General features: G+C 37.1%; 60 protein-coding genes and 1 pseudogene (2 of these 61 running past the window's edge). 13 read left to right on the top strand and 48 right to left on the bottom strand.

The window, feature by feature from the left end:
- The 11 genes from AC0L6O_RS09430 to AC0L6O_RS09380 all read right to left on the bottom strand — a co-directional run.
- A protein-coding gene (locus AC0L6O_RS09430) for a glutamate synthase subunit beta (RefSeq protein WP_473308070.1) crosses the window boundary here: on the bottom strand, positions 1 to 214 show its 5' end (the start). Its footprint begins 1,301 nt before the window's first position; only the first 214 of its 1,515 coding nucleotides appear in the window; the start codon lies at positions 212 to 214; the stop codon falls past the left edge of the window.
- 34 nt (positions 215 to 248) lie between these two features.
- Entirely contained in the window at positions 249 to 4,802 is a 4,554-nt protein-coding gene (gene gltB, locus AC0L6O_RS09425) for a glutamate synthase large subunit (protein WP_473308069.1), read from the bottom strand.
- 379 nt (positions 4,803 to 5,181) lie between these two features.
- Complete coding sequence (locus AC0L6O_RS09420; protein WP_473308067.1) at positions 5,182 to 6,438, bottom strand: sulfate adenylyltransferase subunit 1; 1,257 nt, start codon at positions 6,436 to 6,438, stop codon at positions 5,182 to 5,184.
- Positions 6,439 to 6,625: 187 nt separating this feature from the next.
- Positions 6,626 to 7,537 carry a sulfate adenylyltransferase subunit CysD gene (gene cysD / locus AC0L6O_RS09415; RefSeq protein WP_473308064.1) on the bottom strand — a complete coding sequence of 304 codons (912 nt, stop codon included), beginning with the start codon at positions 7,535 to 7,537 and terminating at the stop codon, positions 6,626 to 6,628.
- A 47-nt stretch (positions 7,538 to 7,584) separates the two neighbouring features.
- The gene (locus AC0L6O_RS09410; RefSeq protein WP_473308062.1) at positions 7,585 to 8,259 is read right to left on the bottom strand and encodes a phosphoadenylyl-sulfate reductase; all 675 of its coding nucleotides are present in this window, start codon (positions 8,257 to 8,259) and stop codon (positions 7,585 to 7,587) included.
- Between the two features lie 6 nt (positions 8,260 to 8,265).
- A complete protein-coding gene (locus AC0L6O_RS09405; protein WP_473308060.1) occupies positions 8,266 to 9,147 on the bottom strand; it encodes a sulfite exporter TauE/SafE family protein in 882 nt (293 codons plus the stop codon).
- A gap of 3 nt (positions 9,148 to 9,150) precedes the next feature.
- On the bottom strand, positions 9,151 to 9,918 hold the full coding sequence (gene cobA / locus AC0L6O_RS09400) for a uroporphyrinogen-III C-methyltransferase (RefSeq protein WP_473308058.1): 768 nt from the start codon (positions 9,916 to 9,918) through the stop codon (positions 9,151 to 9,153).
- Positions 9,918 to 12,002: a HEPN domain-containing protein gene (locus tag AC0L6O_RS09395; protein WP_473308057.1), complete on the bottom strand. Its 2,085-nt coding sequence runs from the start codon at positions 12,000 to 12,002 to the stop codon at positions 9,918 to 9,920. The genes cobA and AC0L6O_RS09395 overlap by 1 nt, the downstream gene beginning before the upstream one ends.
- A gap of 94 nt (positions 12,003 to 12,096) precedes the next feature.
- Positions 12,097 to 13,002, bottom strand: coding sequence for a ribonuclease Z (locus tag AC0L6O_RS09390; RefSeq protein ID WP_473308056.1), 906 nt, complete (start codon positions 13,000 to 13,002; stop codon positions 12,097 to 12,099).
- 13 nt (positions 13,003 to 13,015) lie between these two features.
- Entirely contained in the window at positions 13,016 to 13,345 is a 330-nt protein-coding gene (locus AC0L6O_RS09385; RefSeq protein ID WP_473308054.1) for a hypothetical protein, read from the bottom strand.
- Positions 13,342 to 14,214, bottom strand: a complete 873-nt coding sequence (locus AC0L6O_RS09380; protein WP_473308053.1) for a glycosyltransferase family 2 protein — start codon at positions 14,212 to 14,214, stop codon at positions 13,342 to 13,344. Before AC0L6O_RS09380 ends, AC0L6O_RS09385 begins: the two co-directional genes overlap by 4 nt.
- 95 nt (positions 14,215 to 14,309) lie before the next feature.
- On the opposite strand from AC0L6O_RS09380, the gene AC0L6O_RS09375 reads away from it, so the two are divergent.
- The 5 genes from AC0L6O_RS09375 to AC0L6O_RS09355 all read left to right on the top strand — a co-directional run bounded on the left by AC0L6O_RS09375 (position 14,310) and on the right by AC0L6O_RS09355 (position 20,580).
- Positions 14,310 to 15,449, top strand: coding sequence for a glycosyltransferase family 4 protein (locus tag AC0L6O_RS09375; protein ID WP_473308051.1), 1,140 nt, complete (start codon positions 14,310 to 14,312; stop codon positions 15,447 to 15,449).
- Positions 15,449 to 16,792 (top strand): hypothetical protein, encoded by a 1,344-nt coding sequence (locus AC0L6O_RS09370; RefSeq protein WP_473308050.1) that lies wholly within the window; start codon positions 15,449 to 15,451, stop codon positions 16,790 to 16,792. The genes AC0L6O_RS09375 and AC0L6O_RS09370 overlap by 1 nt, the downstream gene beginning before the upstream one ends.
- A complete protein-coding gene (locus tag AC0L6O_RS09365; RefSeq protein ID WP_473308048.1) occupies positions 16,789 to 17,853 on the top strand; it encodes an acyltransferase family protein in 1,065 nt (354 codons plus the stop codon). The genes AC0L6O_RS09370 and AC0L6O_RS09365 overlap by 4 nt, the downstream gene beginning before the upstream one ends.
- Before the next feature lie 42 nt (positions 17,854 to 17,895).
- Entirely contained in the window at positions 17,896 to 19,782 is a 1,887-nt protein-coding gene (glgB, locus tag AC0L6O_RS09360; RefSeq protein WP_473308047.1) for a 1,4-alpha-glucan branching protein GlgB, read from the top strand.
- A 75-nt stretch (positions 19,783 to 19,857) separates the two neighbouring features.
- Positions 19,858 to 20,580: a LolA-like protein gene (locus tag AC0L6O_RS09355; protein WP_473308045.1), complete on the top strand. Its 723-nt coding sequence runs from the start codon at positions 19,858 to 19,860 to the stop codon at positions 20,578 to 20,580.
- Positions 20,581 to 20,583: 3 nt separating this feature from the next.
- On the opposite strand, the gene thrC is transcribed toward AC0L6O_RS09355, so the two are convergent.
- The gene (thrC, locus tag AC0L6O_RS09350; RefSeq protein ID WP_473308044.1) at positions 20,584 to 21,891 is read right to left on the bottom strand and encodes a threonine synthase; all 1,308 of its coding nucleotides are present in this window, start codon (positions 21,889 to 21,891) and stop codon (positions 20,584 to 20,586) included.
- A gap of 102 nt (positions 21,892 to 21,993) precedes the next feature.
- On the opposite strand from thrC, the gene AC0L6O_RS09345 reads away from it, so the two are divergent.
- Positions 21,994 to 23,115: a THUMP domain-containing class I SAM-dependent RNA methyltransferase gene (locus AC0L6O_RS09345; RefSeq protein ID WP_473308042.1), complete on the top strand. Its 1,122-nt coding sequence runs from the start codon at positions 21,994 to 21,996 to the stop codon at positions 23,113 to 23,115.
- Here AC0L6O_RS09345 and carA read toward each other — a convergent pair.
- From carA to AC0L6O_RS09180, 33 genes and pseudogenes are all read right to left on the bottom strand, one after another.
- Positions 23,112 to 24,221: a glutamine-hydrolyzing carbamoyl-phosphate synthase small subunit gene (carA, locus tag AC0L6O_RS09340; protein WP_473308041.1), complete on the bottom strand. Its 1,110-nt coding sequence runs from the start codon at positions 24,219 to 24,221 to the stop codon at positions 23,112 to 23,114. The two genes, AC0L6O_RS09345 and carA, sit on opposite strands and share 4 nt — an antisense overlap.
- Positions 24,222 to 24,387: 166 nt before the next feature.
- Positions 24,388 to 24,924, bottom strand: coding sequence for a 50S ribosomal protein L17 (gene rplQ, locus AC0L6O_RS09335; protein WP_473308040.1), 537 nt, complete (start codon positions 24,922 to 24,924; stop codon positions 24,388 to 24,390).
- An 88-nt stretch (positions 24,925 to 25,012) separates the two neighbouring features.
- On the bottom strand, positions 25,013 to 26,002 hold the full coding sequence (locus AC0L6O_RS09330) for a DNA-directed RNA polymerase subunit alpha (protein ID WP_341228558.1): 990 nt from the start codon (positions 26,000 to 26,002) through the stop codon (positions 25,013 to 25,015).
- Positions 26,003 to 26,098: 96 nt separating this feature from the next.
- Positions 26,099 to 26,704 (bottom strand): 30S ribosomal protein S4, encoded by a 606-nt coding sequence (gene rpsD, locus AC0L6O_RS09325; RefSeq protein WP_473308039.1) that lies wholly within the window; start codon positions 26,702 to 26,704, stop codon positions 26,099 to 26,101.
- A gap of 72 nt (positions 26,705 to 26,776) precedes the next feature.
- Positions 26,777 to 27,172, bottom strand: a complete 396-nt coding sequence (gene rpsK / locus AC0L6O_RS09320; RefSeq protein WP_111371809.1) for a 30S ribosomal protein S11 — start codon at positions 27,170 to 27,172, stop codon at positions 26,777 to 26,779.
- Between the two features lie 58 nt (positions 27,173 to 27,230).
- Positions 27,231 to 27,605, bottom strand: a complete 375-nt coding sequence (gene rpsM / locus AC0L6O_RS09315) for a 30S ribosomal protein S13 (RefSeq protein ID WP_341228556.1) — start codon at positions 27,603 to 27,605, stop codon at positions 27,231 to 27,233.
- 6 nt (positions 27,606 to 27,611) lie between these two features.
- Entirely contained in the window at positions 27,612 to 27,728 is a 117-nt protein-coding gene (gene rpmJ, locus AC0L6O_RS09310; RefSeq protein ID WP_111371811.1) for a 50S ribosomal protein L36, read from the bottom strand.
- 33 nt (positions 27,729 to 27,761) lie between these two features.
- Complete coding sequence (gene infA, locus AC0L6O_RS09305; RefSeq protein ID WP_111371812.1) at positions 27,762 to 27,980, bottom strand: translation initiation factor IF-1; 219 nt, start codon at positions 27,978 to 27,980, stop codon at positions 27,762 to 27,764.
- Positions 27,981 to 27,982: 2 nt separating this feature from the next.
- A complete protein-coding gene (gene map, locus AC0L6O_RS09300) occupies positions 27,983 to 28,786 on the bottom strand; it encodes a type I methionyl aminopeptidase (RefSeq protein ID WP_473308037.1) in 804 nt (267 codons plus the stop codon).
- 7 nt (positions 28,787 to 28,793) lie between these two features.
- A complete protein-coding gene (gene secY, locus AC0L6O_RS09295; RefSeq protein WP_111371814.1) occupies positions 28,794 to 30,119 on the bottom strand; it encodes a preprotein translocase subunit SecY in 1,326 nt (441 codons plus the stop codon).
- 18 nt (positions 30,120 to 30,137) lie between these two features.
- The gene (locus AC0L6O_RS09290) at positions 30,138 to 30,518 is read right to left on the bottom strand and encodes a helix-hairpin-helix domain-containing protein (protein ID WP_473308512.1); all 381 of its coding nucleotides are present in this window, start codon (positions 30,516 to 30,518) and stop codon (positions 30,138 to 30,140) included.
- Positions 30,519 to 30,554: 36 nt separating this feature from the next.
- Positions 30,555 to 30,992, bottom strand: a pseudogene (gene rplO / locus AC0L6O_RS09285) (50S ribosomal protein L15); the annotation flags it as partial.
- A 52-nt stretch (positions 30,993 to 31,044) separates the two neighbouring features.
- Complete coding sequence (gene rpmD, locus AC0L6O_RS09280; RefSeq protein ID WP_341228554.1) at positions 31,045 to 31,221, bottom strand: 50S ribosomal protein L30; 177 nt, start codon at positions 31,219 to 31,221, stop codon at positions 31,045 to 31,047.
- A gap of 27 nt (positions 31,222 to 31,248) precedes the next feature.
- Positions 31,249 to 31,755 carry a 30S ribosomal protein S5 gene (gene rpsE / locus AC0L6O_RS09275; protein WP_341228553.1) on the bottom strand — a complete coding sequence of 169 codons (507 nt, stop codon included), beginning with the start codon at positions 31,753 to 31,755 and terminating at the stop codon, positions 31,249 to 31,251.
- A gap of 18 nt (positions 31,756 to 31,773) precedes the next feature.
- A complete protein-coding gene (gene rplR / locus AC0L6O_RS09270; protein WP_341228552.1) occupies positions 31,774 to 32,121 on the bottom strand; it encodes a 50S ribosomal protein L18 in 348 nt (115 codons plus the stop codon).
- A gap of 30 nt (positions 32,122 to 32,151) precedes the next feature.
- The gene (gene rplF, locus AC0L6O_RS09265) at positions 32,152 to 32,709 is read right to left on the bottom strand and encodes a 50S ribosomal protein L6 (protein WP_473308035.1); all 558 of its coding nucleotides are present in this window, start codon (positions 32,707 to 32,709) and stop codon (positions 32,152 to 32,154) included.
- A 49-nt stretch (positions 32,710 to 32,758) separates the two neighbouring features.
- Positions 32,759 to 33,160 carry a 30S ribosomal protein S8 gene (gene rpsH, locus AC0L6O_RS09260; protein WP_341228550.1) on the bottom strand — a complete coding sequence of 134 codons (402 nt, stop codon included), beginning with the start codon at positions 33,158 to 33,160 and terminating at the stop codon, positions 32,759 to 32,761.
- Positions 33,161 to 33,270: 110 nt separating this feature from the next.
- Positions 33,271 to 33,540, bottom strand: a complete 270-nt coding sequence (gene rpsN / locus AC0L6O_RS09255; RefSeq protein WP_111371820.1) for a 30S ribosomal protein S14 — start codon at positions 33,538 to 33,540, stop codon at positions 33,271 to 33,273.
- A gap of 12 nt (positions 33,541 to 33,552) precedes the next feature.
- Entirely contained in the window at positions 33,553 to 34,110 is a 558-nt protein-coding gene (gene rplE / locus AC0L6O_RS09250; protein ID WP_473308033.1) for a 50S ribosomal protein L5, read from the bottom strand.
- A gap of 34 nt (positions 34,111 to 34,144) precedes the next feature.
- Positions 34,145 to 34,471: a 50S ribosomal protein L24 gene (gene rplX, locus AC0L6O_RS09245; RefSeq protein ID WP_473308031.1), complete on the bottom strand. Its 327-nt coding sequence runs from the start codon at positions 34,469 to 34,471 to the stop codon at positions 34,145 to 34,147.
- A gap of 37 nt (positions 34,472 to 34,508) precedes the next feature.
- On the bottom strand, positions 34,509 to 34,877 hold the full coding sequence (gene rplN / locus AC0L6O_RS09240) for a 50S ribosomal protein L14 (protein ID WP_111371823.1): 369 nt from the start codon (positions 34,875 to 34,877) through the stop codon (positions 34,509 to 34,511).
- A 48-nt stretch (positions 34,878 to 34,925) separates the two neighbouring features.
- A complete protein-coding gene (gene rpsQ, locus AC0L6O_RS09235; RefSeq protein WP_341228547.1) occupies positions 34,926 to 35,180 on the bottom strand; it encodes a 30S ribosomal protein S17 in 255 nt (84 codons plus the stop codon).
- Positions 35,181 to 35,238: 58 nt separating this feature from the next.
- Positions 35,239 to 35,421, bottom strand: coding sequence for a 50S ribosomal protein L29 (gene rpmC, locus AC0L6O_RS09230; RefSeq protein WP_341228546.1), 183 nt, complete (start codon positions 35,419 to 35,421; stop codon positions 35,239 to 35,241).
- 49 nt (positions 35,422 to 35,470) lie between these two features.
- Positions 35,471 to 35,890 carry a 50S ribosomal protein L16 gene (gene rplP / locus AC0L6O_RS09225; protein ID WP_473308029.1) on the bottom strand — a complete coding sequence of 140 codons (420 nt, stop codon included), beginning with the start codon at positions 35,888 to 35,890 and terminating at the stop codon, positions 35,471 to 35,473.
- Between the two features lie 32 nt (positions 35,891 to 35,922).
- Entirely contained in the window at positions 35,923 to 36,684 is a 762-nt protein-coding gene (gene rpsC, locus AC0L6O_RS09220) for a 30S ribosomal protein S3 (RefSeq protein WP_341228544.1), read from the bottom strand.
- Positions 36,685 to 36,717: 33 nt separating this feature from the next.
- Complete coding sequence (rplV, locus tag AC0L6O_RS09215) at positions 36,718 to 37,107, bottom strand: 50S ribosomal protein L22 (RefSeq protein WP_341228543.1); 390 nt, start codon at positions 37,105 to 37,107, stop codon at positions 36,718 to 36,720.
- Between the two features lie 40 nt (positions 37,108 to 37,147).
- Positions 37,148 to 37,426 (bottom strand): 30S ribosomal protein S19, encoded by a 279-nt coding sequence (gene rpsS, locus AC0L6O_RS09210; RefSeq protein ID WP_111371829.1) that lies wholly within the window; start codon positions 37,424 to 37,426, stop codon positions 37,148 to 37,150.
- Positions 37,426 to 38,250, bottom strand: a complete 825-nt coding sequence (rplB, locus tag AC0L6O_RS09205) for a 50S ribosomal protein L2 (protein WP_341228607.1) — start codon at positions 38,248 to 38,250, stop codon at positions 37,426 to 37,428. Before rplB ends, rpsS begins: the two co-directional genes overlap by 1 nt.
- A 54-nt stretch (positions 38,251 to 38,304) precedes the next feature.
- Positions 38,305 to 38,592, bottom strand: a complete 288-nt coding sequence (gene rplW / locus AC0L6O_RS09200) for a 50S ribosomal protein L23 (protein WP_341228542.1) — start codon at positions 38,590 to 38,592, stop codon at positions 38,305 to 38,307.
- Positions 38,593 to 38,622: 30 nt separating this feature from the next.
- Complete coding sequence (gene rplD / locus AC0L6O_RS09195) at positions 38,623 to 39,246, bottom strand: 50S ribosomal protein L4 (RefSeq protein ID WP_473308026.1); 624 nt, start codon at positions 39,244 to 39,246, stop codon at positions 38,623 to 38,625.
- 44 nt (positions 39,247 to 39,290) lie between these two features.
- On the bottom strand, positions 39,291 to 39,908 hold the full coding sequence (rplC, locus tag AC0L6O_RS09190; RefSeq protein ID WP_473308025.1) for a 50S ribosomal protein L3: 618 nt from the start codon (positions 39,906 to 39,908) through the stop codon (positions 39,291 to 39,293).
- 491 nt (positions 39,909 to 40,399) lie between these two features.
- Positions 40,400 to 41,092 carry a DUF2695 domain-containing protein gene (locus AC0L6O_RS09185; RefSeq protein WP_473308023.1) on the bottom strand — a complete coding sequence of 231 codons (693 nt, stop codon included), beginning with the start codon at positions 41,090 to 41,092 and terminating at the stop codon, positions 40,400 to 40,402.
- 8 nt (positions 41,093 to 41,100) lie between these two features.
- A complete protein-coding gene (locus AC0L6O_RS09180) occupies positions 41,101 to 41,655 on the bottom strand; it encodes an RNA polymerase sigma factor (protein WP_473308022.1) in 555 nt (184 codons plus the stop codon).
- A 247-nt stretch (positions 41,656 to 41,902) separates the two neighbouring features.
- Between AC0L6O_RS09180 and AC0L6O_RS09175 the strand changes: the two genes are divergently transcribed.
- Genes AC0L6O_RS09175 through AC0L6O_RS09160 form a run of 4 tightly spaced genes read left to right on the top strand, consistent with a single transcriptional unit; the run spans position 41,903 to position 47,657 of the window.
- Complete coding sequence (locus AC0L6O_RS09175; RefSeq protein WP_473308020.1) at positions 41,903 to 42,937, top strand: agmatine deiminase family protein; 1,035 nt, start codon at positions 41,903 to 41,905, stop codon at positions 42,935 to 42,937.
- A gap of 3 nt (positions 42,938 to 42,940) precedes the next feature.
- Positions 42,941 to 45,346, top strand: coding sequence for a peptidylprolyl isomerase (locus AC0L6O_RS09170; RefSeq protein ID WP_473308019.1), 2,406 nt, complete (start codon positions 42,941 to 42,943; stop codon positions 45,344 to 45,346).
- Positions 45,347 to 45,356: 10 nt separating this feature from the next.
- On the top strand, positions 45,357 to 46,676 hold the full coding sequence (locus AC0L6O_RS09165; protein WP_473308018.1) for a peptidylprolyl isomerase: 1,320 nt from the start codon (positions 45,357 to 45,359) through the stop codon (positions 46,674 to 46,676).
- Positions 46,677 to 46,694: 18 nt separating this feature from the next.
- On the top strand, positions 46,695 to 47,657 hold the full coding sequence (locus AC0L6O_RS09160; RefSeq protein ID WP_473308511.1) for an AAA family ATPase: 963 nt from the start codon (positions 46,695 to 46,697) through the stop codon (positions 47,655 to 47,657).
- Here the strand turns inward: AC0L6O_RS09160 and AC0L6O_RS09155 are convergent.
- On the bottom strand, positions 47,654 to 49,333 hold the full coding sequence (locus AC0L6O_RS09155) for a PHP domain-containing protein (protein WP_473308016.1): 1,680 nt from the start codon (positions 49,331 to 49,333) through the stop codon (positions 47,654 to 47,656). The genes AC0L6O_RS09160 and AC0L6O_RS09155 overlap by 4 nt on opposite strands.
- A gap of 21 nt (positions 49,334 to 49,354) precedes the next feature.
- Entirely contained in the window at positions 49,355 to 50,797 is a 1,443-nt protein-coding gene (gene nhaC / locus AC0L6O_RS09150; protein WP_473308015.1) for a Na+/H+ antiporter NhaC, read from the bottom strand.
- Between the two features lie 267 nt (positions 50,798 to 51,064).
- Here nhaC and AC0L6O_RS09145 point away from each other — a divergent pair, with 267 nt between their 5' ends.
- A complete protein-coding gene (locus tag AC0L6O_RS09145) occupies positions 51,065 to 52,444 on the top strand; it encodes an MATE family efflux transporter (RefSeq protein ID WP_473308013.1) in 1,380 nt (459 codons plus the stop codon).
- Positions 52,445 to 52,503: 59 nt separating this feature from the next.
- On the opposite strand, the gene AC0L6O_RS09140 is transcribed toward AC0L6O_RS09145, so the two are convergent.
- Positions 52,504 to 55,203 carry a T9SS type A sorting domain-containing protein gene (locus AC0L6O_RS09140; RefSeq protein WP_473308011.1) on the bottom strand — a complete coding sequence of 900 codons (2,700 nt, stop codon included), beginning with the start codon at positions 55,201 to 55,203 and terminating at the stop codon, positions 52,504 to 52,506.
- Between the two features lie 130 nt (positions 55,204 to 55,333).
- On the opposite strand from AC0L6O_RS09140, the gene AC0L6O_RS09135 reads away from it, so the two are divergent.
- Together AC0L6O_RS09135 and AC0L6O_RS09130 are read left to right on the top strand one after the other, a co-directional pair.
- The gene (locus AC0L6O_RS09135; protein ID WP_473308009.1) at positions 55,334 to 57,217 is read left to right on the top strand and encodes a RecQ family ATP-dependent DNA helicase; all 1,884 of its coding nucleotides are present in this window, start codon (positions 55,334 to 55,336) and stop codon (positions 57,215 to 57,217) included.
- Positions 57,218 to 57,360: 143 nt separating this feature from the next.
- On the top strand, positions 57,361 to 57,479 hold the 5' portion of the coding sequence (locus AC0L6O_RS09130; RefSeq protein WP_473308008.1) for a hypothetical protein. Its footprint extends 208 nt past the window's final position; only the first 119 of its 327 coding nucleotides appear in the window; the start codon lies at positions 57,361 to 57,363; its stop codon lies beyond the right edge, outside the window.

Below are 57,479 nucleotides of genomic sequence, written 5' to 3'. Positions count from 1 at the left end.
AAACGGCGTCGTTAAACTCAGGAATGATATTCCCAAGCGGACAGCCATTATGACAAAAAGGTATTCCACAGTCCATGCATCTAGCTGCCTGTTCGTGGGTTTGCTCTTTGCTATATTTTTGCTCTACCTCTTGGTAGTCTTTTTTACGTTCATCTATACTTCTATACTTCGAAGCTTCTCTCTCAAATTCTAAAAAACCTGTTGGTTTTCCCATTATCGTGTTGTACTAATGTTCTAAATTGATTTCCTTATGCCGCTTTTGAAGCTTCTTTTTCACTTCTTTCAGCTAAAATACGCTTATAATCTCTTGGATAAACTTTCACGAAGTTCTTAAACTCTTCTTTCAAGTTGTCCAATATAGATTTAGCTACTTCGCTTCCAGTAGCCTTCAAATGCTTTGTAATCATACCTTCTAATAAGGCTTCATCATCCGTAGTAAGCCCTTCTAGGTCTACCATTTCTTTATTACACTTAGCATCAAATACTTTTTCCTTATCATAAACATAGGCTATTCCACCGCTCATACCAGCTGCAAAATTCCCACCTGTAGGTCCTAGAACAATTACGGTTCCACCTGTCATGTATTCACAACCATGGTCACCTATTCCTTCTACTACTACTCTAGCACCAGAGTTTCTTACCGCAAAACGTTCACCAGCTAAACCGTTAATAAAGGCTTCACCAGATGTAGCACCATAGAAAGAAACATTACCTACTGCCATATTTTCAGAGGCTTTGAAAGTAGCATTTCTGTCTGGATAGACGATAAGCTCAGCTCCGCAAAGACCTTTCCCGAAGTAATCATTAGAATCTCCTTCAAGTTCTAATTTCAAACCTTTGGTAGAGAACGCCCCGAAAGACTGCCCTGAAGTACCTCTATATTTAAAATGAATAGTGCCTGCTGGCAAACCTTCTCCCTTATAAATTTTAGAGATTTCATGCGAAAGCATAGCTCCAATAGTTCTGTCAAGGTTATTGACCTTATATTCTGCTGTTACAGCTTCTCCTTTTTCAAGGGCTGGCTTAGCATCCTTAATCATTTGCCTATCTAGAACCATAGAAATACCATGGTCTTGCTCTTCTTGCTTATACTCTGCTACTTCTGCAGCTATTGGCTCTTTGTAAAGAATTTTAGAAAAATCTAAATCTTTATACTTCCAATGCTTGATATCAGACCTCTTCTCTAATTTCTGAACCTGACCAACCATTTCGTTGACAGTTCTGAAACCTAGTTCAGCCATAATTTCACGCATTTCCATTGCTAAGTAAGTAAACATGTTTACCACGTGCTCTGGCTTACCGCTAAATAAAGCTCTTAGTTCTTTTCTTTGCGTAGCAATTCCTACTGGACAAGTATTCAAATGACATTTTCTCATTAAAATACAACCTGCTGCTACTAAAGCAGCAGTAGCTACTCCAAACTCCTCCGCACCTAATAAAGCTGCTATGGCAAGGTCTCTTCCTGTTCTTAATTGCCCATCTGCCTGAACCACAATTCTTCCTCTCAACTTATTTTTGACAAGCGTTTGGTGTGTTTCTGCAAGACCAAGCTCCCAAGGAAGACCTGCATGTCTTAATGAAGATAATGGAGAGGCTCCAGTACCACCATCATAACCTGCTATCAATACCACATCTGAGTGAGCTTTTGCTACACCCGTAGCAATAGTACCAACACCAGCCTCAGAAACTAATTTCACGGAAATACGTGCTTCTTCGTTGGCGTTTTTAAGGTCATAAATCAATTGAGCTAAATCCTCAATAGAGTAGATATCATGGTGAGGTGGAGGAGAAATAAGTCCTACACCAGGAGTACTGTGTCTAGTACGCCCAATCCAATCATCTACTTTATGGCCAGGAAGCTGTCCGCCTTCACCAGGCTTGGCACCTTGAGCCATTTTAATCTGAATCTCTTTGGCATTTGATAAGTAGTAACTAGTTACTCCAAATCTACCTGAGGCTACCTGCTTAATATTTGAAGACATGCTGTCTCCATTTTCAAGCGGCGTATATCTTGTTTCATCTTCTCCACCCTCTCCTGAGTTAGAACGAGCACCTATACGGTTCATCGCAATAGCCAAGGTAGTGTGAGCTTCCCAAGAAATAGAACCAAATGACATGGCTCCAGTAGCAAAACGTTTGAATATTTCCTCTACTGGCTCTACTTCGTCAATAGAAATTGAATCAGACTGCTTAAAACGCATCAAACCACGAAGCGTAAGGGCTTCTTTAGATTGGTCGTTTATTAGCTTAGAATACTTCTTGAATAATTTATAACCAGCCTCTAAATCTTTGTCGCCAAGTTTAGTTGACTGCTGAAGAAGATGAATTGACTCTGGATTAAACATGTGTTTTTCACCACGCTGCTTCCATTGATAAACACCACCTACTTCTAATCTCTTAACTGAATCTTTTTCGATTTTTGGATAAGCCACTCTGTGTCTTACAATAACCTCTTTGGCAATATCATCGATGCCTAAGCCACCAATTCTTGATACAGTTCCTGTGAAGTATTTGTCAACAACAGTTTTATTTAGACCTAAACATTCAAAAATCTGAGCCCCTTGGTAAGACTGCAATGTAGAAATTCCCATTTTAGAGAAAATCTTCAATAGCTCTTTATCAACAGCTTTGATATAGTTCTTATAAAGTTCTTTATCTGTAAACTCCCCGTCAATTTGACCAGAGGCGTTCATTTTGGTCAATGTTTCGAAAGCCAAGTATGAACATATGGCTGACGCTCCAAAACCAATTAAAGCTGCATAATGATGTGTTTCCCAAACATCGGCCGCCTCTACTACGATACTCGCCTGACCTCTTAAACCTTTACGAATTAAGTGGTGGTGAATAGCTGAAGTAGCCAACAATGAAGGAATGGCTGCATGCTCCGAATCTACTGCTCTATCAGATAGAACAAGAATTTCAAAACCATCTCTAATAGCATCTTCTGCGTAGCGACAAATTCTTTCAATAGCGAAAGCCAAAGCTTTACCATGATCATCTGAGCTAGTATAGAAGTAAGTATTAATAGTTTTAGCTTGGAAACCATCATGGTCAACAAAGCGAAGCTTATCAAACTCTTTAGGTGTTAAAACCGGCTGCTGCAACTGTACTTGACGACAATGCCTTGGCGACTCCGTCAAAATATTATCAGCAGTACCTACAAATGATATCAAAGACATGATAGAACGCTCTCTGATAGAATCGATAGGTGGGTTAGTTACCTGTGCAAATAACTGCTTAAAGTAAGAAGATAGATGCTGGCTTTGACTAGATAAAATAGCCAAAGGAATATCAATCCCCATAGACCCGATAGCCTCTTTACCTAAAGAAGACATTGGTCCTAATATCATTCTCAAATCTTCTGAAGTATAACCTGCAGTGATTTGTCTTTTGATAAGTTTCTCTGGACTGTAATGAGTATATGGACGAATTGACTTTGGAAGCTTTTTGATATTAATCTTATGCTTATCAATCCATTCTCCGTAAGGCTGTCTTGAACAAATATCAGCTTTCAACTCTTCGTCAGGAATAATTCTTCCTTCCTCCATGTCTACCACAAACATTCTACCTGGCTGAAGACGGCCTTTTGATACTACTGTAGACTGGTCAATATCCAAGACTCCTGCCTCAGATGCCATCACTACAGTGTCATCATTAAGTACCCAGTATCTAGATGGTCTAAGACCGTTTCTATCTAAAGTAGCACCCACCATTTTACCATCTGTAAATGATATAGAAGCTGGGCCATCCCATGGCTCCATGATAGTAGCATGATACTCATAGAACGCCTTTCTTACTGGATCCATGGCTTCGTTTCCGTCCCATGCTTCTGGCACCATCATCATCATTACATGCGGAAGAGACCTTCCTGAAAGATAAAGCAGCTCAATGGCGTTATCTAACATGGCAGAATCTGAATTACCTTTATCGCAGATAGGCATTATCATCTCCATTTCTTCTTTTGTGAAGAATTCAGAGTAGAAAGACTTTTCTGCCGCTCTAATCCAGTTTACGTTACCTTTTACCGTGTTAATCTCTCCATTATGAGCGATAAACCTAAATGGCTGAGCTAGTTTCCACGATGGGAAAGTATTAGTAGAGAAACGAGAGTGTACAATGGCAAAAGCCGAAACAACTCTAGAATCTTGTAAATCAGGGAAATAATATTTTAGTTGGTCTGTAGTTAACTGACCTTTATAAGAGATAGTACGACAAGATAAACTTGAAATGTAGAATGTTTGACTAACGCCTTTAACTGAGTCTCTAATAACCGCAGAAGCAAACTGTCTTAAAACGTATAACTTACGTTCAAAGATTAAGTCATCTTCAACTGCCTCTGGCATTTTGATAAACAACTGCTCAACCCATGGTTCAACTTTAAGAGAGCCTTCGCCTAATGTATCATTAAGTGTAGGCACTTTTCTATATCCAAGAAGGTCAAAACCTAGCTCTTCAATTTTTCTGTTAAGTATCTCACGACACTCTTCTCTTGCTATTTCTTGGTACGGGAAGAAAATTTGACCAACACCATACTCTCCTGAGGCTGGCAACTTAAAGCCTTTTTTTCTACACTCGCTTACAAAAAATTCATGGGGAATTTGCAACAACAAACCTGCACCGTCACCCGTATTAGGGTCACAACCGCAGGCTCCTCGGTGGTCCATTCTTTCTAGCATCTGTATGGCATCTGTAACAATACCATGCGATTTACGGCCTTTTAAATGAGCTCGGAAACCTATTCCGCAAGCGTCATGCTCAAACTCACTGCTGTAAAGACCCAAGTTTTCTTCTGTTTCAATCATTCCTTATAGTACTCCTGTTATAATAAATGTATTTCGGGAAACTGCATTGTATTAGCATTTAGATATGTTTCCCTTACGAGAGCTAAAACAGTGGTTGTATTTTTAGCTCTGCCTTGCAATATAATAACAAAAAAAGTTGAGATTGACAGGTAAACTCTGATTTTAGTACTCAGCAACCAATAAAATATCTTAATGTAAACTTAACATTAGAATAATCCAATTTAGAACATTTCTAAGTGCTATTTTTACTTGTCTTAACAAGTAAGTACCTCCAATTTCACTGATTATGTCTGCAAAAACGAGTCAATTGCAGCCATTAAACAAAAAAAAAGAGGTAAACATTACTGCTTACCTCTTCATATTGACTAAATGAATCTGCTTACATTACAAAACCTAAACCTGCCGTAGTATTTGACATTGGGTCTATGAGTATAAATGCTCCGTTAGAAGGATTTTCTGTATAAGTATCGGCGAATATTTCACCTGCTGTTTTCAAATTAACTACACCAATTTCATTCAATTTGATGTCTGTTCTTTCATCTGACTCCACTAAATGCTGTACATCTAAAACAGAATCAATAGAAATTGACTTTGCTTTTTGTGTATTGACACCGTGCTGAAGAATGTACGTTTTGCCCGCTGAAAGCGGCGTGCTATCCATCCAACAAACAGTAGCTTTTAAAGCTTTTTTACCTTCAGGCACTACATTAGAACGCGTTAACATGTTTCCACGGCTAATGTCAATGTCAGTATCTAAAGTAATAACAACCGAATCTCCAGCAATAGCCTTCGTTAAGTCTGTTTCGAACTTCTGAATGCTTTTTATGGTAGAACTTTGACCGCTAGGTAAAGCTGTAACTTCATCTCCTACCTCAAATTCTCCACTGCTTATTCTTCCTGCATAGCCTCTGTAATCATGGTATTCTTCTGTTTTAGGTCTTACCACATACTGAACACCCATTCTGGCAGGGATAGCATCTGCACCCGTTCTCACTTGCTTATTTTCGATGCTCTCCAAAATATTCAATAAAGAACCACCCTCATACCAAGCCATTTTATCTGACTTTGTGGTAATGTTATCTCCATATAAAGAAGACAGAGGAATGAAAGTAATTTTTTGACCTTCAAAACCTGCTTTTCCTACGGTAGTTTCAAAATCCTTTTTGATGGCTTCAAAGCTATCTTGAGAATAATCTACCAAGTCCATTTTATTAACAGCAACTATTACGTTTTCAATTCTTAATAATTGACTGATGTAATAATGCCTTTTGGTTTGCTCAGAAATACCATTTCTAGAATCTATAAGAATTATAGAAACTGAAGCATTACTAGCACCTGTAATCATGTTACGCGTGTACTCGAAATGACCAGGAGTATCTGCAATAATATACTTACGTGTAGGTGTATTAAAATAAATGTGAGCTACGTCAATGGTGATTCCTTGCTCACGCTCGGCTATCAAACCATCTGTTAATAAAGAAAGGTCTGTAAAGTCTAAACCTTTTCTTTTAGATGCTGTCTCTAGAGCCTCTATTTTATCTTTTGTAATAGATTTTGTTTCGTAAAGTAAACGGCCTATCAGCGTACTCTTACCATCATCTACCGAACCTGCCGTTGCTATCTTTAATATGTCCATTTTTGTAAATTCTCTTCTTTCTTTAAAACTGCTCCAGTTAGACTTGGAGACATTAGATGTAAGACTAAAGACTTGCTTAATCTAATTATTTAAAATTCGTTTTTATAATTCATGAGTTTATCAAGGACTAGAGCACAACTAAAGAAAAGTAATCTTGTGTCTTGTGTCTTTGACTAATCTGTACGCTCTAAAAATATCCCTGTTGCTTACGTTTCTCCATTGCTGCTTCAGAACGTTTATCGTCTATTCTGGCACCTCTTTCAGAAATTTCTGCACTTAAGATTTCATCTATAATGGAATCAATATTATCTGCGGTAGACTTTACGGCTGCTGTACAGCTCATATCACCCAAAGTTCTGAACCTTACAGACTCTTCGTAAACCTCCTCATCGTCAGTTTTATTAACAAACTCAGACTCAGACCAGATTAAACCATCTCTGTCAAATACTCTTCTTTTGTGAGCAAAATATACAGAAGGTATTTCAATTTTCTCTTCTTTGATGTAATTCCAAACGTCTAATTCTGTCCAGTTAGAGATAGGAAAAACTCTTACATTTTCTCCCATGTCAATTTTTCCATTCAGCATGTCAAACATTTCTGGTCTTTGCTTCTTAGCGTCCCATTGACCGAAATCATCTCTTACTGAAAAGATTCTTTCTTTGGCTCTAGCTTTCTCCTCATCTCTTCTAGCACCGCCCATACAAGCGTCATACTTTCCGTTTTCAATAGCCTCTAAAAGCGTTACTGTTTGAAGAGCATTTCTACTAGCATATTTTCCAGTTTCTTCTTTTACCTTTCCTTCGTCAATAGACTGCTGTACGCTACCAATCTGAAGGTCTAGCCCAAGTTCTGCCACAAGTTTATCTCTAAACTCGATGGTTTCTGGAAAGTTATGTCCGGTATCAACATGTAAAAGTGGGAATGGAATTTTACCAGGATAAAAAGCCTTTTGAGCCAATCTAACAAGGGTAATAGAGTCTTTCCCACAAGAGAAAAGTAAAACAGGCTTCTCAAACTGAGCAGCCACTTCTCTCATGATGTAAATTGCCTCGTCTTCCAATTGTCTAGGAAAACTCCTATTGCTATCTTCTAAAATCATTATACTATCTGTACTATTAAAACTAAATTCTTTATCAAAAAAACATGCTATTTAACGGCATGTAAACCACATTCTTTTTGAGAGGCCTCCCAGTACCATCTACCTGCTCTTGGGTGCTCCCCTTCTACTATAGCTCTGGTACATGGGCCACAACCTATGCTTATAAAACCTTTTTTATGAAGGCTGTTTTGAGGCACTTTATTCTCCTTTAAGTAATCTTCCATTTGTTCAAATGACCAATCTATTAAAGGATTAAATTTATGAACCTGATTTCCTTCATCCCATTCCCACATTTTCATGTCGTTTCTGTTTTCAGATTGGTCAGCTCTTAAACCTGTAATCCAAACGTCGGCACCCTTTAAGGCTCTTTTGAGTGGAACTATCTTTCTTATGAAACAACATTCTTTTCTATCCTCCACAGAGTTAAAGAAGCTATTGAAGCCTTTAGCTTTCACTAAACTCTCCACTTGGGCTGTCTCAGGAAAATATGTAGTAAACTCTTTTTTATAGCGAGCCTTTGTCTTATCCATCACTTCATAGGTTTCCTGAAAATGACGTCCAGTATCTAAAGTAAAAACCTCAATAGGTAAATCTTTAGAAAAGATAGCATGTGTAATGGCCTGATCTTCTTGACCGAAGGAGCTAGAAAAAACTATGTTTGAATGATTTTCAACCACCCAATTAAGTCTTTCTTCTAATGTTTTATTAAATAAATCTTCCATGTCTTTTTAAAAGAATAACCCTACCACATTTATCAAACTGACTAATATTACCACGACGGAAACTACAATCATCAAGATTTTTTGAGGGATAAATTTAACTAAATAAGCTCCTAATGGAGCGGCAAAAATACCACCAATAATTAAGGCGGCAATAAGCTGCCAAGCTTTTGTGTCTACGAAGAGCATGAAAATACCCGTACTAAAGAAGGCTACAAAAAACTCGGCCGTATTAACTGTTCCAATAGTTTGTTTAGCTGGATTACCTTTACTTAACAAGTTTGATGTTACTAAAGGGCCCCAACCTCCACCACCAATGGCATCAAAGAAACCACCATATAAACCTAAAATACCTAGGTTTTTATTGACTGGAATCTGAGGCTTCGCTTTAAAGGCTTTCATGAAAATCATAATCCCTAAAAACACTAAGTATCCTGATATATACGGCTTTATAAACTCACCATCAATCACTTCTGAAATAACATAGGCACCTATCATAGAACCTATTACGCCAGTAATCACTATTCGGAAAAACATATTCTTATCAATGTTTCCTAAGAATATATGAGACAAACCAGATACACCTGCGGTGAAAACCTTAGCAGTATGTACACCAGCAGTGGCATAAGCTGGCGGCACACCCACACTCATCATTAACGAACTACATGTGGCACCGTAAGCCATCCCTAAGGCTCCATCAATAAGCTGAGCTATAAACCCAACAAAAACGAAGTAATAAAAAAGTGAATCTAATGCAAAAGTGGCTGAATCAAAATCAACATATACCCGATAGACCAAAACTGCTGCCAAGCCTACTTTCATTAAAACCATCAATATGGCGATGGACTTAAATCTAACATTGTCGCTTAGCGAAAGAGCCAGTTTTTTCATTAATTATGCTACTCTTTGATAAATGGAAATTTGTTCTTTTAAAGCTTCTCCAAAACCGTTTTTGAGAGCATTTACTACTTCGCCTATAACTATTACGGCAGGGTTTGTCAACTCGTTTTCCTCTGCCAAAGCTACTAGTGAGCCTACCGTTCCTATAGCTAGTTTCTCGTTCTGTGTAGAAACATGCTGAATAATGGCTACAGGAACATTGGTCCTTCCCTGTGATGAAAAAATAGCTTCTATTTCAGCAAGCTTACTCATTCCCATTAGAATCACCAAAGTAGAGTTTGACTGCGAAGCCAAAGCAATATCGCTGCTTAAGCTACCATCCTTTTTATGACCAGTAATAACCCAGTAACCATCGGCACTGTTTCTATCTGTAAGTGGAATTCCTGAAAGGCCTATAGAATTAACGGATGAAACACCCGGGATATACGAAGCTGGAATACCTCTTTCAGTTACGAAATTAATTTCTTCTACTCCCCTACCGAAAACAAATGGGTCTCCACCTTTCAACCTTACTACATGACCTTTTTCAAAAGCTTTCTCAACTATCAACTCATTGATTTGCTCTTGCGAAATACCTCTCTTATGCCCTCTTTTTCCTACATAAACCAGCTCTGCGGTTTCTGCATATCCCAAAAGGTCTTGAGAAGCTAAGTGATCATAAAGTACCACATCAGCACTCTTTAAAGCTTTTATAGCTTTGAGCGTGATTAACTCCGGGTCACCTGGTCCTGCTCCCACCAATGTTAATTTTGGTGAATTCATTAGGCCAATTTTAAATTTTGAGCGTTTCTGTAAGTCATTGCTTTTTCTAAGAAAGCTTTTCCTTCAGCTAAGTATTTATTTGCAAACTCTAAAGAAGGTTCGTTCTTATTAATTTGAAGAATTTGCTCTGCCACAAGTCCACCAAACTCTTCTTTATAGTTCTCATCAAAACCTGCAATCACACTCATTTGAGTATTTGTCTTAACGCCTTTATCTATTAAAAGCCCTTTAGCTGCATTGACCTGAGAAGAATACGTATGATAAATAGCATCCGCATACCTTTTCTCTTCAATAGCCGCTTGAGCATTGTCTAATTTTTCCTCAGACTCAAAGAATAAAATTCCAACTAAGTCAACAATTACAGAAGCACACTCACCTACACCAATTTCTGTCTTAAACTGCTCTTCACGTCCCCAGTCAATAAAATCAGTCTCTACTAAGTTGGTAATATCAGCCAATGGTTTCAAGACATCGTAGAAGTAGATTTTCCCTTGACGGTCGTAGTAGTCGTTAAAACGCTCTCCTTCCGTAGCATTCTCAGCATAATCTTTTAAGACATATCTTAAAACATCTGGTCCTTTTTTACTCGGAACCTTAATTACCTTATCTGCAGCTCTGCCTTCTCCATCTCCAATGGTTCCTCCACCAAGAAGCACTTGAAGAGCAGGAAGCACTCTTTTATCTTTAGTACGCATGCTACTACCATGGAATCCAATATTAGCCACACCATGCTGACCGCAAGAGTTCATACAGCCAGAAATCTTAATTAGGATATCATTATTCTTAATAAGCTCTGGAAACTCGCTTTCAATAACTCCTTCTAAAACCTTAGTAATTGCAGTACTATCAGAAATAGCCAAGTTACAAGTATCAGTACCTGGGCAAGCTGTAATATTTACTACGCTATTAGCACCAGCTTCTGCATAACCAAACTTTGCTAAAACAGAATACACATAGTCAAGGTTAGCTTCTGGAATATTTCTAAAGAATAAGCCTTGGTTGATAGAAATACGCATATCATTACCAATATACCCTTCTAAAGCATCCAAAAGGTTTCTAGTCTCTGTAGTGGTGATATTCCCTAAAGGAACTCTTACAAAAACACCAAAAAGACCTTCTTGACTTTGTTCTATAACATTCGTTGCTTTCCAATTCTCATACTTCTTAGCATCAGTAATTTCTACATTTCCTTCAGCTATTTTGTAAGCTAATTCAGGAGCGTCGGTTGTTGTGTTAATCTCAAACACTTTTGATTTTAAAGCAGCTCTCTCCTCTTCCAACAATTCCATAAAGGCCTCAAAACCTATTTTGGCAAGAAGGAATTTCATTCTAGCCTTGCTTCTACTGTTTCTTTCACCATGGCGGTCAAAAACACGTAGGATAGATTCTGCTAAAGGAATAATCATATTCTCAGGCAAAAACTCATAAGCCACATCTGCCATTCTTGGCTGAGCACCTAAACCTCCACCTACTACAACTTTAAAACCTCTTTGGCCATCTTTAACTTTGGCTATAAAGCCAATGTCATGCATGTAAGCCAATGCCGTATCTTCATCTGTATTTGAGAAAGAAAACTTCATCTTACGACCCATCTCTTGGCAGATTGGGTTTCTCAAGAAGTACTCAAAAGTAGCATGAGCATGAGGTGTCAAATCGAAAGGCTCATCTTTATCAACACCAGAAGTCACAGAACCAGTAACATTTCTAACTGTATTACCACAAGCTTCTCTTAGCGTTACATTATCCTTTTCTAGTTCAGCCCATAACTCAGGAGTCCTATCTAAGCTTACATAGTGAATCTGAATATCTTGACGTGTTGTAAAATGCATCATGCCGGTAGAGTACTCGTCAGAAACGGTACATATTCTTCTCCACTGGTCAAAAGTCATTTTACCATAAGGAAGTTTAATTCTGATCATTTGAACACCTTCTTGACGTTGGCCATAAACACCTCTCGCCAAACGAAGACTTCTGAATTTGTCATCATCAATTTTTCCTTCCTTAAACATTTGGATTTTTCTACCAAGATCCAAGATGTCTTTTTCCACTATCGGATTTTCTAATTCTGTTCTAAAGCTTTGCATTATTATGATTTCCTTTTATGAGAACTGACTGCAAATATATTAATAGTCTACTAAACTAATAGACTTAGTAGGTTAAAAGTTCAAAAAAAAGCAATTAAATCTGATAAACTGCTCCTTGAATAGCCATTTCAACGTTAGAAGACACTTTTTCGGCCTCTTCTAAATGTGCATCTGTGGTCTTATATCTGGAAGAAAGGTGACCTAAAATCATCTTTTTCACCTTGGCATCCTTGGCTATTTGTGCAGCTTGTTCGGCTGTACTATGCTGAGTTTTGGCAGCTCTATCTTCCAGCTCTTTTGTAAAAGTAGCCTCATGATATACCAAATCTGAACCTTCAATTATTGGTACTATAACAGGATTATAGGCAGTATCTGAACAATAAGAAAAGACTTTTGCAGGCTCCCCTCTTCGTGTATATTCTAATGATTTAAAAACTTCTTGTGTCAATGGGTCAGTCACATCTTTCCCATCTTTCAATAGATTGATAAAGGCTACTGGAAAGCTTTTAGGTAATTTTTCAGGAATCAAATGCCTTCTTCCTGCCTTTTCTGTGATTTTGAAACCAGTGCATGGCACTCTATGAATTAAAGGAATGGTTTCTATGGTAAAAGCTTTATGCTCTAAAAGGAGTTCTGATTTAGAATTATCTGTTTTGATGAGGTTTAATTCAAAACCTAAAGAAGTGTTTGCCGCCAAAAATTGAATATTTAAAATATCTAATAGCTGTTCAGGCCCTATGAGCGTCATAGGATCTGTACGACCGCCCAGATTCATGCTAGAAAGCAAGCCTATCAAACCGAAATAATGATCGCCATGCAAATGACTTATGCAGATTGTCTTTATCCTACTTACTTTAATTGATTTTTCAAGTAGCCTATGCTGTGTACCTTCTCCACAGTCTACTAAAATATGCTCATTATTAAAAGAGACTAAAAATGCTGACGGATTTTTACCCACCTGGGGTGATGCCGAACCAATACCTAAAACAGTTAACTTCAAATGCTTTTTCCTTTTATTCCCCCATTTCTTTTAGAAACTGGTTCTCTAAGTCGTTCATAAAAATAGCCTCTTTGGCTTCGTGGAAGGTTGGTAAAAAAAGTACTCCTTCTACTTCTGTACGCTCTTCTCCTGTTAAAACGAGCAGACCGTCATATTCTTTTATTCTTTCATTCCATTTTTGAAGAATGCCAAGATCGGAAACACCAAACTTGTAAGTAGCATAATCTACAATTACAGATAGCTTCTCCAATGGAATTTCAGAAGTAAGAGCAGCTAGTGACTTACCCTTCTCCTCATAAATGACGCTAATAATTTCCTCAGAAATATCTAACTTAAAACTCATTCTTCTTTTGCGTTTTTTAACTCCCAAATTTTGGCATCAACCAAAAATCTAAACCAGAACCCTTGTAAGAAGTGAAAAATTAAACCTGGCACTCCTTCTCTAAATCCACCTTTAAGAACAAAACGGTGAAAGAAATAAAGAAAAACTCTTAAAAAAGGAGGGTAAGAATAATACTTCATCCTTTGATATCTCCTCTTTTCCATCTCGTTCCCATCTTTTAAAGCTTGCACTCTCCCGGCTCCATGGTTACTCTGATAGTCTATATAATCTTGAGCTTCTAACGTAGACCACTTATTATGCCGCTCTGTAAAAACCGTTAAAGATTCGGTAATGATATCAATAACATTAGCTTTAAGAACAATACTCTCACCTTCTATAAGAAAATGCTGATCGTACTTCTTTAGTTCACACTGACCAAAACCCTTTCTGAAAATAATGCCATGATAAACTGGAAAATGGCCACCTCTTTTAATCCATTTCCCTAAAAACATGGTTCTTCTAGAAGCCATGAAACCATTAATATTTTCTGGAATTCCCTTGTCAAAATATCCTTTCAGTTCATCCACTAATTCAGGCATCACCCTATGGTCTGCATCTAAATTTAGAATGAAATCATTTTCTATTTCTAAATTGTCAAAAGCCCAGTTTCGCTGAATACTGTAATTCTCAAAGGCGTTTTGAACCACTTTGACCGAAGGGTATTTCTTAAGAAGAGAAAGCGTGTTATCAGTAGAAAAAGAATCTACCACATATATCTCCCCTACATAATCATAAATGCTATTTAAGCATTCTTCAATGTTCTTCTCTTCATTAAAAGTAAGAATTATGGCTGTAATGGGAAGTTTATTACCTAATGCAGTTTCGGTCATAGGGCAAAGATAATTTTTTGTTTTTCGCATTCGCATTCAAAGTCCTATATTTTTATTCCTAAATTTGCCTATACACCGAAACTTAAAGTTCATAAATGCGGATTTTACTGATTCATCAGTTTCTTTGGTCACATTATAAAGCAGGAATTTTTCAGGAGCTAGAAAATATTGTCAAAGGGAAACCTGAAGACTCGCTTCACATTATTCAAACCGCTAAGTATGAAAAATCTCGCTTAGATTTTGGCGAAGCTGATACCTCTATTCATACATACGAGTACGAACTACTTTATGATGATGTTTATGAAAACACAAAGTATTTTGACCGAGTAAAGCAGGTATTTAAAAGACTAAGGCTTTTAAAACCGACGGTTATTACACTACCTGGCTATTATGAACCTGCCATGGTGACGATACACTTTATTGCCAAATTAATGGGAATCAAGGTGGTACTGGCGGTGGATTCTACAGAATCAGACAATCCTAATAAATGGTACGCTGAGCTCATTAAGAAAATCATTGTTTTTTTTGCTGATGGCTTTTTTTGTTACGGTAAGAAGTCTGCTGACTATATGTTAAAGCTCGGTGCTCCCGAAAGTAAAATTTTGATGCGACGCAATTCGGTCAACAATAACCTCGTTGCTGATATTCATAGAAAACATAAAGAATCAACGGAATTTAAAGAAGAAAGAACAGGGTACGCCAAGCACAATTTCATTTTTGTGGGACGTTTTTTGGATATCAAAAACCTCAACCGTCTTATAGAATCTTACAAGAACTTAACAGATGCTCAAGACTGGGGGCTCATTCTTGTGGGTGATGGGCCTTTGAAAAAAGACATTCTGGCGAAATATGGCAATTTGAAAGGCCTATTTATTTTGCCACCGCAAGAGTGGCACGGTGTTCCCAAGAAACTCGCACTTGCAGATATTCTTGTTTTACCAAGTTATTCCGAACCATGGGGTTTGGTTACTAATGAGGCTATGGTTTGCGAAATGCCAGTGATTGTCTCAGAACAATCAGGCTCTTCTGCTGATTTAGTGAGAAACAATGAAAATGGATTTACCTTTGATGCTTACTCTGAAAAGGAGCTAAAAGATGCCATGCAGTTCTTTGTAGACAAGCCTGAAAAAATATCCGAATTTGGATTAAAATCCAAAGAAATGATAGCGAGTTTTTCTCCTAAAAATGTGGCTAAAGAGATGTATGAGGGTTATTTAAAATTGCACACCGCTTAATGAGATTGCTAAACTTCATATTAAAACATAGAGATGCATTTGCTATTAGCATGGTTTTCTGTAGTGGTCCGCTTAATTACGCCATAAGAGATGGGATAGGCCTTGCTCCTAACAGCACTGCTTTCTCTACATTATTCATGTTTGGGGCTATTTTTCTAGCACTTCCTTTTAGAAACTTCAAGTCACTTTACATCAATGATACCCCTTTGGTTTTTCTAGGTATATCTTTCTTGGTTATGGTCATATTGTACATGATCATTTATCCGGCGTATCGATATATGTCGATTATGTTATTCATCTACGACTACTTTGTTATAGGGATTGTGCTCTATTTCTACTTTTATCTTATGACGGTTCGGGAGTCCTATTTAAGAATGAACTTCTTAAAAATATGTATCGGCCTCTCTATTCTTGGCTCCATAGGTCTTGTCTATTTCGTTATAAAAAACCCTAATTATTCTTTAGGACAGCGTTTCGCTATCTCCTATGGTGATTCTTCTGAAATGGAAGCGATGGGTAATCCACATATATTTGGAAGGGGTGCTTTTTTTGGAATTGTAGCTGGTTTTATATTTTTAAAACACGAAACACGAAAACTTTGGAGGTATGCCACATATTTTGCTTTGATAATCTTTTTTGCCGTTTTGATATTGGCTCAAGCAATGTCTTCTATCATTTCTGGTTTTCTTTTTGTGTGTTGTTATGTTTGGTTTAACAATGACGCTCGATCTATCTGGAATAAAATTAAATTCCTTTTTACCAAATGGTACGTTTGGATTATTGTGATTTTTATGTCAATGAAAGGAATTGATTTTATTCGGCAGAATGAAGCAATTCTTGACCTAGGATATCGATTTATCCAGCGAAGGCTAGAAAAGTTAGTTAATACATTCATACCGGAAGAGGTAGATGATAAGTGGTATAGTAAAGGCTCCGTACAGGTTGACCTCTCTGCAGCGGGAAGAGTAGAAATACTGAACACAATGGCGGAGAACTTAGCAGAGAATTTTGACGAAGGTAAATACCTCAATCTAATTTTTGGAAACGGTTATTATGCCTTTTATGTAGATGTTCCAATTGTGGAGGTTTTTAACTCATATGGCTTAGTCGGCTTTCTTTTATTTGGGGTCTTTTTCTACCTTATGCTAAAATACTGCTATATAGAAATTAAGAAACCCACCAGCATCATTAGTGAATTTGCGGCGTACGGCTTTATCTACTTTTTTGTTTTTACATTTACAAATGGGCTAATCATTGATTACAATAGGTGGACTTTCTTTGCTTTAGTTTGTAGATTTATGCCAGCCATAAAAAACACCATCATCAAACCTAAAACTGCTTGAAATCAGTCAGAGTAAACAATTTCGACCTTATTAGACTTGTGGCAGCATTGCAAGTCTTAGTTTATCATGCCCTTACTCATTTTAATCTCAACAGTATTTATCAAGAGAAAATAAGAGCCGCAATTTCTTATTTCCCAGGTGTGCCTATTTTCTTTACTATTAGTGGTTTTTTGATTTATAAATCAATTGAAAGGAATAGTCATGACCTAAAACGATACTTTAAAAATCGCTTAATTAGAATCTTCCCTGCCCTATTTGTCTGTCTGATTTTTACAATTGCTTTACTCCTGTTATCAAATGAATTAACCTTTTCTGATTTCTTTTCAGGCTCATTTTGGTTATGGATAGCTGCTCAGCTTAGTATTTTCCAATTTTATAAAATGCCTTCGCTTGCAACTTGGGGTGTAGGCCATCCAAACGGTAGTTTATGGTCTATCTCCGTAGAGCTTCAATACTATTTTTTCTTACCACTCCTATTCCTTTCTGTTTTTAAATGGCGTAGAACAAGGCTTGCACAAAACCTAACTTTCCTCTTTTTAGGTTTACTTTCCTTAATTTATGCTAGCTATCAAAAAACTATCATTTTAGAAAGCGAAATGGCGGGAAATATTATGGGCGTTATACTCTTTAACTACCTGTATTTCTTCTGTATTGGCATTTTGATTTATATAAACTTTGATATTATTTCAAAGTTCCTTAAAAACAAGGGGCTTTTATGGTTAGTGCTTTTTGTAGCCTATATGCTTATCTTCAGAAATTGGCTAGGTCTTTTTGATAACATATATGAAGTATCTACGTATGGCGTTTTAGGAGCTACTCTGTTAGCCTTAGCTACTATTTCATTGACCTATACAGCTCCATCAGTAAGCAATAAAATATTGCGAGGAAACGACATTTCTTATGGCATGTATATTTTCCATATGCCCATATTTAACTATTTCATAAATCAGCAAAAAGAAATTAGTTGGGAAAAACTCATCTTTATATGTGCCATAGTTATTTGTGTTGCTTATCTTTCATGGCGTTTCATTGAGAAAAAGATGTTACAGTTTAAACTCTAGAAGAATCCCTATTCAAATAATATAACTTAAAACCTTTAATTTATGTCCTTTAGCTTATTATCCGATTATGATATTCACCTTTTCAAATCCGGAAAACACTACAAGCTTTATGAAAAACTAGGCTCACATGTAGTTGAAAACGATGGACAAAAAGGTACTTATTTCGCCGTTTGGGCTCCAAATGCAGAAAAAATTGCTGTAATAGGTGATTTTAATGGTTGGAATAAAACTTCACACGAGCTAAACCCTAGATGGGACCAATCTGGAATATGGGAAACGTTTATACCTGATATTGGCAACGGTCAGGTATACAAATATTTCATCAAATCTAATACAGGCGAAGAACTAGAAAAGGCAGACCCTTTTGCTCTTATGTGGGAAAAACCACCTAAGACGGCCAGTATTATTTGGGACACTTTTTATGAGTGGAGTGATAAAAACTGGATGGATATAAGGAAAGATAAAAACTCTTTAGATTCTGCCTACTCGGTTTATGAAGTTCATTTAGGTTCTTGGAAAAGAGACCCTGCTGACAACGACAGAAGATTAAGCTATAGAGAAATAGCAAGAGATTTAGTGCCTTATGTTAAGGAAATGGGTTTTACGCATGTAGAACTTATGCCTATTATGCATCACCCTTATGAGCCTAGCTGGGGATATCAAATTACTGGATACTTTGCTGCCAGTAGCATTTTTGGCAATCCTCAAGACCTAATGTTCTTGATTGAAGAGCTTCATAAAAATGATATAGGAGTCATTTTAGACTGGGTTCCTTCTCATTTCCCTGGCGACGCAAACGGTTTATTCAGATTTGATGGCACTGCCTTATATGAGCACGAAAATCCGCATGAAGGATATCACCCAGACTGGAAAAGCTATATTTTCAACTATGGTAGATTTGAAGTAAGGTCTTTCCTTATCAGTAATGCTCTTTTTTGGCTTGATAGATTTCACGTAGACGGCTTGAGAGTAGACGCAGTAGCTTCTATGCTATACAGAGATTACTCAAGAAACGAAGGTGAATGGATACCTAATATACATGGTGGTCGTGAAAACCTTGAAGTGATATCGCTCTTAAAAGAAATTAATGAGGAGGTTTATGCCTCTTACCCAGGTACACAAACCATTGCCGAAGAATCAACAGCTTTCCCTGGCGTTTCAAGACCTACCTACAGTGGTGGTTTAGGCTTTGGCATGAAGTGGATGATGGGTTGGATGAATGACACTTTAGCCTACTTTGAAAAAGACTCAGCCTTCAGGAAATTTCACCAAAAAGATATTACTTTCAGTACAGTATATGCTTTTACTGAGAATTTTATGTTACCCCTTTCTCATGATGAGGTGGTATATGGGAAAGGCTCTCTGTTAGATAAAATGCCAGGAGATGATTGGCAAAAGTTCGCAAACCTAAGACTACTCTATACTTACATGTTTACACACCCTGGGGCTAAACTTCTCTTTATGGGAGGTGAATTTGGCCAAAAAGCAGAATGGGACTTTAAGAATAGCTTAGATTGGCATGAGCTGGACAACCCACTTAACAAAGGAATGACAGAGCTTATAAAAGGCTTGAATAACATTTATAAGACTGAAAAGTCTTTGACCTTAAATCAGTTTAGCCATACTGCCTTCCAATGGATAGACACCACAGATGAAGAAAATTCTGTATTGTTTTATAAAAGAAAAACAGAAACGGAAGAAGTTTATGTAGTTCTTAATATGACCCCAGTACCTAGAAAGTCCTACCAACTCGGTGTAGACAATGCTGGAACATATGAAGAAATCCTTAATAGTGATAATGGGCTTTACGGAGGTTCAGGAGTTGGTAACGGGTCTTTTAAAGCTAAAAAAGCTCCTTACCATGGTCTAGAGCATTCAGTTATTATAGATTTACCTCCTTTAGCAGGTATAATTTTCAAAAGAAAGTAACGTTAACATTTTATATCAAAAAACTGGTTCAAATTTTGAAAGCTCATTAATGAGCTTTTAAAATTTGTCTTATAAATGTTACGAATACTTATAATATCCTTTTGTATTTCTTTGTCCAATTTAGCCTTCGGCCAAACACTAGAAGAGCTTGTTGACACCTATATTGAGAAAAAGGGAGGCAAGGTCACCTTGACTCGACTTAATAGCATGAAGGAGGTGAAAAAGGTAGTTACAAACGACGTAACCTATCAAACTACTACACTACAGAAAGGTCCTGCCTATAAATCAACCCTTAGTTACGAAGGTATAGAAATAACGGCTTGTTATGATGGTCGACAAGGTTGGGCTACTAACCCCATTACTATGAAGTACGAGGTGCTTCTGGAGGAGGATATGGGTGACCTGCTAAATACTATTGAAGATTTCCCAGACCCAATTTTCAAAAGCTATAAAAACCAATATGAGCTATCAAAAGGAAACGATACACTTATTAATGGAATTCAATGCTATGCCCTATCAATTCTTAAGCCAGACCATATTTTCATGAAGAACAATATAGTAGGCAAAAAGGACTTTTATATCAACAAGAAAAACTACCAAATGGTAAAAAGCGTTGAATTTAACGCTAATGGTGAATTGTCAATCTATTATTCCGATTACAAGGAGGTCGACGGTGTACAGTATCCTCACACACAGAAAGCTGAAATAAACGGCATACCATCTTACACATCAACTGTGGAAGAAATAGAATTAAACAAGCGTATTAATAGTGCCCTCTTTTCTTTAGACCGGCAGTAAATACTAGATTAAATCATCCAAGTAACTTCTAAAAACCTTATAATCCGGCTTCATTTCTAAGGCTACTTTCGATTTATCCAACAGTTCTTCCAAACGCTCAGGAACTGGTAATCCTGCACCAAGTACTTCTTCCATATCAGGAAGGAATTTAGCGTAATGGGCTGTTGACAAGAAAACACCAGAAACCGGTTCTTCAATAGTTTCTAAATACTTAGTTAAGCCTAAATAGGCAATTGCAGTATGCGGACAAACCACATAGTCATACATTTTCTTAACTTCTAGTATTCCTTCTTTCGTTTCTTCATCCGTGTAAGAGTACCCTGAAACAGACGCTGCTAAGTCTTCAAATTTATCACCAAACAAAGCTTTTAATCTAGGGAAGTTACTTGGGTTCCCTACATCCATCGCATTTGAAATAGTACTAATTGAAGGTTCTATAGCCTCATAATTTCCAGATTTCAAATATTCAGGTACTACCTTATTAACGTTAGTCGCTGCTATAAACCTATGAACGGGCATTCCCATTTTATGAGCAATAACACCAGCACTTAAATTACCAAAATTGCCGCTAGGCACACTAAATACAACAGGTAAATGCTTCTCTTTTAGTCTAGAATAGGCGTAAACAAAATAAAAAGCCTGAGGTATTAGTCTGGCAATATTAATAGAATTGGCTGATGCCAAATGTAACTTCTCTCTTAATTCTTCATCTAGGAATGCCGTTTTGACCAATTTCTGACAATCGTCAAAAGTTCCGTCAACTTCAATAGCTTTAACATTCTCACCAAGTGTGGTTAGCTGTTTCTCCTGAATGTCGCTTACTTTTCCGCTAGGATATAGAATATGAACATCAATATTGCTTTGACCGAAAAAACCTTGAGCCACCGCTCCTCCTGTATCACCAGAAGTGGCAACTAGGATATGTACCTTCCTATTCTTCTTCTCTAAAAAGTATGACATCACAGCGGCCATAAACCTTGCTCCAAAGTCTTTAAACGCCATAGATGGGCCATGGAACAACTCAAGACAGTATAAATCATCTCCTACTTTTACTGAAGGAGCGTCAAAATCCATTGAGTTTTGAATAAGGCCCTCTAAGTCTTCGGCTGGAACTTCCTCTTTGAAAAAAGCATTAGCAATAACAAAGGCTATGTCTTGGAAAGAAAGACTTTCACAGGTTTCCCAGAATGTATCTGGTAGTACAGGAACTTCATCTGGAAGATAAAGTCCATTATCTGGTGGTAATCCTTGAAAAATGGCTTCCTCTATTCCTACCGATGGGCTTGTCTTGTTTGTGCTAAAAAGTCTCATTGTATTCCCTAAACTGCTTTAATTCGCCGCAATTTTAGGAAAATTATCACCAAGAGACTAGAGAATTGACAGAAATGAGGATATTAAATTTAGCTTTGCAGCATGGAAAACTATCAGATGATTGCCAAGACTTTGGCTGGACTAGAAAACGAACTATTTGCGGAGCTAGAAAACCTAGGTGCGGTAAATATTCTAAAGAGAAAAAGAGCAGTGTCATTTGATGGCGATGACGCCTTAATGATGAGGGCCAATATGGCCTTACGAACATCCATTAGTATTCTGATACCTATTATGGAATTTGAGGCAAATGATGAATACGAATTATACGACCAAGCATTTGCAGTTCAGTGGGAAGAAATATTTGGTTTAAGAGATACCTTTTCGCTCACCGCAACTGTTAGCGGCGAAATTTTCACCCATTCTAAGTATGTAGCTTTAAAAACTAAAGATGCCATTGTAGATAGATTTAGAAAGAAATTTAAAAGCAGACCAGACGTAGACACCGTCGATGCAGATTATCAGTTCAATGTTCATATTCAGTATAATAAATGCACCATTTCTTTAAACTCCTCCGGTGATTCACTTAACAAAAGAGGATATAGAACATTTTCAAACGAAGCTCCATTAAACGAAGTACTGGCAGCAGGAATCATATTAAAGTCTGGATGGAATGGAAAAGATGACCTATATGACCCAATGTCAGGTTCAGGTACTTTTGGTATTGAAGCGGCTTTAATAGCAACAAATAGAGCCCCTGGCTTAAACCGAGGATTTGGCTTTCAAAGATGGTCTGATTACAACCAAGCTTTATTTTATGAAGTAAAGGAGAAGCTTGAAGCAGAAGTCATAGAATCTGATACTAATATCTATTGTAGAGACTTGTTGACAGAAAATATTGACAACATCTCTACCAACATAGAGAAAGCCAATTTAGAGGAAAATATTAAAGTCAGAAAAGAAGATTTTTTCCAATCAGAGAAGATTGGCGAGAAAGGAGTTGTATTTCTAAACCCTCCTTATGGTGAAAGGCTTCAAATCGACGAAATCAATTCGTTTTATAAAAACATTGGCGACCAATTAAAGAAACACTACACCAATCACGAAGCTTGGATAATAAGCTCAAACTTAGAAGCTCTTAAGTTCTTTGGACTTAAACCTGAATCTAGGCACCAAATGTTTAATGGTGGCCTAGAATGCAAGTTAAATCATTATAAACTCTATTAGCCCTTGGCTAATAGAGAAACAAAATCGTCAAATAGATACCTCGAATCATGAGGTCCTGGAGCAGCCTCAGGGTGATATTGTACAGAAAAGGCAGGCTTATCTTTAACTTTAAGTCCTTCTACTGTTTTATCATTTAGGTTTATATGCGTAATTTCTACAGAGTCAATACCAGCCACCGAATCAGCACTTACTGCAAAACCATGGTTTTGAGAAGTTATCTCAGATTTACCTGTTAAAAGGTTTTTGACTGGGTGGTTTAAACCTCTATGTCCATTGTGCATTTTGTATGTTGTAATTCCACAGGCCCTACTTAAAATTTGATGCCCAAGACATATTCCAAATAACGGTTTTCCAGTTTCCAACATTGCTTTTACGGTATCTACAGCATAATCCATAGCCGCTGGGTCTCCTGGACCATTAGAGATAAAGAAACCATCAGGATTCCACTTCATTATCTCCTTTAAGTCAGTCTTAGCATTAAAAACCTGCATATAGCAATCTCTTTCAGCAAAACTTCTCAAAATATTGTTCTTACACCCCAAATCAAGAACAGCTAGTTTATACTTGCTAGATTCATTTCCAAAGAAATAAGATTCTTGAGTACTAACGGTACTTGATAACTCTAAACCTTCCATAGAAGGGCATTTATCTAACTCACCTTTTAAAGCATCTAGATCTTCAATCTCTGAGCTTATAATACAGTTCATAACTCCTGCATTTCTAATGTGACGTACTATCTGCCTAGTATCAACATCACAAATACCTACGATACCCGCATTTTCTAAATATTCTTGCAAAGAACCGTCAGCTGTGTTTCTAGAATAATAGTTATCAGCATAGGCATTACATACCATACCTTTAATTTTCACACTTGAAGATTCCTCTTCCGAGTCCATTTTTACACCATAATTACCAATGTGCGAGGTGGTGTTAATAATGACTTGTCCAGAGTAAGAAGGGTCGGTATAGATTTCTTGATATCCCGTCATACCTGTATTAAAACAGATTTCTCCAGACGATGTACCTTTTTTACCTAAAGCTTTCCCTTTGAATACAGTCCCGTCCTCTAGCATGAGGTATGCCCCATGTGCTTGCGTTTTTTCCATCAATGTTTAAGTAGATTTCCGATGAGTAGAATGAATTATCGGAGTGTAAAGTTAGAGGAAAAAATGGAATTTTCCATTCTTGGAGATGTGAATAAAACAGAATTGCTTTAAAACAAAAAAAAGGAAGACCTTACGGTCTTCCTTTTTTAAATTTCTGTACTCTTTATTAAGCTTTAGGCTCTTCAGAAGAAGTATCTTCAGCAGCAGTTTCTACCACCTCAACAGCTTCCGTTCCAGCTTCATTTTGAACTTTATCAGCAGAAGCAGTTTTCTTACCACCTCTTCTTCTTCTTGTAGACTTACCTTCCGCAGCAGAAGAATCTTCTGTATCAGCAAGTAAAGTCTCATTAAAGTCAACTAGTTCAATCAAAGCCATCTCTGCGTTATCACCATAACGAGTTCCTAATTTGATAATACGAGTATAACCACCATTTCTTTCAGCTACTTTCTCACTGATAGTTCCAAAAAGCTCCTTAACGGCCTCTTTGTCCTGTAAGTAAGAAAAAACTGTTCTTCTAGAGTGCGTTGTATCATTCTTTGCTTTAGTGATAAGAGGCTCTGCATACTTTCTCAAAGCTTTCGCTTTAGCTAGAGTAGTAGCAATTCTCTTATTAAGAATTAAAGAATTTGCCATGTTGCTCAACATTGCAACTCTGTGGGATTTAGTTCTCCCTAAGTGATTAATTGTCTTTCCGTGTCTCATTTTCTAATTTAGTAAGTAGCGGTAAAGGCTGAAATAATCGCGTCTATCAGCCCCACCTATTACGTTTGTTTATTTAAAATTGCGATTATTATTCTTCGTCCAACTTGTACTTCACTATATCCATTCCAAAGTGAAGGCCTTTTTCAGCTACAAGCTGCTCTAATTCTGTAAGAGACTTTTTACCAAAGTTTCTGAATTTCATCATATCAGCTACTTCTAATCTAGCTAAATCTCCTAAAGTTCTTATTTCCGCTGATTTCAAGCAGTTATAAGCTCTTACTGATAGATCTAAATCTTGAAGAGATGTTTTAAGAAGCTTTCTCATGTGTAAGAACTCTTCATCAACCATATCATTGTCGTCATCACCTTTGGTATCAAATACCATATTCTCATCAGTGAATTTCAAGAAATGCTGAATAAGAATATTCGAAGCATCTTGAAGAGCTACCTCAGGGTGAATAGAACCATCTGATTTAATTTCTAATAAAAGTTTTTCAAAGTCAGTTCTTTGTTCTACTCTTGTATTTTCAACGCTAAACTTAACGTTTTTAATAGGAGTATAAATAGAATCTACAGCTATGAAACCAATTGGTAAATCAGTGTTAGTTTGCTCCTCAGAAGGAACATAACCTCTACCTTTATCAACCACAATTTCAAACTCTATTTCTTTCTTAGAATCAAGACGGGCAATAACCATGTCCGGATTTAAGATTTCAAAACTTTGTGTAAACTTAGAAATATCACCAGCTGTAAGCTCAGTTTGGTTTTTTACCTTTACGGTTATTTTGTTATCTACATAATCTGATACCTTTTTAAATCTAACTTGCTTAAGATTCAAAATTATTTCAGTTACATCATCAACAACACCTTCAATTGATGAAAACTCATGAAGTACTCCTGGAAACCTTACAGCAGTAATTGCATATCCTTCAAGAGAAGAAAGCAAAATACGACGCAAAGCATTACCGATAGTTACTCCATAACCTCTCTCAAGTGGTTTAAACTCAAAAAAGCCATGGAAGTCGTCTGCTTTTTCCATCACGACTTTATCGGGCATTTGAAATGCTAATATTGACATACTATGGTGTGTTTTTTTCGTTAACGAAAGTAGATTTAGGGATTTCCTAAATCAAGAAATGCTAATCACCCTAATGTAAGGTGACTAGCTAATTATTTATTTATTGTACAACTCGACTACTGCCTGATCATTGAAATTCTCAGGAACAAGGTCTCTTTCAGGAAAGGAAATGAATTTACCATTCATATCTGTACCATTCCATTCTAACCAGCTATACTTAGTAGCTGAATTAAGGCTAAGACTCTCTACAATAGAATCCATTGCTTTTGATTTTTCTCTAACTCCAATCAATTGCCCCGGCTTAACTGTATAAGAAGGGATATTTAATATCTCACCATCTACCACAATATGCTTATGAGAAACTAATTGTCTTGCTGCTCTTCTTGTTGGAGCTATTCCCATTCTGTAAACCAAGTTATCTAATCTTGATTCGCATAATTGAATTAAGTTAGTACCTGTTCTACCTGGTCTAACAGCTGCAATTTGGAAGAAACGAGCAAATTGCTTTTCAAGCATACCATAAGTATACTTAACTTTTTGCTTTTCTTGAAGCTGAAGTGCGTATTCCGACTTCTTGCTTCTTCTTCCCTTACCGTGTTGTCCCGGAGGATAGTTCTTTTTTTGTAAGGCTTTGCTTGGTCCCATTATTGGTTCACCAAACTTTCTAGAAATCTTTGCCTTCGGACCTGTATATCTTGCCATTATTATATGTTACTGTCTAAAAAATACTTGGCCCCAATGTCCAAACCAGCATTTAATAAACAAGTGAAAAAATTAAACTCTTCTTCTTTTTGGAGGACGACAACCATTATGAGGTAATGGAGTCACGTCTGTAATACTAACCACTTCAATACCTACACTTTGAATAGTACGTATTGCTGATTCTCTTCCAGAACCTGGCCCTTTTACAAACACATCAGCCTTTCTCATTCCAGCATCGTATGCTTTTTGGCAACAATCCTGAGATGCAGTTAATGCAGCGTAAGGTGTATTCTTCTTAGAACCACGGAATCCCATTTTACCTGCAGATGCCCAAGATATTACTTGACCAGTACTGTTGGTTACAGAGATAATGATGTTGTTGAATGATGCTTTTACATGAACCTGACCATGCGGTTCCACCACTACAACTCTTTTTTTTGCTTTGTCTTTTCTTTTAGCTTGAGCCATTATTATTATTTTAAGCTATTCGGCGGGTAACAAACTGTTACCCCTGTTCTAGTTTTTTTTACTTAGTAGCTTTCTTCTTGTTAGCTACAGTCTTACGTCTCCCTTTACGGGTTCTTGAGTTATTTTTTGTTCTCTGACCTCTTAAAGGTAAACCTTTACGATGTCTAAGACCTCTATAACATCCGATATCCATCAAACGTTTAATACTCAATTGTACATCAGATCTTAATGCACCTTCCACCATGTATTCGTTGGTAATGACCGCACGAATTGCATTGGCTTCATCATCAGACCATTCTCCAGCTTTTTTGTCGCCAGAAACTTCTGCTTTTGCAAGTATCTTCTGTGAAGTACTACGACCAAGACCAAATATATAGGTCAAGGCAATCTCACCTCTTTTGTTATCCGGAATATCTACACCTGAAATCCTCATATCTTATTATCCTTGTCTTTGTTTAAATTTTGGATTCTTTTTGTTGATAACGTAAATCTTACCATGACGGCGAATTACTTTGCAATCAACACTACGCTTTTTTACTGATGCTTTGACTTTCATGCTCTGAAAATTTAGAGGGAAACACCCTCAGTATTATTTATATCTGTAAACAATTCTCGCTTTAGTTAAATCATACGGAGACATCTCCAATTTAACTTTATCCCCAGGTAAGATTCTAATGTAATGCATTCTCATCTTTCCTGATATATGAGCTACTACCTCATGCTTATTCTCAAGTTCTACTCGAAACATTGCATTTGATAATGCCTCACTAATAATTCCATCTACTTGTATATTAGCTTGTTTTGCCATATTTATACATAAAACATTTTGCGTTCTTTTAGTACCTCTTCGAGATACTCAAACGTGGTTAAAATATCATACCCTGTTTTTGTTACTAACACGGTATGTTCATAATGTGCGGCGGTCTTTTTGTCCTCGGTTCTGATAGTCCAACCATCATTTTCTTGGACAATATATCGTTTTCCCAGTGTTACCATAGGTTCTACCGCCAAGACCATCCCTTTCTGCATCCTCGGTCCATTTCCTCTTCTTCCGAAGTTCGGTACCTCAGGTGCTTCATGAAGACTTTTGCCTACTCCGTGACCTACAAGCTCACGAACCAAGCCATAGCCCCTATCTTCATTATATGATTGTACTGCATAACTCAAATCTCCAATTCTATTACCGGGCTTAATTTTGGTAATTCCTTGATACAAGGATTCTTTTGTCGACTTAAGTAAATCAGAAACATCATCCGTAGTCTCCCCTATAACATAAGTATAAGCACTATCAGCATGATATCCATCCTTCAATACACCACAATCAATGGACACTATGTCACCATTTCTAAGAACTCTATTGCTCGGAATCCCGTGCACAACGACATCATTAACCGAAATACATAATGATGCTGGAAAACCTCCATAGCCCTTAAAGGATGGGATACCCTTGTTATCTTTAATAAACTCTTCAGCTACTAAATCCAACTGCTGAGTAGTCATTCCTTCATCAAGGACTTTTGCCACTTCAGCATGAGTCTTTCCTAAAATCACACCATTCTGACGAATAATCTCTGCTTCTTCCTCAGATTTTAGTATAATTCTTCTCTGACTCATATATTCCTTATTGAGAGACAACACCAGTTTGTCTGTTTTGTAGACGCCCTGACTGCATTAAACCCTCATATCTCTTCATTAACAAATAGCTCTCAATTTGTTGAAGAGTATCCAATACTACCCCTACTAGGATAAGTAAAGAAGTTCCTCCAAAGAACTGAGCAAATACATTACTTACTCCAAACAGACTAGCAACAGCTGGGAATACGGCAATAGCTGCTAACAATATCGAACCTGGTAATGTTATTCTATCTAAAATTGCTGCTATGTAATTGGCAGTGTTAACTCCTGGCTTAACACCCGGAATAAATCCGCCTCCCCTCTTCATATCGTCAGCCATCTGATTAGGATTAATCGTTATAGCCGTATAAAAGAAAGTAAAAGCAATAATCAAGAATGCATAAAGAGCATTGTACTGCCAAGATGTAAAGTCGGAGAAAACAGTTTGAATGTTTGCCCAAAAATCACTTTTCTCAGCAAAGGCACTGGCTAACGCTGCAGGTACAAACATTAGAGCTTGACCGAAAATAATTGGCATTACACCAGAGATATTCACTTTTAATGGTAAATATTGTCTCTGACCTGAAACCATTTTATTTCCCACTATCTGCTTAGCATACTGAACTGGAACTCTTCTTACCGCTTGTGTGACAGCTACAGCAAACACAACAACCAAGAAGAGAATAATCATTTCAATTATGAAGAACAAAATCTGACCTCCATTGGCTCTAGCACTAAATTCTTGTACTAAACCCGCTGGCAATCTAGAAATGATACCAATCATGATAATCATTGAGATTCCGTTACCCACACCTTTCTCTGTCATTCGTTCCCCTAGCCAAACGCACATCATTGTACCAGCTACAAGCATAATAACAGATGAGAAATAAAATAAACCTTGACTTACTGTAATTGCTTCAGTAGGTATCGTTGTTCTTAGGTATGTAAAACCTTGCATTGCCGTTACAGCAATAGTTAACCAACGAGTTATTTGATTTATCTTCTTTCTTCCAGACTCTCCTTCCTTTTGCAACTTACTAAAATACGGCAATGCAAGCCCCATTAGTTGAATTGCAATAGAAGCAGATATATAAGGCATAATACCTAAAGCCATGATGGAGGCATTACTGAATGCACCTCCAACCAAAGTATCAAGCAATCCCAATAATCCATTCCCGCCGGTTAAATCCTGCAATCTTGAAGGATCTACACCAGGTAACACAATAAATGACCCAATTCTGAAAATCACGATAATCATTATCGTATTAAGAATTCTATTTCTTAATTCCTCAATGGACCAAATATTCTTAAGAGTGGTTATAAGTTTATTCATTGCAAAGTACTTGCTAGCTTATTCTGGCCTTCCGCCGTTCAATTTATCTTGTAATTCTTTCAATTCTTCCCACTTGTCTGCGGCTGCTAAAGCTGCTTGCTCAGGCCAAGTAGTTGGATTATGAGAGGCGTATCTTGAACCTGCTTCATTTAAAATGTTTTGCAAATCGTCAACATTAGCTTCTGATAATTTCGCAAAGGTATCGAATCCTCCCGTAGAAAGCAATTCTGCTATTTTCGGTCCAATTCCTTCAACTTTCTTTAAATCATCACCTTTAGCTACTTTCTTAGAAGCGGCCTTTTTAGGAGCTTTTTCTTCTTTTACAGCGGCAGCTTTCTTAGCTTCCTTTTTAGGAGCAACCTCAGCCGTAACTGTCGAACCTACTTTTTTACCTTTCAAGCTAATAGTAGCTTCTGGATTAAAAGTAGCATCTACAACAGCCGAACCACCTGCCTTTTCAATTGCTGCAATTGCAGACTTAGAGAAAGCATTTACTTTTACTTCTAAAGAAGCTGTTAACTCTCCTCTACCTAAAATCTTAACTACATCAGATTTTTGAATCTGACCAGTGTTATATAACAAGCCTAAATCAATAGACTTAGCTCCAGTACTATCTGCCAAACTCTGTAAAGAGTCTAGGTTGATAGCTTTGTAAGCAACTCTATTGATGTTATTAAAACCAAACTTAGGAACCCTTCTTTGAAGCGGCATTTGACCACCTTCAAAACCTCTCTTCTGAGAATACCCAGAACGAGATTTAGCTCCATTGTGACCTCTTTTGGCAGTTCCACCGCCTCCAGAACCTTGGCCTCTACCCACTCTGCTGTTTTTCTTAACAGCACCTTTAGCAGGTTTTAAATTTTCTAATTTTATCATTTTTGAATTCTTTACGCAACCCTAAAAAAGAGTTACTCGGTTTGCCCTATTATTTCTCTACTCTTACTAAATGTTGAACTTTGTTAATCATGCCTTGAATAGCTGGATTTAACTCTACTTCAACCGTGCGATTCATTTTCCCTAATCCTAAAGCTTGAATAGTAAGCTTTTGTCTTTTAGGTCTATCAATTGTACTCTTAATCTGAGTGATTTTTACGCTTGCCATTTTATTTTCTATTAAAATAAATTCTTATTATCCGTTGTAAACTTTGCTCAGTTTAACTCTTCTCTGTATTGCTACTTCATGAGGTGCTCTCATTTTTTGAAGTGCTGCAATAGTTGCCTTAACCACGTTATGTGGATTAGACGAACCTTTTGATTTAGCTAGTACATTATGAATACCAGCTGCCTCAAGTACCGCACGCATCGCACCACCAGCAATTACTCCTGTACCAGGTGCTGCAGGTTTAACGAAAACATATCCGCCTGAATATTTCCCGTGCATCTCGTGAGGCACAGTATCATTCACTATAGGAACTTTCACCATATTTTTTCTGGCGTCATCCATTGCTTTAGAAATAGCATCTACTACTTCGTTAGCTTTTCCTAAACCTTGTCCAACAGAACCTTCGCCGTCGCCTAAAACGACAATCGCTGAGAAACTAAATCTACGACCACCTTTAACCACTTTGGCTACACGGTTAATCGCAACTACCTTCTCTTTAAGCTCTGACTCGTTTACTTTTACTCCTTTGCTCATTATGATATAGTTCTGATATTAAAAATTAAGGCCACCAGCTCTGGCTCCGTCCGCCAATGCTTTAACGTTACCGTGATACAAATATCCGCCTCTATCAAAAACACAAGCTGATATTCCATTTTCAACTGCCACTTTGGCTAAGCCTTCTCCTACTTTTTTGGCATTCTCAAGGTTAAGACCACTCAAACCTAAGCTCTTTGCCGAAGCAGCTGCTAATGTTTGACCTTTTACATCATCAATTAATTGAGCGTAAATATCTTTATTGGAACGGAATACAGATAATCTTGGTCTTTCGGCTGTGCCGTTAACCTTTCTTCTGATACTCCACTTAATCCTTTGCCTTCTTTTCGTTCTAAAAGTTGACATTATATTCTTTTTAAATCGTTATTCAATAATTTATTTCTTAGCAGCTGTCTTACCTGCTTTTCTACGTATTTGTTCTCCAACAAAACGAACACCTTTACCTTTGTAAGGTTCAATTTTTCTAAGGCCTCTTAATTTGGCAGCAACCAAACCAAGCAACTGCTTATCGCAACCTTCAAAAGTAACCATCGGGCTCTTACCCTTAACCATCTCGGTAGATACTTTGATTTCGGAAGGAACAACGAAATAAATATTGTGAGAGTACCCTAAAGATAAATCAAGAATATTTCCATTATTAGTGGCCTTGTATCCAACCCCTACTAATTCTAATTCCTTCTTATAACCTTCAGATACACCTACAATTAAATTATTGATAAGTGATCTTGAAAGACCATGAAGAGCTTTGTGTCTCTTTTGCTCTGATGGACGAACCACCTTTAACTCAGACCCTTCGATAGAGATAGTCATATCTTTATCAATAGCCTGAGTAAGCTCGCCCTTAGGACCTTTTGCAGTAACAACATTATCGTTGCTTACTGATACAGTAACCCCAGCTGGGATTACTACTAATTTGTTTCCAATTCTTGACATTATTGTTTTGTTTAAGGCTTATTTCTAAGCGGTCAACTTTAAATTATTATTAGTAGATATAACAAAGAACCTCTCCACCAATATTCAATGTACGAGCCTCCTTGTCAGTTATTATACCTTGAGAAGTCGACATTACTGCAATTCCTAGTCCATTTAAAACTCTTGGAAGAGAAGATGCTTTAGCATACTTTCTCAAACCTGGCTTAGAAGCCCTTCTTAAATCAACTATTGCAGATTCTTTAGTTTGTGAGTTATACTTCAATGCTATTTTGATTTGACCCTGAGGACCTAAATCTTCAAATTTATAGCTCTGAATATATCCTTTGTCATAAAGTACTTTAGTGATTTCCTTCTTCATGTTTGAAGCAGGAATATCAACTACTCTATGTCTCGCACTTATAGCATTTCTAATCCTAGTTAGATAATCTGCTATTGGATCCGTTGTTACCATTCTTTTTAATATATATTATAGGATACCTTAGCCAACATTGAGGAGTATCACAGGCGTGACTTTCTCAATTGGGCTGCAAAGATAGTTATTTCTAAATTAATTACAAAATTTTACCAAGAAGCTTTTGTAACTCCTGGTATAAGACCAGCACTGGCCATTTCTCTAAAGGTTACACGGTTAATTCCAAACTTACGCATATATCCTTTTGGTCTTCCAGTTAACTTACATCTGTTGTGCAGACGAACCGGTGAAGAGTTTTTAGGAAGGGCATCTAAACCTTTCCAATCTCCAGCAGCTTTTAAAGCAGCTCTTTTATCTGCATAACGCGCTACTAGTTTCTCTCTTTTACGCTCTCTTGCTTTTATTGCCTCTCTTGCCATCTTTGATAGAAATTAATTATTACTTTTTTTAGAACTTGCGAAAGGCATACCCAAAGCTTTAAGTAATTCGTAGCTTTCTGCATCCGTTACAGCAGTAGTCACGAAAGTGATGTCCATACCTTGAATTTTCGCAATTTTATCAATTGAAATCTCTGGAAAAATAATTTGTTCCGTTACACCAAAAGTATAGTTACCTCTGCCGTCAAAACCTTTATCACTTATTCCTTGAAAATCTCTTACTCTTGGAAGTGCTACAGATGTTAATCTGTCCATAAACTCATACATGATTTCTCCACGTAAAGTTACTTTAGCACCAATCGGCATATTCTCTCTTAACTTAAAGTTAGAAACTGCCTTCTTAGACAAAGTAGGTACAGCCTTTTGACCAGTAATAATTCCTAATTCTTCAACACTAGAGTCTACCAGTTTTTTATCACCAGTTGCTTCTCCAACACCTCTGTTTACTACGATCTTCTTAAGACTAGGTACTTGCATTATAGATTTATAAGAGAATTTCTCTCTCAATGCAGGTACTACCTCCTTAATGTATTGTTCTTTTAATCTTGCCATTTTCAAATGTGGATTTCCGACCCACGTTTATCTTTTAAATGAATTTGCCGCTTGACTTTGCGAAGCGTTGCAATTTTCCGTTTTCGTTAACTTTTCTTCCAGTTCTAGTAGCATCTCCACTTGATGGATCTACTACCATAACATTACTGATATGAATAGTTCCTTCAGTTTCCTGGATTTCACCCTGTGGGTTTTGAGCGTTTGGCTTAACATGTTTCTTAATCATGTTGATACCTTCCACTATAATTCTATCTTTAGCTACGATTACCTCAGTAACTTTGCCTTCTTTTCCTTTAGAATTACCCGCTATTACTTTCACTGTATCTCCAGTGCGTACATGACGTTTTTTCTGAGTACTCATAATTTCTTTCTTTACTAATTAATTATCCAAAAGCCTATTAAAGAACCTCTGGTGCTAATGAAACAATTTTCATAAACTGCTTCTCACGAAGTTCACGTGCCACCGGTCCGAAAATACGAGTTCCTCTTGGCTCATCATTATTAGTCAAAAGAACTACTGCATTCTCTTCAAAACGAATGTAAGTACCATCTTTACGTCTTACTTCCTTTTTGGTTCTCACCACAACCGCTCTAGAGACTGTACCTTTCTTCATATTAGAAGACGATAGAGCCTGCTTTACAGTAACTACTACCTTATCTCCAATACCAGCATATCTTTTCTTAGTACCGCCTAAAACGCGAATTACTAATACTTCTTTGGCACCGCTATTATCAGCTACATTCGCTCTTGATTCTTGCTGTAACATTATTCTATTATTTAAACTTTATTATAAAAAGACCTATAATTAAGAAGCTTATTTAGCTTTCTCAAGAACTTCTATAAGTCTCCAGTTTTTTGATTTACTCAAAGGTCTTGTTTCCATTATTTTAACAGTATCACCTATTCCGGCCTCACCATTTTCGTCATGAAACATGATCTTTTTTGTTTTGAGCATGAACTTACCATACTTCGCATGCTTTACTTTACGAACAACCTGCATTACACCAGATTTATCCATTTTGTTGCTTGTCACAACACCTACACGCTCTTTTCTAACTTTTCTTTCCATTTTGATAACAGATTTGTGGTTCCACCACGTTATTCCTACTTCTGTACTATTATTTGAATTATCTAGCAGCTATTTCAGTTGACAACCTAGCTATCACCTTTCTAACCTCTGTAATTCGTCTTGGATTTTCAATAGGAGTAATCGCGTGTGCAAACTTCATCTTTTGCAACCTTTGTTTCTCCTCGGTCAATTGCTGAGCTAACTGCTCCGCACTTAAACCTTTCAAATCTACTTTTTTCATCTTCGTCTTTTTTATATTAGAATCAATGACTCCAAATATTTATCTATAATTAAGCTTGATAATCTCTTCTTACAACAAACTTCGTTGTCATAGGTAACTTTTGAGCGGCCAATCTAAGGGCTTCTTTAGCTACTTCAAGAGAAACTCCACCTGCCTCAAAAAGAACAGTACCTGGAAAGATATTAGCTACCCAATACTCAGGAGCTCCTTTACCTTTACCCATACGAACCTCAAGAGGTTTTGCTGTAATAGGCTTATCAGGGAAAATTCTAATCCACACTTGTCCTTCACGTTTCATAGCACGTGTAACGGCAATACGAGCAGCTTCAATCTGGCGAGAGGTTATTCTACCCGGCTCTAATGACTTTATTGCGAATGAACCAAAAGCTATTTGATGACCTCTAGAGGCTAAACCTTTTATTCTTCCTTTTTGCTGCTTACGAAACTTAGTTCTTCTCGGTTGTAACATTACTATTCGTATTTATCTGAGGTGTATACCTCTTATCTTCTATTTCTATTTCCACCTGCGTCTCCGCCTCTTCTACCTCTTCCACCGTCTTTTCTACCTCGGCCTCTATCGTTTCCTCTTCCGCTTTCTTTGCTTTCTTCGATAGCACCACTTGGTGTCAAGTCTCTTTTACCGTAAACCTCACCTTTGAATACCCAAACTTTGATTCCGATAATACCATATACTGTAAGAGCTTCAGAGATTGCATAATCAATATCAGCTCTAAGTGTATGAAGAGGTATTCTACCTTCTTTGTACATTTCAGTTCTCGCCATTTCAGCTCCACCTAATCTACCAGAAAGTTTAATTTTTATACCCTGAGCACCTACTCTACTTGCAGATTGAATAGATTGCTTCATTGCTCTTCTATAAGAAATTCTAGCTTTAAGCTGCTGAGCAATAGTTTCACCTATCAACTTTGCATCTAGCTCAGGTCTTTTGATTTCAAAAATATTTATTTGAATATCTTTTCCTGTTAATTTCTTAAGCTCTTCTCTTAACTTGTCAACTTCCGCACCTGCTTTACCAATAACAACACCTGGTCTCGCCGTATGAATCGTTAACGTAATCCTTTTAAGTGTTCTCTCGATAACAACTTTAGATATCGAACCCTTTTGAATACGGGCTTTGATGTACTTTCTTATTTTGTTGTCCTCTACTAGCTTGTCTGAAAAGTTCTTTCCACCATACCAGCTAGAGTCCCATCCTTTGATGTAACCAAGTCTAAGACCTATAGGATTTACTTTTTGTCCCATGTTTTGTAATCTAAATTAATTTCGGGGTATAAATTATTCCTCTGTTTTTACTTCTTCCTCAGCTGGGGCTTCTACTGGTGTTGCCACATTGTCAACAACCAAAGTCACGTGATGAGAACGTTTTCTAATTCTGTGAGCTCTACCTTGAGGGGCAGGTCTCAATCTCTTTAGCATTCTACCGCTATCCACAAAAATAGTTTTAACTACCAATTCTGCATCATCAATAGTAATCTCTGTGTTTTTTTCTTGCCAGTTAGCAACCGCCGACATTAAGACTTTCTTAAGTATTGGTGCTGCAGCCTGAGGCTGGTGGCTTAGAATTCCAAGTGCTTGACTAACTTTCTTTCCTCTAATAAGGTCCGCTACCAATCTGGCTTTACGAGGTGAGGTTGGAAAATTGTTAAGTTTTGCTACTGCTTCCATTTTTATATTATTTTACCCAAGCGTTAAGGATTTCTCCTTATTATCTACGCCCTTTATCTTTTTTATTAATGTGCCCTCTAAAGTTTCTAGTAGGAGCAAATTCTCCTAATTTGTGACCTACCATGTTGTCTGTTACATAAACTGGAATAAACTTGTTTCCGTTATGTACCGCGAAGGTAAATCCGATAAAGTCAGGCGAAATCATTGATCTTCTAGACCATGTCTTTATTACTGACTTCTTACCTGAGGCAGCCATGTCGACTACTTTCTTCTCAAGGCGAAAATCTATATAAGGTCCTTTTTTTAGCGAACGAGCCATTATTTACTTCTTTTGGAGATTATTAAACGATTAGAATACTTGTTTTTAGATCTGGTCTTCTTTCCTTTTGCCATCACACCATTTCTAGATCTTGGATGACCTCCAGAAGAACGACCTTCACCACCACCCATTGGGTGATCAACTGGGTTCATAGCTACACCACGAACTCTTGGTCTTCTACCCAACCATCTGTTACGCCCTGCTTTACCAAGGTTAACGTTCATGTGGTCTGGATTAGATACTGACCCTACAGTGGCAACACAAGTACTTAATACAAGTCTCATTTCACCAGAAGGCATTTTCAAAGTAACGTATTTACCGTCCTTTGCTAGAAGCTGTGCATATGTTCCAGCACTTCTAGATAACTGACCACCTTTTCCAGGAGTCAATTCAATATTATGAATAATAGTACCTAATGGCATATTACCTACTCTTAAACAGTTTCCAACTTCAGGGGCAACACTGTCACCAGCTTCAATCTTCTGTCCTACTTGAAGACCTTGAGGAGCGATGATATATCTCTTCTCGCCATCTTCATATTTTACTAATGCAATTCTTGCAGAACGGTTTGGGTCATACTCAATAGTAGCAACCTCTGCAACCATATCTCTCTTGTCTCTTTTAAAGTCAATGATACGGTATCTTCTCTTGTGACCACCTCCGATATATCTCGAGGTTCTATGTCCTTCATTATTTCTACCACCAGTTTTCTTTACTACCCCAATAAGACTTCTCTCAGGTTTATTGGTAGTAATGTCGGAGAAATCAGGGGCAACCCTTTGTCTCTGACCCGGCGTAGTTGGTTTTAACTTCTTAACAGCCATTCTTCTTAATTTTGCAGCTTCCAAACGGAAGCTATACGTATTATTTAATATTTATTATAAATCAGCGTAGAAATCGATCAAGTCTCCTTCTTTCACTGTTACAATTGCTTTTTTAAATGTAGATGTACGTCCTGTTGACACCTTTGATTTAGACATTCTAGATTTTGTAGTTCCATATTGACGGATAGTAGCTACAGAAGCTACCGTTACACCATACATTTCTTCTACTTCTCTAGCAATATCAATCTTATTTGACCCCATTGATACCTCAAAAGTATATTTACCTTGAGAATTTAGTCCTTGAGACTTTTCTGTAATTAATGGTCTTTTTAAAACACTCATTTTTGTATAAGTTTTAAAACCCGATAGGTTTTATTTCAAAATTGATTCTAAATGATTTAATGCATTTTCAGAAATCAAAATGCTTTCTGCATTTACTAAATCAAAGATGTTCACTTGATTCTTTTCTGTCACCATTGTCTTAGGAAGGTTTCTTGCAGAAAGGTATAAGTTATTCTCAATACCGTCTACTACAAATAAACTTTTTCCTGAAACACCTACCGCATTGATAAATGCAGAGTAGTCTTTTGTTTTTGGTGCATCTAATGCAAAATCTTCAACCACAAAAACTTTTCCTTCAGCAGCTCTAGCAGAAAGGATAGACCTTTTAGCTAAAGTTTTAACTTTCTTGTTAAGCTTAAATCCGTAGTCTTTTGGACGAGGACCGAAAACTCTACCACCACCTACAAAGATTGGCGATCTTTTAGAGCCATGACGGGCTCCACCAGTACCTTTTTGTCTGTGTAGCTTCTTACCAGTGTAATTGATTTCAGCTCTTTCTTTAGACTTGTGAGTTCCTTGACGCTGATTAGCTAGATATTGCTTAACATCCATCCAGATAGCGTGCTCATTAGGCTCAATACCGAAAACCTCATCAGAAAGTGTTACTTTCTTGCCAGTCTCCTTACCGTCTTTGTTTATTATTTTTAATTCCATTTTAAGTTTCTATTTTTTCGATGTCGTTAGAAGTCGACCTTATTTTATTTATGTAATGTTATCACAGAATTCTTAGGGCCTGGTACTGAACCAGAAACAAGAATTAAGTTTTTGTCAGCCATAACCTTCATTACTTTAAGGTTTTGGATAGTAATATTAGTATTACCCATTCTTCCACCCATCTTAAGGCCTTTAAAAACCCTACCTGGATAAGAACAAGCACCAATAGCACCTGGGTGACGAGCTCTGTTATGCTGACCGTGAGTAGATTGACCTACACCACCAAATCCGTGTCTTTTAACAACACCCTGAAAACCCTTACCCTTAGTTTTTCCACTAACGTCTAAGAATTCACCAGCAGCAAACACATCTTCAACCTTGATGACATCACCTAGATTGAACTGAGCTTCAAACTCTTTAAATTCAATTAATTTTCTCTTAGGAGTAGTGTTAGCCTTCTTGAAGTGACCTTGAAGTGCTTTAGAAGTACGCTTCTCTTTCTTTTCTCCGTAACCCAACTGTATAGCTTTATAGCCATCAGTCTCTTCAGTTCTTACCTGAGTTACTACACAAGGACCAGCCTCAATAAGTGTACAAGGAACAGCAGCACCATCTTCAAAGATGGTCATCATGCCAATTTTTTTTCCAATAATTCCAGACATTGTCTTTTTATTTTCGCTTTTAAATTCTCTATTCTCTCAAACGGGCTGCAAAAATCGTAATTAATGCATTCCTATCCAAGCAAATAGGTTAAAAATTATACTATCAGAGGTTGAACTAACGTCAACATAAACTTTGCGTCTCAAACCTTTTCAGGTAAGGTATCATTTTACTAAGGGTGATACCTTGTTGCCTTGTGACGATTCCCAATTTTTATTTCACGCGAATCGGAGACTGTTTAAATACTTAAAAAGAATTCTTACATCTTTTTCTCACAGTCGGAATCAGAATGGTTTCGCGAGGATGCGACTTCATCTAATTCTTTAAAGAGAGATACTCTCCGTCGAATATGCCGCAAAGGTAGAATAAATTTTGATACGAAAAAATATTGACTCAATTATTTGTAGCCTTTTTTCAGCAAAACCTAGATTTTGAGGCGATTAGCCCAACCAGGACCAGCCCCTTAACGAAAAAAATACTGCAGTAAAAGAACTTAATGTGCTCTATATTGACGAAGAAAGGAAACTGCCATTGGTTTGGCCATTTTATGCACCTTAGGCAAAATACCACCATGGCGATATTTATTATCAGGGAAATACTGTGCCACATTCATAAGAACTTCACAGTCGCAGTGCCCATCATGCTCTTTTAAGAATGCTAGGTTTTCAGGTGTGTCTAAATTATGAGACGTAAGAAACGCTCTGGTGGTTCTGAAGTCCATTTTACATGGCTCCTCAGAAAGTTCGGCCTTCAAATAGGCAAACATTTCATTAAATAAAGGTTCACTAAAAGGTAAGCCATCTAAAGTACTCTCCCCTACAATATTTTCTGAAACATCATTGGACTTAGAATTAGTATCCTTCCATAGATAAAAGTTAAAGGCTAAACTCCCTACCAAAAGAATACTGGCCGCCATCCTAAAAATATTGACCGCTGAGAAGCTAAATATTGATTTCTCCTCTACCTCATCGAATACAAGCGAAGCTATTTCATCTCTTACTTCTATAGGTGGTTCCACAGCATTTTCATTTGAAGCTAAAAAGAGAACACTCTCTATTTCTTCGTACTCTGCTCTCAATACCTCATTCTTCTCTAAAAGTAAATGCAAAGCTCGCTCTTGCTCTATGGGCAAAGCACCCATAGCCAAAAGTTCCAAATCACCAGTTTCAAATATATACTGTTCCATTACTCTTTCTAATCAAACTGTTTCCTTAAGGCCTTAATGGCTGCTCTAACTCTTGTCTTCAACGTCCCTAGAGGAATATCTAATTCCTCTGCCAAGTCTGCTTGGGTGTAACCTTCAAAATAAATCTTTTGAATTAATACTTTTAGTTCCGGTTTCAATTCGGACACTAAACCCTTCAAACCTATACTGTCTGTCTTTATAACTGAGCTATATTCCGAATCAGTTACCCTAACATTATCATCTCTTACGAAATTCTTTAATGTATGGTTTTTATAGTCAGCTGAACGAATTCTATCAATGACAAGGTTTCTAGTCAAATTAGCCATCCAAGTGAAAAGCCGTCCCTTCTTTCTGTCATAGCTGTCTATTTTATTCCATATCTTAACAAATACCTCCTGAAGCATATCTGTTGCTTCTTCTTCTTCACGGAGCATTCTTATTATAATTCCGTAAATGGCACCAGAATAGTTTTGATATAAAATATTAAATCCGTTTCTGTCTTTGTTTTTCAACAATTCCAGAAGCTCAGACTCCTCAATATGTAGTTTTTTTGATTGGTTCATTTTCCGGTCGCCAATATAGGGTGATAATTTCAATTTTTATAAACGACCAAACATAAAAAAAGACGGAAAACAATATCTTCCGTCTTTCTACCAATCATTTATTCAACCACTCTTACGTGAACATGTAATGCTCACAGTAAAATGTTATGCATGCATAACACTTGCAAAATAAATAAAACATTCTTTTATAAACAAATAGATTCCAACAAATTAAATTTGTCGACCAAATCAAGAAATACAAAAACGAATGCATCCAAAAGAAGACGGTTTCAAATTTCCAGCAGAATGGCTACAGCATAAAGCAACATGGTTAAGTTTCCCTTGGAACGTAGAAACTTGGGAAGACAGACTACCGAGAGTGTACCCCTCCTACTTTAAATTTATCAAAGAAACTTCTGAGGTGGAGCAGGTCAATATAAATGTGGGTAACAGTCAAGTTAAAACCATCATTGAAAAACAGCTGTCTCTCCGAAACATGGAAAATGATAATATCCTATTGCATGACTTCCCTACCAATGACTCTTGGTGCCGAGACCATGGTCCAAGCTTTGTGGTAAATACCACGACTAAAGAGAAACGAATAGTGGATTGGCAGTACAATGCTTGGGGTGGCAAATACCCTCCTTATAACGATGACAATCAAATACCTTTAAAAGTAGCAGCACTATTAAACCTCAAAACATACAAGCCTGGTATTATTATGGAGGGCGGCTCTATTGAGGTAAATGGTGCTGGAAGTCTTTTGACTAGTAAATCTTGCCTTTTAAATAAAAATCGTAATCCTCATTTAAACCAAAAGGAAATAGAATCTTACCTAATGAATTATTATGGTGTAGAGCAGATTCTTTGGATAGAAGATGGTATAGTGGGAGACGACACCGACGGACACGTGGACGACACCACAAGGTTTGTTAATGAGAATACGGTATTGACTGTAATGGAGTCGAACAGGTTAGATGACAACTATGCTATTCTAAAAGAAAACTTAGAACAGCTTAAAATGATGAAGCTCCTAAATGGTGAGAGCTTAAACATTATAGAACTACCGATGCCTACTCCAGTTATTGATAATGAGCTAAGACTTCCTGCTTCCTACGCCAACTTTTACATCTGTAATAATAAGGTCTTAGTCCCTATATATAATTGCAAACAGGATGATGTAGCATTAGAAATAATAGGCAAATGCTTTCCAAATAGAAAAGTGGTCGGTATTGATTCTACTGAAATAATTTGGGGTTTAGGTAGTTTACATTGTCTATCTCAACAAGAACCAGAAGTATAATATTTGTTAAAAACGATTCTTTTTGGCAATAAATACCGACTTTTGCGGCTTATTTATTACAGACTTATCTCTGGCACTTATTTTATGCCCATTAGCAGACACTTATATTACGTCTTATTCCTTTTAGCACTAATTTCTTGCAAAACCGAGCAATTACCTACGCTTACAGAAAAAACTGTGACAAGTACTGCTATAAGTGAACCTATACTCACTTTAGGCATAGAGAAATTTGATACTACCTCCTTTGATAAGGTTTTAGACACCTACTTAATTACTGACTCTAGCAATTTTGATGATGTGATTGATGAAATTCTATTTCAAAAAAGAGTATTTGCTTTAGCTTCTGAACAAGGCTTTACTAAGGATGAAGCAATTAATGAGGAATTCAATTCTTACCTGAAAATAGTAGCTCAAAGTTTTATTGTAGACTCCGCTTTAACAAATAACTTAGCTCGTATCACGTATGACAGAATGAAAAAAGAGATTAACGCCTCTCATCTGTTAATACCAATTTCTGAATTTGCAAATCCCAAAGACACCTTGCTGGCTTTTGATAGGATTAGCCTTATTAGAGACATGTACCTTCAAGGAGTTCCTTTTGACTCTCTAGCTCGTGTCTATTCAGGTGATGCCAATACTAAAGCAATTGGTGGTGAAATGGGTTGGTTTTCTGCTTTACAGCTATTATACCCTTTAGAAAATGCTGCTTACAATACTTCGGTAGATTCTGTATCTCAAGTTATCAGGACTAAAGCAGGTTATCATATTCTAAAAGTAAATGGCACCAGGAATTTTAGTGGAAGGCTATTTGCAAAGCATCTCTTAAAGGTAGTACCCAAAGAAAGTACTACGGATTTCGTTTCCTTTCAACAAAACAGCATAGACTCCTTATACAGTTTGGTAAAGAAAGGAGTCAGTTTTGAGAGCCTATGTCAAAAAAACTCTGACGACGTTTACTCGAAAGACAATGGCGGCATTCTAGAACCTTTCTCTGTGGGTAGTAGAAAAGAGAAGGCTTTTGAAAAAATGGCTTTTTCTCTTAAAATTGGTGAAGTATCAGAACCTGTCAAAACTGAAGTTGGTTGGCATCTAATAAAACTGGTCAAAAAAGAACCGTTAAATTCATTTGAAGAGATAGAACCTACTATTTTAAAGAAAGTAACCACGGACTCCAGAGGTGAATATTTAAAGAAACTTAGTTTTAATAAATACGCCTCAAAACTTAATATAAAAGAAAATAAGGCGGTCTTAGAGGAAATTGTTCAAACCGCTAATCAGGACATTCTAGAAAGAAACTGGAAAGTCAACAAAAACGGGATAGCTCTAAAGATTTTATTGACCGTAGCTGGTGATGATTTTACTAATCTTGACTTTTATAGGTATGCAGAAGACAAGCAAACTTTTGAAAAGGAAGTAGAAGGATTCACTCCAGACATGTACATCAGGTCTTTTTACAAAGACTTTAAAACATCAAAAGTGGAAGAGGCTATTGTAAATAACCTTTCTAAATGGAACAGCGACTTTAAACTAATGTCTCTTGCTTACAAAGAAAACCTAGTTAATAGCAGCTACCTAAACAAAGAGATTTATGAGAAATCTGTTTTAGATAGTCTAGGCTTAAGAAACTACTATAACAATCACCTTGCTAGCTATCAACTCCCAAAAAGAGCCAAAGCCCTTATTTTAAAATCAAAAAATAAAGCTCTTTTAGATAAGTATTTTGAAACAACTAAAGGAGAAGGCCCGTATAGACTAAAAAGAGGTATTCTTCCTGCTTACTTTGACAAAAACGTTTCTGCCTTAAACGAGGATTTAAAACGAAAGCTAGTGGGTCTAACGGTTATAATGCAAAACAACCCTAATTACGTGGTGGAAATAGGCGGTCATAGAGATGTGAATGAAGAAGTGGAAGCCTCTTATTTACGTATCCAAGAAGTTGTCAATTTCCTCAAGAAAAATGGTTTGAAAATAACTCAAATCAGAGAATATGACTACGGAACTTCCCATTTGTCAGACCGATTTGATTGGACTCAAAACCAAAGAGTGAGTTTTCAATTTTTCACTACTCAAAAAATTGATGTTGCTCATACTATAAAATTAGAGAATGACAGCTTGACTGTAACACAAGGCGAATTTTATAAGGGAGAAAATGTTATGGTGGACGCCACAGCATGGGAAACAGGCTCTTTTGAAGCAGAATTTGACGATGAATTTTATAGAATTGAAATTGATAAAATAAGTCCGGCTAGAGCCAAAACTTATCGTGAAGCTTTTGGTTCTGTAGTTTCTGATTATCAAAATGAGCTAAAAGAGCAACTTAGCAAAGAACTGGCCGTTAAATATCCAGCCCAGCTCAACCGACAAGAATTATTAAAACTTTATACTGATCACAAGAAAAAGAATCTGTAAAATTACATTTATGTTAAAGAAAGTACTCCTTTTATTACTACTTCCATTTTTAGGGCATTCGCAAATGGTAGGCGTCAATTTGGATAAAATTATAGCCAAGGTTGACAACTATTATATCTTACGCTCAGAAGTAGAGACCCTTTTGGTTCGTTCACAGCAGCAAGGACAGGCACTAGACAAGTGTCAAGCTCTAGAATCTCTAGCTGTTCAGAAATTATTAGTGGCTAAAGCTGAAATTGACTCCGTCATAGTAGAGCCAGTTATGGTAGAAAGCCAGCTTGACTCCAGAATGGCTGAAATGGTTAGAATTTATGGTAACGAGCAGAACATTGTAGAGCAGTTTAATAAATCACTAGAGACCTTAAAAAGTGAAGTTAGAAAGCAGGTTAGTGAGCAGCTTACAGCTCAACAAATGCAAGAAACCATCACGGAAGGCTTAACGGTTACTCCGCATGAGGTTAAAAAGTTTATATCTGCAATTCCTAAAGACAGTTTACCTACTATTCCATCTGAAGTAGAAGTGGGTCAATTAGTTAGATTAGCCAAACTTACTGTATCTCAAAAGGGAGAATTAGTTACCCGCCTGAACAATATTAGAAAACGAATAGAAGCGGGTGAAAAGTTTGAAAAGTTAGCAGAAGAATACTCTGAAGACCAAGGCTCAAAAACCTACGGTGGAGACTTAGGATGGGCAAAAAGAGGGCAAATGGTACCTCAGTTTGAAGCTACAGCAATGAGGCTAAAGCCCAACGAAATGAGTGAAGTAGTAGAAAGTGATTTTGGTTTTCACTTAATTCAGCTTTTAGAAATAAGAGGTCAAGAATATCATGCTAGGCATATTCTACTAAGACCAGAATACAGCCGATTAGACATGACTGATGCTACCAATTTCTTAGATAGTTTAAGAAACTTTATAGTGATGGACAGTATCAAATTTGAAAATGCTGTGGCCCAATTTAGCGAAGATGAGAACAGTAAGTACACTGGAGGTAGCTTGACAGACCCAAATACTGGAAGTAATAAAATGGCTTTAGACCTTTCTATGGAGCCTAACTTATATTTCACTATTGATACGATGAAGGTTGGTTCTGTTACAAAACCACTACCCTACCGTAGCCCAGATGGTAAAACGGGAATGAGATTACTTTATCTCAAGAAAAAATATGCTCCTCATACCATCAATATTAAAGATGACTATGAAAAAATCAGGGAATTTGCTCTGATGAACAAAAGAAATGTTGAAATTGAAAAGTGGTTTGGTGATGCAATTAAAGAGGTGTATATAAAAATTGACCCAGACTACGACGTTTGTAGATTATTCGAACAATAAACCCTTAAAATGGCAAAAATAGAATTCAAATCTGATGTAGAAGCGGCAGACGCTTTAAAGGTAGCATACGAGAAACTAAGTAAAGAAATAGGACAAGTCATAGTTGGACAAGAGGAAACCGTAAGGCTACTTCTTACAGCCATATTTTGTCAAGGTCATTGCCTACTTGTAGGTGTTCCTGGTTTGGCTAAAACATTACTTATTCAAACCATATCTGATGCTTTAGATTTAGACTTTAATAGAATTCAGTTTACACCAGATTTGATGCCTTCTGACATTGTAGGTTCGGAGACTTTAGATAATGAACGAAATTTCAGATTCATAAAAGGACCTGTTTTTGCTAATATCATTTTGGCTGATGAGATAAACAGAACTCCTCCAAAAACGCAGTCGGCTCTTTTAGAGTCAATGCAGGAGTATTCTGTTACAGTAGCTGGTCAAAAGCACCAATTAGAAAAGCCATTCTTTGTATTGGCTACGCAAAACCCGATTGAGCAAGAAGGTACTTATCCGCTTCCTGAAGCACAGTTAGACCGTTTTATGTTCATGGTTTATTTAGATTATCCATCTTATGACCAAGAACTGGCAATTGTAAAAAGTACTACATCTGATAAGAAGAAAACTGTTAAAGAAGTTATTACAGCAGAAGAAATACTTTACTTCCAACAGTTGGTAAGAAGAGTACCAGTGGCAGATAATGTCATAGAGTATGCGGTTAATTTGGTACAGCAAACAAGACCTCAAACAGAAAGAGCCTCAGAAGTAGCAAATAACTTTTTAGACTGGGGAGCTGGACCTAGAGCCTCTCAAAACTTGATATTGGCAGCTAAGTGTAATGCATTAATAAACGGCAAATACTCTCCAGACATTGAAGATGTAAAAGCCGTTTCAACAGCCGTACTTCGCCACAGAATCGTTAGAAACTTTAAGGCTGAAGCCGAAGGGATATCGGTACAAAATATTATTGGAAAGATGCTTTAAGCCTTTCTGCTTTTAAGAAAACTTTCTAATTTATCTAAAGACATGGCATTAAAAGTCATGTCTTTTGTCAATCCAGCCTTTCTAGCCACAGCTACTCCGTAATGCATATCTTGGAAGCCCTCTATTTTGTGAGCATCAGGGTTAATTGAAAGCATCACTCCTTTCTCCAAACAATAAGGAATCCATCTCCAATCAATGTCTAACCTATATGGGCTAGCATTAATCTCCATTATTACCTTATTGGCAGCACAAGCATCTATAATCTTCTTAAAATCTAACGGGTAGCCTTTTCTTGAAAGTAATAATCGCCCTGTTGGGTGCCCCAAAATAGTAGTATAAGGATTTTCGACAGCCTTTAAGACTCTATCTGTAGCTTTCTCTATGCTCATATCAAGATTAGCATGAACAGAGGCTACCACATAATCAAAAGTCGCTAAAATCTCACTTTCATAGTCTAAACCACCATCGCTAAGTATATCCGACTCTATACCTTTCAATACCTTAAAAGGTGTCATCGCTGCATTTATCTCATCTATTTCGGCCTGTTGCTGCACTACCCTACCAGCAGTCAAACCACCAGCATATGTGGCTGTTTGAGAATGGTCTGCTATACCGAAATAATCTAAGCCCAAATCTCTACAAGCTTCCGACATTTCTTTCAAAGTGTTCTTACCATCAGAATATTTCGAGTGATTATGCAAACTTCCTTTTAAAGCATCCCAAGAAATAAGGTCGTCATTTGAGTTCTCTTTTATCCAACCAAACTCAGATAAACCCTCTCGCATTTCAGGCAAGATATAATTTGAACCAAAACCAGCATAATATGCCTCAGAGGTATCAAATATGTTTGACTTCACATAGTGATAAAAGTTTTGTTGCCCTTCGGGCAAAACAACCTTCAAATGGTCTTCCGAGGCATTACAAATTAATTTCTCCCTTTCAAAAGTGTCTGCTGACTCAAATTGAACTTCAATCAAAATTTGATTCTCGCCATAGGTACCACGCCAAATAAATGGCGAAGAGGCTTTCATATTTTCTACAAAGCCCTCTGGCATCTTAGCCTTATCTGTAAAATCACCAGCCACTAAAAAAGAAAGAGCGTCTACTGTTTCTAACTTACGGGGAATGGTCCCTACTTCTTCCACTTTGCTATAAATACTAGAAAGTTCTTTCAAAATTACTGCAGAAAGCTCTGCCGCTTGATTCATTCTTAACTTACCAGACTGCTGACGTAAGAACAAAAGAGACTCCAATATCTTTTCTTGTGTCTTTTGACCAAAACCTTTTGTCTCAGCTATTTTACCACTTTCACAAGCTATTTGGAGGTCGTTTAGGTTATCAATTCCTAACTCTTCCCATAAGGTCTTTATTTTCTTGACACCTATGCCCTTGACCTTAAACATTTCCAAAACCCCTTCCGGCGTCTTGTTGATTAATTCTTGTAATTCTGTGGTGATTCCAGTAGCAACTATTTGAAGAATATTAGCCGCCATAGATTTCCCTACACCTCTAATCTTCATCAACTCCTCTTCCGACATTCCAAAGAGGTCATCTTCTAACCTGTCTAGATTGAAAGCAGTTCCTCCATAAATCTTGGCTCTATTTTCATCTTCACCATGAAGAATCATTAGCTTACTAGTAAGCTCTATTACATCAGAAATTTCCTTGTTACTCATTTTACTTAGGGTCTTTTGCGATTATTTTTTATCCAAAATCATTCTTATCTTGATACTAAACATCGCAAAGAATAGTGTCATAAAAGGACTAATAATATTGAAGAAAGCATATGGGATATAAGCCATAGTGTCTACACCAAGTACATTTGACTGGTAAGCTCCACAGGTATTCCATGGGACTAAAACGGATGTTACCGTTCCGCTATCTTCTAAGGTTCTACTTAAATTTTCAGGAGCTAGTCCCTTTTCTTTGTAGGCATTTTTAAACATTTTACCTGGCACCACAATGGCTAAATACTGGTCTGATGCTGTAAGGTTTAAAGCTAGACAACTTGCAACGGTACTGGCAAACAAACCAAATACACTTTTAGCAGCTTTCAGCAATGAACTAGAAATTTTATCTAAAGCACCTATAGCTTCCATAAAGCCACCAAATGTCATAGCACATAAGATTAACCAAATGGTATTTAACATACCTGCCATGCCTTTAGACTTGAACAAGTCTACCAACTCAGCATTTGAAGTATCTATCCCTGCTGGACCAGAGATGGCATTAATAATTCCTTTATATGCCGCCACAAAAGACATTTGCTCTTCGCCTGAAATCTTGACTACTATATCTGGTTGAAAAAACAAGGCTAATAAGGCTCCACCCATAGTTCCTACAAAGAGTGCAATTAGTGGCTCTGTTTTCTTAACAATCAAGAAAATCACCAATGCTGGCACTAAGAACAACCAAGCATTAATATCAAAAGTAGTGGTAATAGCCTCTTGCATTTGAGAAACATCGACATCACCTTTTGAACTTTGCATCAAACCAATAATTGTGAAAAGAATTATGGTTATCACAATGCTCGGAACGGTAGTAAAGAGCATATACTTAATGTGTGTAAAGAGGTCTGTACCCGCCATAGCCGGAGCCAGATTAGTGGTATCAGACATTGGCGAAAGCTTATCGCCAAAATATGCTCCTGAAATAACAGCACCTGCCACCATGCCTAATGAAAAGCCCAGGGAGCCTCCAATAGCAATTAGAGCAATACCTACCGTAGCCGTGGTGGTCCAGGAGCTTCCGGTAGCCACAGAAATTATAGAACATATAATCACGCAGGCAGGTAAAAAGATAGAGGGGCTCAATATTTCCAAGCCATAATAAATCATGGCAGGTATAATTCCACTAATTAGCCAAGTTCCGGACAATGCACCTACAAAAAGTAAAATCAAAATAGCTCCAGACGTAGTTTCAATATTACTGGCCACATTGGCAATCATTTTTTCAAACGATATCTTCTTTGTAAAACCAATAATTGCGGCTACAGCCCCACCCAAAAGCAATGCAAATTGATTTGACCCTGAAAGGGCATTATCTCCAAAAACATAAACATTAAAGCCCAAAATAGCCACCAGAATAACGACGGGTATCAAGGATTGAAAGAGTGAAATAGAGGTCTGGGGCTTGGTCATTTATTTGTTGATTAGAATTAAATTCAAATATATACCTTAATTAGGCTTTAATTTCCTTTTAAACGTGTTTTGACAAGTTCTAAATTTCTAAAAACAAAGTGTGAAATGTAAGTTCTAGAGCAATTATTTCCCCATTAAATTAAAATCACTTTACTTTGTGCAAAATTTTACGCCCATGTTCACTTTGATTGTTCGCTAACACCAGCTCTTTTGGTGTTCTATTTCCCCTGAAAAACTTCTTCAATTTCTGTAAGAACAATCATTTCTATGTCAAAATATATTCAATTATTTAAAGACGCCCTTAAAGGCGACGAAGAAAGAGACTATACCTCTTTAAGCATTAACAAAGGCATTTTCTTATTATCAGTACCTATGGTAATAGAGATGTTTTTTGAAGCATCTTTTGCTTTAGCGGATGCATTTTTTGTAGCACGTTATGTAGGCACTTTAGGCGTAGCTGCAGTAGGACTTACAGAATCAGTTCTGACCATTATATACTCCATGGCATGGGGTTTAAGCAGTGCAGCAGCAGCAGTAATAGCCCGACGAATTGGTGAAAAAGATAACCAGAAAGCTGGTTTGGCCTTAGCTAATGTTATTTTGATATCCGTTTCGCTCGGTTTAATCATAGCAGGTTTCGGGTATTATTTTTCTACGGACATTCTCCGCTTAATGGGTGGTTCCGAAGAACTAGTTCAAGAAGGACACTGGTACACAAGAATCCAATTTCTTAGTTCGCCTATCATTATCCTATTATTCACTTTAAGTGGGTCTTTAAGAGGTGCTGGTAGTGCATCTTTAGCTATGAAGTCTGTAATTATTGCCAATGTGCTAAACATAGCTCTTGATTACTTGTTTATTCCAGTAATGGGCTTGGGTATTAAGGGGGCTGCCATAGCAACTATGATTGGTAGGACGGTAGGTGTTTTATACCAACTTTATATACTTACCAACGCCAGCAGTAAGCTTCAACTAATTCTAAAAGACTTCATACCCAAAAAGACGATAATTATTAATGTCATAAAAATAGCTGCAGGTAGTACTGGCCAATTTTTAATACAATCTGCCAGCTGGGTATTTATGGTAAGAATCTTATCGATTTATGGCAGCGAGGTTATTGCGGGCTATACCATAGCTTTAAGAATAATCATCTTTACCATTTTACCTTCATGGGGTTTAGCTAATTCTGGTGCTACGCTTGTAGGTCAAAATCTTGGAGCCGGAAAACCAGAAAGAGCTGTCAAATCGGCTTGGACTATCGCTTATATGAACATGGCCTTTATGACATTCATTGCCATTTTCTTCTTTCTTTTTGCCAAGCCCTTTATTATGTTTTTTGACAGTACACCACAGGTTGTAGAAACAGGTGTCAGTTGTTTAAAGATTTTGGCCTCAGGCTATATCGTCTTTGCATTGGGCATGGTAATTACGCAAGCCATTAATGGTGCTGGCGATACCCTCCCTCCTACTATTTTCAATTTGGTGTGCTTCTGGTTTATTCAAATTCCTCTGGCTTATTACTTAGCAGAGACAGTAGGTTGGAGAGAAACTGGAGTATTTGTATCCATTGTGGTAGCTGATTTTGTACTAGCTATATCTGCAGTAGTTTACTTTAAAACAAACCGCTGGCAAAAGAAGAAAGTCTAAAACCAAAAAAAGGAGCTTTTACCCGGGTAAAAGCTCCTTTAATATTTGATTAGGATATTTTATCTATTAATCACAAATCTTTTAGATTGTACGCCTTCCTCTGTCTTTAATTTAACAATGTAAGAACCAGCATCATAATTATGAGTATCAATTCTATGCTCTAAAGCATTATCTTCTAAGTCCAAGTCCTTATCATAAACCTTCACACCATTAATCTGGTAGATTTCTACTTTAGCCTTGTTGGCTTGAGCCATTCTAGCTTTCACATCTATGTGATTAACCGTAGGGTTTGGAGATAAAGTCATGTCAAACAAGGCCGCTTCAGAAGCCAAAGCTTTTTCTACAGGTTTTTGGATTGATAAATTATCTATAGCCCAACCCCAGCCATTAACCCATTGGTCAGCATTTAGTCTAAATCTTAATAACAATTCTTCACCAGCAGCTTCAGCTATCAAATGGTCGTAAATGTTAATCTCCCTAGTTCTATATAATGCTGGTGATGGAATCCCAATTGAATTAGGCACGTCAACACCAGCAGGTGATAAGGTATTATTAAATAACTCAGACCATGAATCATCAACATTAGAATCGTAACCATCCATGAATGCATACCAACTCACTCCATCATCTAAAGAATATTCCACTATAACATAGTCCCAAAATCCTATTTCCCCAAAAGGAATACCTAGCTCCCCTCCTTCTACCAAAACAATTTCATCAAAAGTAATTGTAGAAACATCTTCACTTATTATAATAGGATGTCTATAAAGAGCAATTGCATTGTATTCAAAATCTAAGGCTACTGTTTCTCTTGCTGGGTCTGTCGGGTCATACAAACCTAAGCCATTTTTATAAGGGCTTTCCGTCTGAAGTGCTCCGTTTGATAATCCAGAAGGTGTTAGGATATTGAAACCAGTTGTCGCAAAAGCGTCTGTATCTTCCTCAAAATCTAAAAAATCTTCTGTTACTGGTTCTAAAAGTGAGGTCGCCACAAACTCATATACATCTGCCACTACTGGACTCTCGTAGCTCGTTCCTCCAGTAGTAGTAGGTATTGTAGTTTGATTTCCAGATTTATCTATTGCCGTTATACTAAGTGTTACCACATCATTATCTTCCAATGCCGGAATTCCACCTGGCATGAGAAAGGCTATTAAATCATCACTCCCTTGAGAAAACAAAGTATCTATTTCTTTATCGAATCTTCTTAACCCAAAAGGCAATTGACTTACCCCATTGATAGTATAGTTGACATAAACAGTATCAATTCCAAGGTCGAAATCATCTTCAACATTGGCCACAATATTTACCGGCACCCCTGAGCTCAATATTGTCGGAGGGTAATATTCGATTGACGGCCCTGCAACATCAGGACTACCGACTTTAAAAAGGTAAGTGAATTCTGGTGCTGAGGATGGTTTTACTAGATCTTTTCCAAAATTGTCAGAAACCGTGAAATAGTAAAAGATATATGACTTCGGGTCATCAATAGGAATTACGGCCGTATACTCATTTCCTTCTCCCTTTATTAATGGTATTTTGTTTGGATTTAAAATTTCTGCATCTCTTTTTTCTATAATTTCTGCTATCGGAATCTCCGAATTTATGGCTATATAATTAAGAACTGCAGACCCTTCTACCAAAGTTGTATCAGAAAAAATAGAAACAGTAACGGGTATTTCAGTAGCAGCAGCAACATCTTTTAAGGGTGTATGTACCATTGATGAGTTCCTCCAACCCATCTCCGTAAAAATATCTAAAACGATAGGCCCTACTTCGTAATTAATTTCTCTAAGACCTGCACTAGGAGTCATTAAAGAATTTATTGTACCCGCCGGGTACGTATTATCATCTAAGTGAGAAATACTAGAACCAATATCATAAAACGTAGGTGCATATAATTTAATCTTATCTCCGTTGTTTTTGCTAACAGCTAATGGGGAATTGAAAAATAAATTTTCTGAAATTAGTTCATTCCTTAAAGGATTAGAGGGATTCGGAAAAAGGAGCGTATCAATTAGAGTTTGGTCTTTTTCGTTTTGAACGTAAGCATCATATATATAGGGTCTAACCATTCCATCACCTCCCAAACTACCATAAAAGCCCTGTGAGCCTTCGGCTCCAAAAGAACCAACAAAACCTAAGCCATGACAAAGCTCATGAAGCACTACAGATGTAAAATCATACTGACCTACAGCTGGTGTACCAGTAGTACCATAATACCAGTTTTGAGCTGAACTGAAACGAGCTAAAATATCAAAATCATTGGGTGAATTTAAATCATGCCCTACCATCTTCTCCGCCAAAGCCACTGGATACCAAGTATTTGCCCTTTCCGCACCGTCAAAATCTCTATAATACGTAAAAGGAGAGGCCGACCCTAATACCCCAGGCTCAAGTTCTTGCCACAAGGCAACAACATTAATTTCTACTTCAGAAGTTAACAGTTCAGACCATATATTCACAGCCCTTTGAAATGCTTCTCGAACAATTTCTGGCATATTTGGGTCATATACCACTTTAAATTTAGCAGCAGTACTCGTGGAAGCCCTTGACCTATTCTTCACTTTAATTGCCTGCTTGATTTCTTCAGGAATATCTCTAAAGGTATTTTCATCTATATGGCTCGCGGGACAAACGACCTCTTTACCTTTGATCCATTCCATTTTTGGATTATACTCTAAATCACTAATCTTTTGCTGACCAAAAGCAGTAAGAGAAATAAATCCGATTAAAACAGATAAAACTTTTCTTTTCATATTTGTAGTACAGGATAGGTTATTTGGTAAATATAAATGATATTTCACCGTTTAATTGGCTACAATAGCATTTATTTCATGACTTTTATGCCACTTCCTAAATCTTATACGTAATCGGCAGGTAAAAGGTATGGTTTCTCCAAAAGAAATTCTTCAAAAATATTGGCAATATGACTCCTTTAGACCACTTCAGTTTGAGATAATTTCGTCTGTTTTAGAGAAAAAAGACACCTTAGCACTAATGCCAACTGGCGGAGGTAAGTCTTTATGTTTTCAAGTTCCGGGCTTAATCTTAGATGGGGTAAGCATAGTAATTACGCCACTCATTGCTTTGATGAAGGACCAAGTAAGTCAATTAAAAGACAGAGGAATTAGAGCTGCCGCCATTTATTCCGGCATGCACAAAAGTGACATAGACCGAACCTTGGATAACTTTGTTCTTGGCGACTACAAGTTCCTTTATGTCTCTCCTGAAAGGTTACTAACGGAGATGATGATAGAAAGAACCAAGAGGATGAATGTTAGCCTTTTGGTAATAGATGAAGCTCATTGTATTTCTAAATGGGGACATGATTTTAGACCATCATATTTAAAAATCAATAAATTTAAAGAGTACTGCCCAAAAGCAACTGTTATTGCCCTTACAGCTACTGCAACAAAAGAAACACAAAAAGACATTTTAGCACAGCTTAAGCTTAAAAAGCCTGAAGTGTTTAAAATGAGTTTTAAACGTAAAAACCTTGCCATTTATGCCAGCGAATCTTCCAGCAAAAACTTACAACTAGCAGATTTACTAGCCAAGATTAAAGGCTCCAGCATAGTTTACTGCAAAACACGAAAAGACACACAAGAAGTAGCTCACTTCCTTAAAAATTGTGGATTATCGGCCGACTTTTACCATGCCGGCCTTTCAAACGAACTCCGTTTCAAAAAACAGGAAGACTGGATACAGAATAAGACGCAGGTAATAGTTAGCACTAATGCCTTTGGAATGGGTATTGATAAGTCTGACGTTCGCTCAGTTTTTCACCTACACATTCCTGAAAATATGGAGTCCTATTACCAAGAGATAGGTAGAGCAGGAAGAGACGGTGCACCATCGTCGGTTTTTCTATTATATAATAGTCAAGACATTGAAAAGTTAAAGTTTAATTTAGAACAGGCTTTTCCGCCTATGGAGGCTTTAATAAAACTCTATCAATCGCTTTGTAATTTCTATAAACTAGCCTACGGCTCAATACCTGAACCGTATTATGAGTTTGATAGTTATCTATTCCAAAGCACTTTTGGAATGAAAGCTATTCCAACGTACTACGGCTTAAAAATGCTTGAAAATCAAGGTATTTTAGAGCTTAATGACTCCTATCAGGCTCCATCTAAATTCCATTTTTTGATAAGTAGTTTTGAGCTTGCAGAGCTTCAAGAAAAAAATAGAGATTTAGAAAAATTCACCCAAACATTGCTCCGCATATACGGTGGCGAGCTCTTTCTAAATCCATCAATCATTTCTGAAAGTGAAATTTCAAAAGCCTATGGGGCAGGTAAAATAATAGTGGAACGTATGCTTCGCAGATTAGAAAAGCTAAACATTGGCAGCTATTTCCAGCAATCTGGCAAACCCACAATAAGCTTTTTAGGTAAAAGATACGATGCCGAAAAGCTCCCTCTTAACCATTCGGAAATAGCACGTAAAAAGAAAAGCGAAAAAGCCGCTATTGAAAGAATGATTAGCTACGTTTCAGGCTACAAAAGGTGTAGAATGGCACAGCTGCAAGACTATTTTGGGGAAGAAAACGCCGAAGACTGTGGTGAATGCGATATCTGTCAAAGCAAACAAGAGGATGTCCTACGAATTCAAAACATTGAAAAGTTAGGAGCCGAACTAGCAAAACAGCTCCCTAAACAGCTCACAGAATTGACTTTAGATACCAATGTGAATATTGAAGAAATAGTGCATCATTTTATTGACCGAAACTATTGGATTCTTCAAAATGGAGTACTGAAAGTCAAGTAGTTTTCTCTGCTTATATTAATGTTTGAGTTACCAAAGCCACTTCTAGGCTTAAAAAGAGAATCACAATCTATATAATTGCCAAAGGTAAATCTCTTATACGCCCTTTTTAGTATTTTTGCTTTTATTACGAAATAGCTAAGACTGTGAATAGAAACGAAAAGAAAATAGCTCTCAATAAGCAGATAAACGATTTCACGGAAGACTTGAAATCAAAAGCTGGTGGTTTTAAAAACCTTGGTAAAGATGCCTTAGTTATAGGTGG

The organism is Arcticibacterium sp. GJ41-1, assembly GCF_055808875.1.
Note: the sequence above shows the minus strand (reverse complement) of the source record. Positions and strands in the feature narration are given on the sequence as shown.

What these genes read in the sequence shown, in the direction of transcription:
- rplP (WP_473308029.1), bottom strand. Translation starts at nt 35,890, where the DNA reads ATGTTACAACCGAGAAGAACTAAGTTTCGTAAGCAGCAAAAAGGAAGA.
- glgB (WP_473308047.1), top strand. Translation starts at nt 17,896, where the DNA reads ATGTCCTTTAGCTTATTATCCGATTATGATATTCACCTTTTCAAATCC.
- AC0L6O_RS09375 (WP_473308051.1), top strand. Translation starts at nt 14,310, where the DNA reads ATGCGGATTTTACTGATTCATCAGTTTCTTTGGTCACATTATAAAGCA.
- AC0L6O_RS09355 (WP_473308045.1), top strand. Translation starts at nt 19,858, where the DNA reads ATGTTACGAATACTTATAATATCCTTTTGTATTTCTTTGTCCAATTTA.
- AC0L6O_RS09330 (WP_341228558.1), bottom strand. Translation starts at nt 26,002, where the DNA reads ATGTCAATATTAGCATTTCAAATGCCCGATAAAGTCGTGATGGAAAAA.
- cysD (WP_473308064.1), bottom strand. Translation starts at nt 7,537, where the DNA reads ATGATTTTAGAAGATAGCAATAGGAGTTTTCCTAGACAATTGGAAGAC.
- rpsM (WP_341228556.1), bottom strand. Translation starts at nt 27,605, where the DNA reads ATGAGGATTTCAGGTGTAGATATTCCGGATAACAAAAGAGGTGAGATT.
- rpsE (WP_341228553.1), bottom strand. Translation starts at nt 31,755, where the DNA reads ATGAGCAAAGGAGTAAAAGTAAACGAGTCAGAGCTTAAAGAGAAGGTA.
- AC0L6O_RS09135 (WP_473308009.1), top strand. Translation starts at nt 55,334, where the DNA reads ATGGTTTCTCCAAAAGAAATTCTTCAAAAATATTGGCAATATGACTCC.
- rpsQ (WP_341228547.1), bottom strand. Translation starts at nt 35,180, where the DNA reads ATGGAAAGAAAAGTTAGAAAAGAGCGTGTAGGTGTTGTGACAAGCAAC.
- AC0L6O_RS09180 (WP_473308022.1), bottom strand. Translation starts at nt 41,655, where the DNA reads ATGAACCAATCAAAAAAACTACATATTGAGGAGTCTGAGCTTCTGGAA.
- rpsD (WP_473308039.1), bottom strand. Translation starts at nt 26,704, where the DNA reads ATGGCAAGATATACAGGTCCGAAGGCAAAGATTTCTAGAAAGTTTGGT.
- AC0L6O_RS09410 (WP_473308062.1), bottom strand. Translation starts at nt 8,259, where the DNA reads ATGGAAGATTTATTTAATAAAACATTAGAAGAAAGACTTAATTGGGTG.
- gltB (WP_473308069.1), bottom strand. Translation starts at nt 4,802, where the DNA reads ATGATTGAAACAGAAGAAAACTTGGGTCTTTACAGCAGTGAGTTTGAG.
- AC0L6O_RS09420 (WP_473308067.1), bottom strand. Translation starts at nt 6,438, where the DNA reads ATGGACATATTAAAGATAGCAACGGCAGGTTCGGTAGATGATGGTAAG.
- rplW (WP_341228542.1), bottom strand. Translation starts at nt 38,592, where the DNA reads ATGAGTGTTTTAAAAAGACCATTAATTACAGAAAAGTCTCAAGGACTA.
- AC0L6O_RS09345 (WP_473308042.1), top strand. Translation starts at nt 21,994, where the DNA reads ATGGAAAACTATCAGATGATTGCCAAGACTTTGGCTGGACTAGAAAAC.
- rplC (WP_473308025.1), bottom strand. Translation starts at nt 39,908, where the DNA reads ATGTCTGGAATTATTGGAAAAAAAATTGGCATGATGACCATCTTTGAA.
- AC0L6O_RS09395 (WP_473308057.1), bottom strand. Translation starts at nt 12,002, where the DNA reads ATGCAAAGCTTTAGAACAGAATTAGAAAATCCGATAGTGGAAAAAGAC.
- rpsC (WP_341228544.1), bottom strand. Translation starts at nt 36,684, where the DNA reads ATGGGACAAAAAGTAAATCCTATAGGTCTTAGACTTGGTTACATCAAA.
- infA (WP_111371812.1), bottom strand. Translation starts at nt 27,980, where the DNA reads ATGGCAAAACAAGCTAATATACAAGTAGATGGAATTATTAGTGAGGCA.
- rpmJ (WP_111371811.1), bottom strand. Translation starts at nt 27,728, where the DNA reads ATGAAAGTCAAAGCATCAGTAAAAAAGCGTAGTGTTGATTGCAAAGTA.
- rpsN (WP_111371820.1), bottom strand. Translation starts at nt 33,540, where the DNA reads ATGGCAAGAGAGGCAATAAAAGCAAGAGAGCGTAAAAGAGAGAAACTA.
- AC0L6O_RS09185 (WP_473308023.1), bottom strand. Translation starts at nt 41,092, where the DNA reads ATGGAACAGTATATATTTGAAACTGGTGATTTGGAACTTTTGGCTATG.
- rplE (WP_473308033.1), bottom strand. Translation starts at nt 34,110, where the DNA reads ATGGCAAGATTAAAAGAACAATACATTAAGGAGGTAGTACCTGCATTG.
- AC0L6O_RS09385 (WP_473308054.1), bottom strand. Translation starts at nt 13,345, where the DNA reads ATGAGTTTTAAGTTAGATATTTCTGAGGAAATTATTAGCGTCATTTAT.
- rplD (WP_473308026.1), bottom strand. Translation starts at nt 39,246, where the DNA reads ATGGAATTAAAAATAATAAACAAAGACGGTAAGGAGACTGGCAAGAAA.
- AC0L6O_RS09145 (WP_473308013.1), top strand. Translation starts at nt 51,065, where the DNA reads ATGTCAAAATATATTCAATTATTTAAAGACGCCCTTAAAGGCGACGAA.
- rplQ (WP_473308040.1), bottom strand. Translation starts at nt 24,924, where the DNA reads ATGAGACACGGAAAGACAATTAATCACTTAGGGAGAACTAAATCCCAC.
- AC0L6O_RS09405 (WP_473308060.1), bottom strand. Translation starts at nt 9,147, where the DNA reads ATGAAAAAACTGGCTCTTTCGCTAAGCGACAATGTTAGATTTAAGTCC.
- nhaC (WP_473308015.1), bottom strand. Translation starts at nt 50,797, where the DNA reads ATGACCAAGCCCCAGACCTCTATTTCACTCTTTCAATCCTTGATACCC.
- AC0L6O_RS09370 (WP_473308050.1), top strand. Translation starts at nt 15,449, where the DNA reads ATGAGATTGCTAAACTTCATATTAAAACATAGAGATGCATTTGCTATT.
- AC0L6O_RS09380 (WP_473308053.1), bottom strand. Translation starts at nt 14,214, where the DNA reads ATGACCGAAACTGCATTAGGTAATAAACTTCCCATTACAGCCATAATT.
- rpsS (WP_111371829.1), bottom strand. Translation starts at nt 37,426, where the DNA reads ATGGCTCGTTCGCTAAAAAAAGGACCTTATATAGATTTTCGCCTTGAG.
- cobA (WP_473308058.1), bottom strand. Translation starts at nt 9,918, where the DNA reads ATGAATTCACCAAAATTAACATTGGTGGGAGCAGGACCAGGTGACCCG.
- rplR (WP_341228552.1), bottom strand. Translation starts at nt 32,121, where the DNA reads ATGTCAACTTTTAGAACGAAAAGAAGGCAAAGGATTAAGTGGAGTATC.
- AC0L6O_RS09175 (WP_473308020.1), top strand. Translation starts at nt 41,903, where the DNA reads ATGCATCCAAAAGAAGACGGTTTCAAATTTCCAGCAGAATGGCTACAG.
- carA (WP_473308041.1), bottom strand. Translation starts at nt 24,221, where the DNA reads ATGGAAAAAACGCAAGCACATGGGGCATACCTCATGCTAGAGGACGGG.
- map (WP_473308037.1), bottom strand. Translation starts at nt 28,786, where the DNA reads ATGAGTCAGAGAAGAATTATACTAAAATCTGAGGAAGAAGCAGAGATT.
- rplV (WP_341228543.1), bottom strand. Translation starts at nt 37,107, where the DNA reads ATGGAAGCAGTAGCAAAACTTAACAATTTTCCAACCTCACCTCGTAAA.
- AC0L6O_RS09155 (WP_473308016.1), bottom strand. Translation starts at nt 49,333, where the DNA reads ATGAGTAACAAGGAAATTTCTGATGTAATAGAGCTTACTAGTAAGCTA.
- rplX (WP_473308031.1), bottom strand. Translation starts at nt 34,471, where the DNA reads ATGAGTACTCAGAAAAAACGTCATGTACGCACTGGAGATACAGTGAAA.
- AC0L6O_RS09165 (WP_473308018.1), top strand. Translation starts at nt 45,357, where the DNA reads ATGTTAAAGAAAGTACTCCTTTTATTACTACTTCCATTTTTAGGGCAT.
- secY (WP_111371814.1), bottom strand. Translation starts at nt 30,119, where the DNA reads ATGAATAAACTTATAACCACTCTTAAGAATATTTGGTCCATTGAGGAA.
- rpsK (WP_111371809.1), bottom strand. Translation starts at nt 27,172, where the DNA reads ATGGCTCAAGCTAAAAGAAAAGACAAAGCAAAAAAAAGAGTTGTAGTG.
- rpsH (WP_341228550.1), bottom strand. Translation starts at nt 33,160, where the DNA reads ATGGTAACAACGGATCCAATAGCAGATTATCTAACTAGGATTAGAAAT.
- thrC (WP_473308044.1), bottom strand. Translation starts at nt 21,891, where the DNA reads ATGAGACTTTTTAGCACAAACAAGACAAGCCCATCGGTAGGAATAGAG.
- rplB (WP_341228607.1), bottom strand. Translation starts at nt 38,250, where the DNA reads ATGGCTGTTAAGAAGTTAAAACCAACTACGCCGGGTCAGAGACAAAGG.
- rpmC (WP_341228546.1), bottom strand. Translation starts at nt 35,421, where the DNA reads ATGAAAAAAGTAGATTTGAAAGGTTTAAGTGCGGAGCAGTTAGCTCAG.
- rplF (WP_473308035.1), bottom strand. Translation starts at nt 32,709, where the DNA reads ATGTCAAGAATTGGAAACAAATTAGTAGTAATCCCAGCTGGGGTTACT.
- rpmD (WP_341228554.1), bottom strand. Translation starts at nt 31,221, where the DNA reads ATGGCAAGCGTAAAAATCACTCAGATTAAGAGTACAATTGATAGACCT.
- AC0L6O_RS09140 (WP_473308011.1), bottom strand. Translation starts at nt 55,203, where the DNA reads ATGAAAAGAAAAGTTTTATCTGTTTTAATCGGATTTATTTCTCTTACT.
- rplN (WP_111371823.1), bottom strand. Translation starts at nt 34,877, where the DNA reads ATGTTACAGCAAGAATCAAGAGCGAATGTAGCTGATAATAGCGGTGCC.